This window comes from Campylobacter concisus, assembly GCF_003048605.1.
Classification (GTDB): Bacteria; Campylobacterota; Campylobacteria; order Campylobacterales; family Campylobacteraceae; genus Campylobacter_A; species Campylobacter_A concisus_BM.
On the sequence record NZ_PIRX01000010.1, the window covers coordinates 1 to 57,671 of the forward strand.

The 57,671-nt window shown below is 38.8% G+C and carries 57 protein-coding genes, 6 tRNA genes and 1 pseudogene (1 of these 64 running past the window's edge); 49 read left to right on the forward strand and 15 right to left on the reverse strand.

Translation table 11 applies throughout. From position 1 onward, the window contains the following. The 5 genes and pseudogenes from CVS86_RS10290 to CVS86_RS08760 all read right to left on the reverse strand — a co-directional run. Positions 1 to 901, reverse strand: a 901-nt coding sequence (locus tag CVS86_RS10290) for a methyl-accepting chemotaxis protein (protein ID WP_413784226.1), incomplete at its 3' end; no start/stop codon positions are given. A gap of 105 nt (positions 902 to 1,006) precedes the next feature. After that, positions 1,007 to 1,657 (reverse strand): annotated as a pseudogene (locus CVS86_RS10295) (cache domain-containing protein); the annotation flags it as partial. Between the two features lie 147 nt (positions 1,658 to 1,804). Further along, the gene (locus CVS86_RS08750; protein ID WP_103653510.1) at positions 1,805 to 2,347 is read right to left on the reverse strand and encodes an SCO family protein; all 543 of its coding nucleotides are present in this window, start codon (positions 2,345 to 2,347) and stop codon (positions 1,805 to 1,807) included. A gap of 9 nt (positions 2,348 to 2,356) precedes the next feature. Next, positions 2,357 to 2,821 (reverse strand): hypothetical protein, encoded by a 465-nt coding sequence (locus tag CVS86_RS08755; protein ID WP_021090001.1) that lies wholly within the window; start codon positions 2,819 to 2,821, stop codon positions 2,357 to 2,359. Continuing rightward, complete coding sequence (locus CVS86_RS08760) at positions 2,821 to 3,243, reverse strand: copper chaperone PCu(A)C (RefSeq protein WP_107791643.1); 423 nt, start codon at positions 3,241 to 3,243, stop codon at positions 2,821 to 2,823. Before CVS86_RS08760 ends, CVS86_RS08755 begins: the two co-directional genes overlap by 1 nt. A gap of 137 nt (positions 3,244 to 3,380) precedes the next feature. Between CVS86_RS08760 and CVS86_RS08765 the strand changes: the two genes are divergently transcribed. Genes CVS86_RS08765 through CVS86_RS08785 form a run of 5 tightly spaced genes read left to right on the forward strand, consistent with a single transcriptional unit; the run spans position 3,381 to position 6,427 of the window. Beyond that, the gene (locus CVS86_RS08765) at positions 3,381 to 4,346 is read left to right on the forward strand and encodes a L,D-transpeptidase family protein (protein ID WP_107791644.1); all 966 of its coding nucleotides are present in this window, start codon (positions 3,381 to 3,383) and stop codon (positions 4,344 to 4,346) included. Positions 4,347 to 4,348: 2 nt separating this feature from the next. After that, entirely contained in the window at positions 4,349 to 4,588 is a 240-nt protein-coding gene (gene cmeU / locus CVS86_RS08770; protein WP_107791645.1) for a CmeU family protein, read from the forward strand. Next, positions 4,581 to 5,594, forward strand: a complete 1,014-nt coding sequence (locus CVS86_RS08775) for an alanine racemase (RefSeq protein WP_103646401.1) — start codon at positions 4,581 to 4,583, stop codon at positions 5,592 to 5,594. Before cmeU ends, CVS86_RS08775 begins: the two co-directional genes overlap by 8 nt. 9 nt (positions 5,595 to 5,603) lie before the next feature. Then, on the forward strand, positions 5,604 to 6,035 hold the full coding sequence (locus CVS86_RS08780) for a hypothetical protein (protein WP_021088382.1): 432 nt from the start codon (positions 5,604 to 5,606) through the stop codon (positions 6,033 to 6,035). Next, positions 6,026 to 6,427 carry a flagellar protein FlaH gene (locus CVS86_RS08785; protein WP_103574261.1) on the forward strand — a complete coding sequence of 134 codons (402 nt, stop codon included), beginning with the start codon at positions 6,026 to 6,028 and terminating at the stop codon, positions 6,425 to 6,427. The genes CVS86_RS08780 and CVS86_RS08785 overlap by 10 nt, the downstream gene beginning before the upstream one ends. Before the next feature lie 764 nt (positions 6,428 to 7,191). On the opposite strand, the gene htpX is transcribed toward CVS86_RS08785, so the two are convergent. From htpX to ribA, 5 genes are read right to left on the reverse strand one after another with little or no spacing between them, the layout of a single operon-like run. Further along, the gene (htpX, locus tag CVS86_RS08790) at positions 7,192 to 8,058 is read right to left on the reverse strand and encodes a zinc metalloprotease HtpX (RefSeq protein WP_107791646.1); all 867 of its coding nucleotides are present in this window, start codon (positions 8,056 to 8,058) and stop codon (positions 7,192 to 7,194) included. Positions 8,059 to 8,066: 8 nt separating this feature from the next. Next, positions 8,067 to 8,432: a hypothetical protein gene (locus CVS86_RS08795; RefSeq protein ID WP_107791647.1), complete on the reverse strand. Its 366-nt coding sequence runs from the start codon at positions 8,430 to 8,432 to the stop codon at positions 8,067 to 8,069. After that, entirely contained in the window at positions 8,429 to 8,623 is a 195-nt protein-coding gene (locus CVS86_RS08800) for a hypothetical protein (RefSeq protein WP_009294554.1), read from the reverse strand. The genes CVS86_RS08795 and CVS86_RS08800 overlap by 4 nt, the downstream gene beginning before the upstream one ends. Next, positions 8,620 to 9,186, reverse strand: coding sequence for a 16S rRNA (guanine(527)-N(7))-methyltransferase RsmG (gene rsmG / locus CVS86_RS08805; RefSeq protein ID WP_107791683.1), 567 nt, complete (start codon positions 9,184 to 9,186; stop codon positions 8,620 to 8,622). Before rsmG ends, CVS86_RS08800 begins: the two co-directional genes overlap by 4 nt. Beyond that, entirely contained in the window at positions 9,186 to 9,749 is a 564-nt protein-coding gene (gene ribA, locus CVS86_RS08810; RefSeq protein ID WP_012001491.1) for a GTP cyclohydrolase II, read from the reverse strand. The genes rsmG and ribA overlap by 1 nt, the downstream gene beginning before the upstream one ends. Positions 9,750 to 9,817: 68 nt before the next feature. Between ribA and hemB the strand changes: the two genes are divergently transcribed. From hemB to CVS86_RS08870, 12 genes are all read left to right on the forward strand, one after another. Then, positions 9,818 to 10,789, forward strand: coding sequence for a porphobilinogen synthase (gene hemB, locus CVS86_RS08815; protein ID WP_107791648.1), 972 nt, complete (start codon positions 9,818 to 9,820; stop codon positions 10,787 to 10,789). A 1-nt stretch (position 10,790) separates the two neighbouring features. Further along, positions 10,791 to 11,708: an ornithine carbamoyltransferase gene (argF, locus tag CVS86_RS08820; RefSeq protein WP_107791649.1), complete on the forward strand. Its 918-nt coding sequence runs from the start codon at positions 10,791 to 10,793 to the stop codon at positions 11,706 to 11,708. After that, a complete protein-coding gene (locus tag CVS86_RS08825) occupies positions 11,705 to 12,190 on the forward strand; it encodes a DUF2603 domain-containing protein (protein ID WP_107791650.1) in 486 nt (161 codons plus the stop codon). Before argF ends, CVS86_RS08825 begins: the two co-directional genes overlap by 4 nt. Beyond that, on the forward strand, positions 12,183 to 13,544 hold the full coding sequence (hemN, locus tag CVS86_RS08830; protein ID WP_107791651.1) for an oxygen-independent coproporphyrinogen III oxidase: 1,362 nt from the start codon (positions 12,183 to 12,185) through the stop codon (positions 13,542 to 13,544). The genes CVS86_RS08825 and hemN overlap by 8 nt, the downstream gene beginning before the upstream one ends. A 111-nt stretch (positions 13,545 to 13,655) precedes the next feature. Continuing rightward, complete coding sequence (locus CVS86_RS08835) at positions 13,656 to 15,335, forward strand: TolC family outer membrane protein (protein WP_107791652.1); 1,680 nt, start codon at positions 13,656 to 13,658, stop codon at positions 15,333 to 15,335. Between the two features lie 20 nt (positions 15,336 to 15,355). Next, a complete protein-coding gene (locus tag CVS86_RS08840; protein WP_103636458.1) occupies positions 15,356 to 16,015 on the forward strand; it encodes a transglutaminase-like cysteine peptidase in 660 nt (219 codons plus the stop codon). Next, positions 16,012 to 17,961: a LapD/MoxY N-terminal periplasmic domain-containing protein gene (locus CVS86_RS08845; RefSeq protein ID WP_107791653.1), complete on the forward strand. Its 1,950-nt coding sequence runs from the start codon at positions 16,012 to 16,014 to the stop codon at positions 17,959 to 17,961. The genes CVS86_RS08840 and CVS86_RS08845 overlap by 4 nt, the downstream gene beginning before the upstream one ends. Before the next feature lie 3 nt (positions 17,962 to 17,964). Continuing rightward, complete coding sequence (locus CVS86_RS08850; RefSeq protein WP_002941147.1) at positions 17,965 to 20,103, forward strand: type I secretion system permease/ATPase; 2,139 nt, start codon at positions 17,965 to 17,967, stop codon at positions 20,101 to 20,103. Between the two features lie 2 nt (positions 20,104 to 20,105). Beyond that, entirely contained in the window at positions 20,106 to 21,572 is a 1,467-nt protein-coding gene (locus CVS86_RS08855; RefSeq protein ID WP_107791654.1) for an HlyD family type I secretion periplasmic adaptor subunit, read from the forward strand. Beyond that, on the forward strand, positions 21,572 to 22,069 hold the full coding sequence (locus tag CVS86_RS08860; RefSeq protein ID WP_107791655.1) for a DUF5416 family protein: 498 nt from the start codon (positions 21,572 to 21,574) through the stop codon (positions 22,067 to 22,069). Before CVS86_RS08855 ends, CVS86_RS08860 begins: the two co-directional genes overlap by 1 nt. A 17-nt stretch (positions 22,070 to 22,086) precedes the next feature. Then, positions 22,087 to 22,722 carry a response regulator transcription factor gene (locus CVS86_RS08865; RefSeq protein ID WP_107791656.1) on the forward strand — a complete coding sequence of 212 codons (636 nt, stop codon included), beginning with the start codon at positions 22,087 to 22,089 and terminating at the stop codon, positions 22,720 to 22,722. A gap of 124 nt (positions 22,723 to 22,846) precedes the next feature. Then, entirely contained in the window at positions 22,847 to 23,341 is a 495-nt protein-coding gene (locus tag CVS86_RS08870; protein WP_223228736.1) for a transglutaminase-like cysteine peptidase, read from the forward strand. On the opposite strand, the gene CVS86_RS08875 is transcribed toward CVS86_RS08870, so the two are convergent. Continuing rightward, the gene (locus CVS86_RS08875; protein ID WP_002941090.1) at positions 23,338 to 23,586 is read right to left on the reverse strand and encodes a hypothetical protein; all 249 of its coding nucleotides are present in this window, start codon (positions 23,584 to 23,586) and stop codon (positions 23,338 to 23,340) included. The two genes, CVS86_RS08870 and CVS86_RS08875, sit on opposite strands and share 4 nt — an antisense overlap. A gap of 259 nt (positions 23,587 to 23,845) precedes the next feature. Between CVS86_RS08875 and CVS86_RS08880 the strand changes: the two genes are divergently transcribed. The 31 genes from CVS86_RS08880 to CVS86_RS09030 all read left to right on the forward strand — a co-directional run bounded on the left by CVS86_RS08880 (position 23,846) and on the right by CVS86_RS09030 (position 52,878). Then, a tRNA-Thr gene (locus CVS86_RS08880) sits at positions 23,846 to 23,921 on the forward strand. 52 nt (positions 23,922 to 23,973) lie between these two features. Then, positions 23,974 to 24,058: transfer RNA gene (locus CVS86_RS08885), tRNA-Tyr, on the forward strand. A 7-nt stretch (positions 24,059 to 24,065) separates the two neighbouring features. Next, positions 24,066 to 24,142: transfer RNA gene (locus tag CVS86_RS08890), tRNA-Gly, on the forward strand. 124 nt (positions 24,143 to 24,266) lie between these two features. Further along, a tRNA-Thr gene (locus CVS86_RS08895) sits at positions 24,267 to 24,341 on the forward strand. A 72-nt stretch (positions 24,342 to 24,413) separates the two neighbouring features. Further along, positions 24,414 to 25,613 carry an elongation factor Tu gene (gene tuf / locus CVS86_RS08900; protein ID WP_002941132.1) on the forward strand — a complete coding sequence of 400 codons (1,200 nt, stop codon included), beginning with the start codon at positions 24,414 to 24,416 and terminating at the stop codon, positions 25,611 to 25,613. A gap of 53 nt (positions 25,614 to 25,666) precedes the next feature. Continuing rightward, positions 25,667 to 25,825 carry a 50S ribosomal protein L33 gene (rpmG, locus tag CVS86_RS08905; protein ID WP_002941157.1) on the forward strand — a complete coding sequence of 53 codons (159 nt, stop codon included), beginning with the start codon at positions 25,667 to 25,669 and terminating at the stop codon, positions 25,823 to 25,825. Between the two features lie 19 nt (positions 25,826 to 25,844). After that, positions 25,845 to 25,920 (forward strand) — tRNA-Trp (locus CVS86_RS08910). Positions 25,921 to 25,937: 17 nt separating this feature from the next. After that, positions 25,938 to 26,117, forward strand: a complete 180-nt coding sequence (gene secE / locus CVS86_RS08915; protein WP_002941070.1) for a preprotein translocase subunit SecE — start codon at positions 25,938 to 25,940, stop codon at positions 26,115 to 26,117. A gap of 12 nt (positions 26,118 to 26,129) precedes the next feature. After that, on the forward strand, positions 26,130 to 26,663 hold the full coding sequence (gene nusG / locus CVS86_RS08920) for a transcription termination/antitermination protein NusG (RefSeq protein ID WP_180385147.1): 534 nt from the start codon (positions 26,130 to 26,132) through the stop codon (positions 26,661 to 26,663). Between the two features lie 10 nt (positions 26,664 to 26,673). Continuing rightward, positions 26,674 to 27,099, forward strand: coding sequence for a 50S ribosomal protein L11 (gene rplK, locus CVS86_RS08925; RefSeq protein WP_107791658.1), 426 nt, complete (start codon positions 26,674 to 26,676; stop codon positions 27,097 to 27,099). A 59-nt stretch (positions 27,100 to 27,158) separates the two neighbouring features. Beyond that, positions 27,159 to 27,860, forward strand: a complete 702-nt coding sequence (rplA, locus tag CVS86_RS08930) for a 50S ribosomal protein L1 (protein WP_002941167.1) — start codon at positions 27,159 to 27,161, stop codon at positions 27,858 to 27,860. Positions 27,861 to 27,963: 103 nt separating this feature from the next. Beyond that, entirely contained in the window at positions 27,964 to 28,449 is a 486-nt protein-coding gene (rplJ, locus tag CVS86_RS08935; protein WP_107791659.1) for a 50S ribosomal protein L10, read from the forward strand. A gap of 29 nt (positions 28,450 to 28,478) precedes the next feature. Beyond that, positions 28,479 to 28,856 (forward strand): 50S ribosomal protein L7/L12, encoded by a 378-nt coding sequence (gene rplL, locus CVS86_RS08940; RefSeq protein ID WP_009294518.1) that lies wholly within the window; start codon positions 28,479 to 28,481, stop codon positions 28,854 to 28,856. Between the two features lie 118 nt (positions 28,857 to 28,974). Beyond that, positions 28,975 to 33,120 (forward strand): DNA-directed RNA polymerase subunit beta, encoded by a 4,146-nt coding sequence (rpoB, locus tag CVS86_RS08945; RefSeq protein WP_107791660.1) that lies wholly within the window; start codon positions 28,975 to 28,977, stop codon positions 33,118 to 33,120. Beyond that, complete coding sequence (gene rpoC / locus CVS86_RS08950) at positions 33,107 to 37,621, forward strand: DNA-directed RNA polymerase subunit beta' (protein WP_107791661.1); 4,515 nt, start codon at positions 33,107 to 33,109, stop codon at positions 37,619 to 37,621. Before rpoB ends, rpoC begins: the two co-directional genes overlap by 14 nt. Positions 37,622 to 37,754: 133 nt before the next feature. Next, the gene (locus tag CVS86_RS08955) at positions 37,755 to 38,144 is read left to right on the forward strand and encodes a DoxX family protein (RefSeq protein WP_107791662.1); all 390 of its coding nucleotides are present in this window, start codon (positions 37,755 to 37,757) and stop codon (positions 38,142 to 38,144) included. Between the two features lie 136 nt (positions 38,145 to 38,280). After that, positions 38,281 to 39,693, forward strand: a complete 1,413-nt coding sequence (gene nhaC, locus CVS86_RS08960; protein ID WP_107791663.1) for a Na+/H+ antiporter NhaC — start codon at positions 38,281 to 38,283, stop codon at positions 39,691 to 39,693. Next, positions 39,690 to 40,823 carry a beta-aspartyl-peptidase gene (iadA, locus tag CVS86_RS08965; RefSeq protein WP_107791664.1) on the forward strand — a complete coding sequence of 378 codons (1,134 nt, stop codon included), beginning with the start codon at positions 39,690 to 39,692 and terminating at the stop codon, positions 40,821 to 40,823. Before nhaC ends, iadA begins: the two co-directional genes overlap by 4 nt. A gap of 80 nt (positions 40,824 to 40,903) precedes the next feature. Continuing rightward, on the forward strand, positions 40,904 to 41,299 hold the full coding sequence (gene rpsL, locus CVS86_RS08970) for a 30S ribosomal protein S12 (protein ID WP_002941121.1): 396 nt from the start codon (positions 40,904 to 40,906) through the stop codon (positions 41,297 to 41,299). A gap of 78 nt (positions 41,300 to 41,377) precedes the next feature. Next, positions 41,378 to 41,848 (forward strand): 30S ribosomal protein S7, encoded by a 471-nt coding sequence (gene rpsG, locus CVS86_RS08975; protein ID WP_002941142.1) that lies wholly within the window; start codon positions 41,378 to 41,380, stop codon positions 41,846 to 41,848. Positions 41,849 to 41,860: 12 nt separating this feature from the next. After that, positions 41,861 to 43,939, forward strand: a complete 2,079-nt coding sequence (gene fusA / locus CVS86_RS08980) for an elongation factor G (protein ID WP_021090006.1) — start codon at positions 41,861 to 41,863, stop codon at positions 43,937 to 43,939. Between the two features lie 78 nt (positions 43,940 to 44,017). Continuing rightward, positions 44,018 to 44,094 (forward strand) — tRNA-Arg (locus CVS86_RS08985). Between the two features lie 223 nt (positions 44,095 to 44,317). Further along, positions 44,318 to 44,695, forward strand: coding sequence for a rhodanese-like domain-containing protein (locus CVS86_RS08990; protein ID WP_103606019.1), 378 nt, complete (start codon positions 44,318 to 44,320; stop codon positions 44,693 to 44,695). Between the two features lie 153 nt (positions 44,696 to 44,848). After that, positions 44,849 to 45,283 (forward strand): Dps family protein, encoded by a 435-nt coding sequence (locus tag CVS86_RS08995; protein WP_002941158.1) that lies wholly within the window; start codon positions 44,849 to 44,851, stop codon positions 45,281 to 45,283. Between the two features lie 83 nt (positions 45,284 to 45,366). Further along, positions 45,367 to 45,954: a hydrogenase-4 component G gene (locus CVS86_RS09000; protein ID WP_107791665.1), complete on the forward strand. Its 588-nt coding sequence runs from the start codon at positions 45,367 to 45,369 to the stop codon at positions 45,952 to 45,954. 125 nt (positions 45,955 to 46,079) lie between these two features. Beyond that, positions 46,080 to 46,517 carry a hypothetical protein gene (locus CVS86_RS09005; RefSeq protein ID WP_107791666.1) on the forward strand — a complete coding sequence of 146 codons (438 nt, stop codon included), beginning with the start codon at positions 46,080 to 46,082 and terminating at the stop codon, positions 46,515 to 46,517. A gap of 256 nt (positions 46,518 to 46,773) precedes the next feature. After that, complete coding sequence (locus CVS86_RS09010) at positions 46,774 to 47,994, forward strand: major outer membrane protein (protein WP_107791667.1); 1,221 nt, start codon at positions 46,774 to 46,776, stop codon at positions 47,992 to 47,994. A gap of 93 nt (positions 47,995 to 48,087) precedes the next feature. Beyond that, positions 48,088 to 48,645, forward strand: coding sequence for a c-type cytochrome (locus CVS86_RS09015; RefSeq protein WP_002941036.1), 558 nt, complete (start codon positions 48,088 to 48,090; stop codon positions 48,643 to 48,645). A 45-nt stretch (positions 48,646 to 48,690) separates the two neighbouring features. Next, complete coding sequence (ccsA, locus tag CVS86_RS09020) at positions 48,691 to 51,786, forward strand: cytochrome c biogenesis protein CcsA (RefSeq protein WP_107791668.1); 3,096 nt, start codon at positions 48,691 to 48,693, stop codon at positions 51,784 to 51,786. Next, positions 51,787 to 52,221, forward strand: a complete 435-nt coding sequence (locus tag CVS86_RS09025; protein WP_021089989.1) for a hypothetical protein — start codon at positions 51,787 to 51,789, stop codon at positions 52,219 to 52,221. A 78-nt stretch (positions 52,222 to 52,299) separates the two neighbouring features. Continuing rightward, a complete protein-coding gene (locus CVS86_RS09030) occupies positions 52,300 to 52,878 on the forward strand; it encodes a hypothetical protein (RefSeq protein ID WP_107791669.1) in 579 nt (192 codons plus the stop codon). 49 nt (positions 52,879 to 52,927) lie between these two features. Here CVS86_RS09030 and CVS86_RS09035 read toward each other — a convergent pair whose 3' ends face one another. The 4 genes from CVS86_RS09035 to CVS86_RS09050 are packed head-to-tail and all read right to left on the reverse strand — an operon-like array spanning position 52,928 to position 56,568. Beyond that, positions 52,928 to 53,395: a phosphatidylglycerophosphatase A gene (locus CVS86_RS09035; protein WP_107791670.1), complete on the reverse strand. Its 468-nt coding sequence runs from the start codon at positions 53,393 to 53,395 to the stop codon at positions 52,928 to 52,930. An 8-nt stretch (positions 53,396 to 53,403) separates the two neighbouring features. After that, positions 53,404 to 54,585, reverse strand: coding sequence for a sulfate adenylyltransferase (locus CVS86_RS09040; protein WP_107791671.1), 1,182 nt, complete (start codon positions 54,583 to 54,585; stop codon positions 53,404 to 53,406). Continuing rightward, positions 54,563 to 55,453, reverse strand: coding sequence for a response regulator (locus CVS86_RS09045; RefSeq protein ID WP_107791672.1), 891 nt, complete (start codon positions 55,451 to 55,453; stop codon positions 54,563 to 54,565). The genes CVS86_RS09040 and CVS86_RS09045 overlap by 23 nt, the downstream gene beginning before the upstream one ends. Then, positions 55,450 to 56,568, reverse strand: a complete 1,119-nt coding sequence (locus CVS86_RS09050; RefSeq protein ID WP_107791673.1) for a bifunctional 2-C-methyl-D-erythritol 4-phosphate cytidylyltransferase/2-C-methyl-D-erythritol 2,4-cyclodiphosphate synthase — start codon at positions 56,566 to 56,568, stop codon at positions 55,450 to 55,452. The genes CVS86_RS09045 and CVS86_RS09050 overlap by 4 nt, the downstream gene beginning before the upstream one ends. Positions 56,569 to 56,714: 146 nt before the next feature. On the opposite strand from CVS86_RS09050, the gene thiC reads away from it, so the two are divergent. Next, a protein-coding gene (thiC, locus tag CVS86_RS09055; protein WP_107791674.1) for a phosphomethylpyrimidine synthase ThiC crosses the window boundary here: on the forward strand, positions 56,715 to 57,671 show its 5' portion. The gene runs 339 nt beyond the window's last position; 957 of the gene's 1,296 nt are visible here — the first part of the coding sequence; it begins with the start codon at positions 56,715 to 56,717; the stop codon falls past the right edge of the window.

Genomic DNA, 57,671 nt, shown 5'->3' on the forward strand with positions numbered 1-57,671 from the left:
CTTCATCAGCAACAACTGCAAATCCTCTACCATGCTCTCCTGCTCTTGCTGCTTCAATAGCAGCATTAAGAGCTAGAAGGTTAGTTTGATCTGCTATATCTCTAATGATAGTTATGATGTTTTTAATCTCATCACTTTGTCTTATGACATCAGCTGTCTTTTGAGAGATGGCATTCATTGAGCTTGACATTTGCTCAACTGCAGCAGCAGATTCTTGAAGTGAGCTTGCTTGTGTGCTAGCACCTTGCGTAAGCTCTTTCATAGCCAAAGCCAAAGTTGTAGCCTTTTCTTCAAGCATCTTGGCATCATTTAAATTTGAGTTTAGCATAGTGCAAATTACTTCACCCATATTTGATACTCCAAGTATCATAGCCTTTAGATCAGCCTCTAGCTCTTCATTTATCTCAACCTTTGCTGTAAAGTCGTTTTTAGTATATGAGCTAAGAACATTTGTTATGCCCTTTAAATTTGCTGAGATAGATGTAAAGAATTTATTTAGTAGCTCTTTTAGTTCATTTAGCGATGGGTTGTTTGGAGTTGAGCCTATCTTTGCTCCAAGGTTTCCTTTGATCATTAGATTTGCTACTTTATTTAGCTCATCTATCATAGTGCTATCTTTTTTGATGCCAGCTACGACTTTATCGATGTTTTCATTTATAGCTTTACTCATCTCACCAAATTCATCATTTGATCTTACCTCTAGCTTGCTTGGTGCTTTTGCTTCGTAAGTTACAAATTTAAATAGATCATCAAGCTTAGACTGGATAGTTTTTATAGGGTTAAGAGACTTTTTAAGTAAGAAATAGACAAATGCTGAGAGGATAACGATAAATAGCACTGCTAAGATTAGCTGGATCTTTAGGAGGGGCATAGTATTTGACGTAAATACATCTTTTTGCATAGCAGATATAGCTAGCCAGCCACGATCGTTTAGCTCTATAAAGTCAGCATATCTATCCTCGCCTTTTGTGTTTTTATAGGCAATTAGTCCATTTTCATTAAATTCTTTATTTTTATATCTAGCGACTAGCTTGCTTGTGGTTGGATTGTCTTTGCCGACTAGATCTTTGTCGGGGTGGATGATGATCTTGCCATCTTTATCTATCACGTAAGCATAGCTATAATCAGTCTTGCTGATACTCATGATCTCTTTGCTTAGCTCTTCGATGCTAACATTTGTCGCTGTTACACCGATATCTTTTATAGGAGCAACAAAGCTTATTACCATTTGCTGCAAAGATGCAGATACGTAAGGATCAGTAAAGGTAATGCTATTTTTTTCTTTAGCTAGTTTATACCAGTCTCTAGCTCTTGGATCATAGCCATCTTTTGGGGTTTCATTTTTGCCATTTGAGCGGTACATCGCACCGTCATTATAGCCAGCATAAACAAGTCCAACCTCTTTATTTGACATCGATTTGGCTTGAGCTAAGATGGCGTCGATGCCGTTGCGGTTTTCATCTAGCTTTGACAAGATAGATGACATGCTATTCACGATATGAAGATTGTTATTAAAAAATGTATCCATTGCATTTTTAACATCTTTTAGAATTTGTCGCTGATTTTGCGTGACTAGCTCGATGGTTTTGTTTTGAGCTGTGTAGTAACTAGCGGCTGACATAGCCACAAACGAAATACATAGAGCAACTATTAGCATTAGTGCTATTTTATTGGTGATTGACTTCACACGAATTCCTTTACATATGATTTACATTGTCGCAATATCGGCTAGTTTAAAAAGAATTGTATAGCTGTTTAAGAAGTTTTTCTTTAAAAGTAAGAAATTTTGATCTAAAAGATAAATTTAAGGTCTATCTTTTATTAAATTTAAAAGATTTTCTTTGATATTTTCGTTAGTTAAATTTGAAATTTCACCGTAGAAATTCCCATCTTTATCTAGCAGATAGATAGCAGAGCTGTGAGCGACAGAGTAGCCCATAGCAGAGTTTTTAAGATGCACTTTTTGGTATTTTACGCCGTAGTTTTTAGCAACTTTTGGTAGATCATTCATTTTTAGCCCGTCTGCATCTTTGTAAAAATTTTTTGCCATTAGGGTTAAATTTTCAGGCGTGTCACGCTCAGGATCAAGAGTGATGAAAAGTAGCTCAAAGTCGTCTCTTTTTAGTTTATTTAGCTCATCGCCCACAAGAGAGAGCGTAGTAGGGCAGACGTCGGGGCAGTAAAGATAACCAAAATATATCGCTTTATATTTGCCGTTATAGTTTTTAAGGCTCACTTCGCCATGCTCTGAAAGTGCCTTAAAATCATACTTGTTTGGCTTTATAAAAAGCATCGCAAGACCTGCGCATATTAAGATTATTATTAAGCCCCAAAGTGTCTTTTTCATCATTTGCCCTTACATTTTTAGATCAAGATCGACAAAAAATCCAGTATCCTTTTCGCCATCAAGCAGCTTAAATCTATACCTCATAAGATCGACCACGCAAGCACTTAGCACGACTTGTGCTATTAGATTATCGCCTCTTTGATCAAGCCTTGCCTTTATAGAACCCATGTTCATGTTTATGCCATCGATTACAAGATTTGGATCTTTTAGCCCTAAATTTTTGCCATTAATGATCTTAAAGCTAAACGGTCTCATCGCAAAGATCGGTCTTGGCGAGATGTCTATCTTTAGCTTAACGCCATTAAATTTCACCTCGCAAGCATCTTTGTTTAGATCGCATTTTAGAGGATCAAGCGATGTATTTACATCGGCAAATTCAGGCGGATCTTCTTTGCTGACCATAAATTTATGACCTATCCAAAAAGCGCCTGCTACGATAAATATGAGTGAAAAAAGGATTAGAATTTTTTTCATTATTTAAAGTTTTTGGTTACTCCGATATTATCAAGCTTGATGCTTTCGCCATTGCTAAATTTAAGCTCCAAATCAACCTTGTCACCATCTTTTATGGGCTTATTTAGATCCATAAGCATGATGTGAAGACCACCAGGCGCTAGCTTTGTCTCGCCATTTTTTGGGATAACGGCGTCTTCGACCTGAACCATAGCCATCATGCCATTTTCCATCTTGTGAGTGTGAATTTCAGTGCTTTTACAAACACTTGAATGAACGCCAACTAGTTTTACGTCAGCATTTGAAGCGTTTTTGATATTCATGAAAATAGCGCTGTTGTTTGTGCCAGGCTTTGTGTCTCTTGCTCTGACATTTTCTAGGCTGATGTCAGTTGCCATTAGTGTAGAAGCTGCTAGCATAGCACCAAAAACAAGTTTTTTCATATTTTTTCCTTTATAGTAAATTAATAATGGTTTTCAGATTATACATATAAAGAAACTAAAATTCCCTTTAAAATTTAAAAATTGAAATTTTTTAGGTTATAATTACGCACTAAATTTTACTTTTTGGGACACTTCACTTGAAAAAGATACTATTTTTCTTCATCGCGTTAGCGCCTTGTCTTTTTGCCCAAAATTACGAAGAAATTTACTTAAAAAATGGCCCATCTGCCGTCATAGAAGCCATTGAGAAGAACATTTTAAGTAAGGACTACTGGCTAAACAAGCTCAAAGACAAGGATGTTAGATACGGATATTACGACAACGAAATACTTCTAAGCGTGGTTGATAAGACTGACAAAGAGCTTGAGGTCATCTCTTATAAAGACGGAGTTACAAAAAAACTCTTTAGCTCAAGCGTCATCGTTGGCAAAAACGGCGACAAACTACTTGAGGGCGACCTAAAAACGCCAGTTGGCGTCTATCAGCTCACACGTAGATTTACGCCAAATGACAGATATCTTGGCCCACTTGCTTTTTCTCTTTCATATCCAAATTTACTTGATAAACTTGCAAAACGTAATGGCAGCGGCATCTGGATACATGGCTATCCACTCGATGGTCAAAGGACAGATGAGCTAAAGACAAAAGGCTGCGTGGCTATGCAAAATGACATCTTGATGAAATTTGACGAAGTTATAGACCACAAAAAAACGCTCGCCTTTATCTACGAGGACAAGCGCCCAGAAGCAAGCGTGAACGACATAGCGGTGATCATCTCTAAAATTCTTAACTGGAAGAAGACTTGGAGCGAGAGCGACATTGATAGCTATTTGAAATTTTATGATAAAGATTTTGAGCGATATGACGGCATGAGTTTAGAAAATTTTAAAAATATGAAACGAGCGATCTTTTCTAAAAAAGAGAAAAAACATATCGCTTTTTCAAATTTTCTCATCACACCTTATCCAAATCTTAAAAACGACAAGCTCTTTCGCGTGAGTTTTTATGAGGATTACGCTGCTGATACGCATAAATTTGCAGGTCAAAAGACCCTTTATGTCAAGCTTTATGGCGATGAGATGAAAATTTTTATAGAGGAGTAGAAGTGGAAAAATCTCAAGAAGTAAAAGAGAAGATAGAGAAAATTTTAGAGGCGAGGTCTGCATTTTTTGCTGAGCTAGACCGCCAAGTGCCAAAGAAAAATGGCACAGACACTTTTGACTTTAGTAAGGTCAAAGAGGCTGATCTAAAAGAAATTTACGCTAGATTTTATGCATTTGACTATAACGTAAGAAAGCTCTTGCCTGACGTTTATAAAGCATATGATGTGAATTTTAATGTCTGAGATACGCCTAAACAAAGCAGCTTACATCCACAATCTAACTAAAATTTGTGATAAGGCTGGCGGAAAAGAAAATGTTATCGTCGTGCTAAAAGATAACGCTTATGGGCACGGAGCAAGGCTCATAGCTAGCGAGGCTAAGAAATTTGGCATAAAAAACTGCGCTGTAAAGAGCGAGTGTGAAGCAAATGAGATCGCTGATATCTTTGAAAATATCTTGATCCTCTCGCACATCCCAACAGGCGAGGAGAGCGCTAAATTTACCTACGCCATAAACGACATAGACGCACTTTTAAAGATAAAAGAAAATACAAAAATCAACCTCGCCATCGACACTGGCATGCATAGAAATGGGCTTGCTATAAGCGAGCTTGATTATGCATTTGAAATTTTAGCCAGAAGAAATTTAGAGCTTCTTGGCGCTTATACGCACTTTCGCGCAAGCGATGAGCTAAATGCTGATTATTTCGTGCAAAGAGAGAATTTTAGCGCCGCAAAAGCGAAAATTTTAGCTCTTTGTGATGAGTTTGGTATAAAAAAACCGATCTTTCACTCTCATAACTCAGCCGCCCTTGAAAGAGCGAGCGAGATAAAAGATGAGATGGTGCGCGTAGGCATCGCTCAGTATGGATATGCTCAGTTTAATGGCTCTTTAAATTTAAAGCCAGTGCTTTCACTTTGGGCAAAGCGCGTCAGCAGGCGGGTCTTAAAAAGTGGTCAAAGCGTGGGATATGGGGCTAAATTTATAGCAAAAGATGATATAAACGTCGCTACTTATGATCTTGGATATGGGGACGGACTGCTAAGATACAATGGACTTGGTGAGCTAAGGCTTGCAAACGGCGAGCTGATACTTGGCAAAATTTCGATGGATAGCTTTAGCTGCAAAGATAGTGGCGAGTGGGCCTGTGTCTTTGAGGACGCAAATGTCTGGGCTAACTTTTTTGGCACGATAAACTACGACATCTTAGTCAAACTCTCGCCAAATATCACTAGAAAATTTATATAAAGGTAATATGTGAAAAAGATCGTTTTATTAGCTCTTGCAAGCCTTGCTTTTGGTGTGCAAGAGAGTGAGTTTAAAGTTTATGAGCAGATACTAAATCAGCTTGATACAAAGCAGATCCCAGCCTTTGTCGTCCAAACCGCAAAGCCAAATTTACCAAGCAGGGTCGATGAGATGATCACGCTAAAAGATGTAAGCAGTGACGGGCTAAACATACATGGCGAGTTTGTCTTAAACGAGACTAAGACAAAGAAGCTAAAAGGCTACAACAAGGCTCAAATTTCGGCTTTAAAGGATGAATTTTATCAAAACGGAAAAGAGGCACTTTGCAACTCAGGCATGGCAAGGGCTGCGCTAAATCGCGGCATCACGCTAAGTGGTAGCTACGGCTTTGAGGGCAGACATCTTTTTGATTTGAAGCTGGATAAGAGTAGTTGCGAGTAGCCATTTTTGCGCTGTTTTTTTGCTCGCTAGCTCTGGCTCTTACGCCAGATATGGCAGCGAAAAATCACGCAACATACTACAAAAAAAAGCTCCCATTTATCTGCACGCCGACGCTAACTCTTAACGATATCTTAAACGTGGGCGATACGCTCATCTACAGATACGCCGTCAAACACGCAAGAAAACAAGAGATCAAAAGGCTTGAAGAAAAAGAACTTTTGGAATTTATCGAGGCTATAAAAAAAGAGAATTTAAGAACCGCTTGCAAGGATAAAGAAATCTTAAATATGCTAAGCATCGGCGTTAGCTTGGATGAAATTTTCTACTCAGAAAACGGCGAACTAATCTTTGAATACACGATAAAAGATGAAGATTGCAAGAGACTGCAGTGAAATTTGGGGTTAAATTTAAGTTTTTGGGTTTTAAATTTGACTTTTTACAAATTCCTGCTCGTTTGCTTTAATAAATCACTAAATTTAGAGCCGTGATATGCATTTTTACAAATTTTAAAATCTCATTCACTCGCAAGAATTGACTACTAAAATTTGGCTTCGCTTGCAGCTTAGCTCAAATTTTAGAGCCGAAATTACTCGTTCATGAAATTTTAAAATTTGCCTGACGATCACTTGATTTAACAAAGCAAATTTACAAATTTTAAAATCTTACTCACTTGCCTTAGCAGACTACTAAATTTAGGCTGCACTACGTTTAGCACTAAATTTAGAGCCGTGATATGCTCGCTCATAAATTTTAAAATTTGCCTAACTTTCTATTACACAAAACGCATGCGGCACGACAGTGCTATCGCATGCACTTATAACGTGCGAGGGGTTTGGAGGATTTAAAAAGGGGGATAAGGGGACGGCCTCGTAACTCGAGTCCCCTTGTCTCCCTTTTGATAAATAAAATTTATAAATTTCATTAGATTGCTTTGCAAATTTTAAAATTTACTCGACACCTTACTTGAGTTAATAAAGCAAATTTGCAAATTTTAAAATTCCATTCACTCGCAAGAATTGACTACTGATTTTAGGTTTCGCAAAGCTCTCTACTAAAATCAGAGCCGAAATTACTCGTTCATGAAATTTTAAAATTTGACTATCAATATTTAAAATTTAAACCAAAAAATTTAGCCCAAATTTACTAAGGACTAAATCTACATACCTCTTTTTATCTCTTGCTCTAGTCTTTGAAGCTCAGCGACCCTATCGCTAGTGCTAGGATGCGTTCTAAAAAGCACACCAAGCTTGCTGGTTAGCGAGCCAAATGGATTTACGATAAACATATGTGCGCTTTGCTCGCTTGCATTTTGCATAACGTAAGAATTTGAGTAGTTTTCAAGTTTTGTTAGCGCGCTGGCTAGCCACTCTGGGTGTCCTGTGAGATAGGCTGCGCCTTTGTCTGCCTTGTACTCGCGCTCCCTTGAGATCGCCATTTGGATGATCGTAGCAGCTAGTGGCATCACAACGGCGATGATTAGCATAATCACTGGGTTGGCATTTCTTTGTGAGTTTTGATTTTGCCCGGCTACGGTGCCTATCTTGGCGAAATTTGCGACCATTGCGATGGCACCAGCTAGTATGGCTGCGACTGAGCCAGTTAGGATGTCATAGTGCCTTACGTGGCTTAGCTCGTGAGCTAGCACACCTTCGATCTCGTTTTCATTTAAAATTTTTAAAAGCCCCTCGGTTACTGCGACGGCTGCGTGGCTTGGGTTGCGGCCTGTGGCAAAAGCATTTGGTACCTCTTCTGGGATGATGTAAATTTTTGGCATCGGCAAATTCGCCTTTTGTGTGAGGCGAGAGACGATCTCGTAAAGGCCGTGAGCGTTGCTCTCATCGACTGGGATGGCGTTATATCTTTTTAGCACGAGCTTGTCGCTGAAAAAATATGAAAATAGGTTCATGCCAGCTGCCATCAAAAAGGCGATCATCATGCCTTGCTCGCCGCCCACGTAGCCGCCAACAGCGATAAAAACTAGCATTAAAGCAACCATTAAAAAAGCGGTTTTGAAAATTTCCATTTTTGTCCTTATTCTTTTATAGCATTTGGCAGGATCGCTGCATCGATCTCAAATTTCGCAAGCTCGCAAAGGCTTACTTCACTTTCTATCAAAACAGCGATAAGCGCGTCAAATAGGTAGTTTTGCGCAACTTTTGCCAGATCTTTTGCTAGCGTAATATCGGCAATAATAAATTTTGCTCCAGCGGCATTTGCGATGATAGCTTCGTTGATGTCATTTGCGATGATGCTAAAGCTTGCTCCAGCTTCTAGCGCTCTTTTTATAAAATTTCTATCAAATTTAAATAGATTTTGCCTGCCGCTTGAAATTTCATCTTCACTTTTGCAAAGAAATAGCGGTTCAAATTTGATCAGCTCATCACCCAAAATTTTCATCTCTCACCCTTTATGCACTCTTTACAGATGTATTTTCCGTCTCTTAGCACCATTTGGTCGATGTCGCTAAAGACACCGCATTTGCTGCACTCCTCGAAGTTACTGGTGCTTATCTTGTCGCTTTTTTTTCTATTTTTAAAAAATATGATGTAAATCGCAACCAAAATCGCTACAAAAAGCAAGTATTTCAACGTATCTCCCCTTGGTTTTTGAGATTAAAATATATGTAGTTTCTGTTTTTTTCATTATAAATTTGCGCGTCTATGCCTGAAATTTCATCCATGACGCTAGAGCCCTTATAGATGAGAAATTTAGTATTTTCATCGTAAAAACCCTCACAAATTTTTATAAGCTCTTTTGTCTTGCTAAGCGCCCTTGAGGTGATGAGATCAGCTGTAAATTTATCTGCAAGCTCGATCTTTTGGCTATGAACTTCTAAATTTTGCAAACCAAGCTCGATCTTAGCGTAGCTTAGAAATGATGACTTTTTGGCTATCGGCTCAAAAAGGTGCCACTTAGTGTGTGGCATCGCAAGCGCTAAAAATATCGCTGGAAAGCCAGCTCCACTGCCTATATCGATCGCCGTTTTGGCACTTAGGTCAAAAATCTCAAGCGGTTTTATGCTATCAAGCACCTGTTCGCTTATATCTTTATAGTTGCTTAAGCTATGAACCTTGTTAAATTTAGAAAAGATTTGAGCGTAAGCCTTTACTTTTTCGTCAAAAACTGCTGGCAAGCAAAGCTCATTTTTTATCACAAGATGTGCCCCATTTGCTCTTTTTTTACTTTCAAGTAACCTTCGTTAAATTTATTTGGTTTGATGACGATAGGCACGCGTTTTACGATCTTTACTGAGCTTAGTCCGTGAAGTTTTAAAGGGTTATTTGTGAGTAAATTTACCTCTTTTATGCCGTAGTGATTTAGGATAAAATCAACCACTTCATACGTCCTCTCATCAGCCTTAAAACCTAGCTGGTGATTGGCTTCTATAGTGTCAAAGCCCTTATCTTGCAGACTGTAAGCGTTTATCTTGTTTAAAAGCCCGATATTTCTACCCTCTTGACGCAGGTAGATGACCATGCCGCCATTTTCTTCGATATATTTTAGGCTAGCTTCAAGCTGGTCGCGGCAGTCGCACTTTAGGCTCCCGATCGCATCGCCAGTTAAGCATTCGGAGTGAATTCTAAGATTTACCACTTCGCTTAGAGGCTCTTTGTAGATCACGAGGTGCTCTTTTGCTCCTTCTTTAAAGGCTTGAACCTTATAAGTGCCAAATCTTGAGGGTAGATTTGCGGCGTTTGAAATTTCTATTTTCATTTTAAATTTACTCCAACTGTGCTAAACTAGCTAAAAATCACGCATTTTAACAAAGAAAAGGCAAAAATATGTTTAAACGTTTTAGAAGATTAAGAATAAATCCAGCTTTAAGAGACATGGTAAGAGAGACTAGCCTTAGCGTAAATGACTTCATCTATCCGCTCTTTGTAGTCGAGGGCAAAGGCGTTAAAAACGAGATCGCTTCGATGCCAGGCGTTTATCAAATGAGTATCGATGAGATTTTAAAAGAGTGCGAAGAGATAGTAAATTTAGGCATAAAATCAATCATTTTATTTGGCATACCAAGCCTAAAAGATAGCGTTGGCAGCGACGCACTAAGTAGCGACGGCATCATCGCAACTGCGCTTCGTGCCATAAAAGATAAATTTCCAAATTTAGTAGTCGTCACTGATCTTTGCTTTTGCGAATACACAGACCACGGCCACTGCGGCATAATCGACCACGTGCATAACACGATCGACAACGACGCAACGCTTGAAATTTCAGCTAAACAAGCCTTAGTGCACGCTCAAAATGGCGCCGACATGATCGCACCAAGTGGTATGATGGATGGTATCATCGCAACGCTAAGAGAGACACTTGATAGCAACGGCTTTGAGAATTTACCAGTGATGGCGTACTCAACTAAATTTGCTTCAGCCTACTACGGACCTTTTCGTGACGTGGCGCAAAGCGCTCCAAGCTTTGGCGATAGAAAGAGCTACCAAATGGACAGCGCAAACCGCTTGGAGGCGATCAACGAGAGCTTGCAAGACGAGGCGCAAGGCGCTGATATCTTGATGGTAAAGCCAGCGCTTGCCTATCTTGACATCGTTAGAGAGCTTAGAAATTTGACACTTCTGCCACTTTGCGTCTATAACGTAAGTGGCGAGTACGCACTGCTAAAAGCTGGCGCAAAAGCCGGTATCATCGACTATGATCGCGTCATGATGGAGACCTTGATCGGCTTTAAAAGAGCAGGTGCAAATTTGATCATCACCTATCACGCAAAAGAAGCGGCTAAAATTTTAAGGGGCTAAGATGAGGCACTTTTTGACGCTAAATGACTTTAGCAAAGATGAAATCGAGCAGATGATAAGTTTAGCCCGCAAGATCAAAAAAGAGGCAAAAGCTAGAGAATTTAAGCCATATCTTAAAGATCAAAAGCTTGCGATGATATTTGAAAAAAGCTCGACTAGAACTAGAGTGAGCTTTGATGTAGGCGTGCATGAGCTTGGCGGATATGCGCTATTTTTAAGCAAAAATGATATACAAATAGGACGTGGCGAGCCTATACGTGACACTGCTAGAGTGATAAGCAGGATGTGTGACATGGCCATGCTAAGGGTTGATAGGCACGAGACGCTAGAAGAATTTGCTAAATTTTCAAGCGTGCCAGTGATAAACGGCTTAAGCGATAAATTTCACCCAGTGCAGCTCATGGCAGACTATCTAACTATGCTTGAATTTAGCGCAGGCGAGAAGGTCGCGTACGTAGGGGATGGCAACAACATGACTCACTCGTGGCTCATGCTAGCAAGCAAACTAGGACTTGAGCTAAGGGTCGCCACGCCAAAAGGCTACGAGGCGGACGCTGAAATTTTAAAAATGGCTAATGAAAACGCAAAAATTTCAGGTGCGAAAATTTTTATCACAAATGATATAAAAGAAGCGGTAAATGGTGCCGATGTAGTGACTACGGACACTTGGGTATCGATGGGGCAAGAGGCTGAGAAAGAAAAGAGGCTAAAAGACTTTGCTGGATACTGCGTGGATGAAAATTTGATGAGTTTAGCTAAAAAAGATGCGATATTTTTGCACTGCTTGCCAGCTTACAGAGGCTACGAGGTGAGCGAGGCGGTCTTTGAGAGGCACGCGGATGAAATTTTTAGCGAGGCAGAAAATAGACTTCATGCACAAAAGGGCGTGATGGTCTGGCTAGATGAGAGAAGAAGATGAGTGAAGAGAAAAATATACATGATGAGATAGATGAGATCGGTAATAACCTTGGGCTAAGTGAGCCTGAAAAAACGGTCTTTGAGATAGTTTCAACGAAAAATCCAAACGAGCACATTTTAAATTTAAAAAGTGGCTCTTGGGACTCAAAAGAGCCGTGGTTTGGCATTGATGAAAATCAAAATTTACACACGGTCATTTCTGTACAATCGCTCTCAGCTTTGATAGAGGCCTTAAAAGAGTCTCAAAAAGAGAATTTTGACCTAAGGCTTGAAAAGACGATCTGGCAAAATATCCCAGTTGATTTTAGCGATGTTTGGGTGGTTGCGATGGATGAGATCAAGAAGATCGCTCACGATAAAAAGAGCAGGCAGTTTAACATCGACCTTGATAAGCTGGTAAAAAATATCAAAAAAGAGCATCCAAATTTATTTGTAGATATAAAAGAGATGATCCAAATGGCAAGGAGCAGGGCAGATGATTGATTTTAGTGCGTATGTGAAGTATTCAAGGCCAGGGCCAAGATATACGAGCTATCCGACAGCACCGGAGTTTAGTGATAAATTTAGCTATGAGGCTTACGTAAAAGAGCTTGAAAACCGCGATAAAAAAAGGCCGCTTTCGCTTTATTTGCACCTGCCATTTTGCAGGAGTGCTTGCTATTTTTGTGGCTGTAACGTCATCTACACGAGCAAAGAAGACCGCAAAGAGAGATATATAAGATATATAGAAAAAGAGCTTGAAATTTTAGCTCGCCACCTAGATACAAGCACCGAGGTCTTGCAGATGCATTTTGGTGGTGGTACTCCGACATTTTATAATGCCGAACAACTTGATGAGATCATCAAACTTATCAAGGCTAAATTTAAAAATTTCTCAAAAGAGGCTGAGATAAGCTGCGAGATAGATCCTAGATTTTTGACAAACGAGCAGCTTGATGTGCTCATATCTCACGGCTTTAACCGCATAAGCTACGGCGTGCAAGACTTTGATGAGAAGGTTCAAAAAGAAATTCACCGAATTCAGCCCTACGAGATCACTCAAAATGCCGTAAAAATGGCTAGAGAGAAGGGCATAAAATCAATCAATATGGACCTAATTTATGGCCTACCATATCAAAGTCTGGAGAGCTTTAAAAAAACGCTTGAGCTTGCTCTTACTCTTGATCCAGATAGGCTTGCAGTATTTAACTACGCTCACGTGCCATGGATAAAAAAGTCGATGCGTAAATTTGATGAAACAACCCTGCCAAATCCAGAAGTGAAGCTTGAAATTTTAAAATTTACAGCCGAGTTTTTAACTAAAAATGGCTACAAAATGATAGGAATGGATCACTTTGCAAAGCCAAATGATGAGCTTTTTGGCGCTTTGGCAAATGGCACTTTGCATAGAAATTTTCAAGGATATACGACAAAAGGTGGCGCTGATCTTATCGGTATAGGCATCACAAGTATTGGTGAGTGCAAAAGACACTACGCACAAAATCATAAAGATATAGATGAGTACGAAAAGGCGATCGATAGTGGAAAGTTGCCATACGCAAAGGGAATTTATCTAAGCGATGAAGATTTGCTCAGAAAAAGTGTTATTATGAGTTTGATGAGCAATTTTGGGCTTAATATCAAGGCAGTCGAGGATGAATTTCATATAAATTTCTTTGAACATTTTAAAAATGAGCTTGAAGAGCTAAAGAATTTAAGTGAATTTGTCGATGTTACGACAGATAAAATCAGTGTAAATGAGACAGGAACGCTGATAATACGAAATATTGCAATGTGTTTTGATGAGTATCTTAAGAAAATTCCAGAGAATTTAAGGCGATTTTCTAAGACGATATAAAAATTATTTTTTTGTCATAAGGTATTTAAAATACGTTTAATATTTCTTGGTGTATAATTCGCACTAAAAGTCGAGCCAAAGCTTGACAATAAAAGGTAAAAGGATCTAGTTATGAAAAAGATGTTAGCAATTAGTGCTTTGGCCGCAGCAACACTGTTGTCTGCTCAAGATGTCCCTTATAGGATCTTTCTAGCTTCATTTGCTCAAGATGATAGCGCTGCTAGAATCGATAGTGCTGTTAGCAAAGTAAACAGCAAAATATCAGATAGCAGACTAACTACTGGCGTTTATGAAGTTGGTGGAAGAAAGTTCTTATATGTTGATACAACTCCAGTTTCTGAAAATGAAGCTAATGAGTTACTTGCAAAAGTTCAAAATGAGTCAGGTTATAAAGATGCTTTAATGAGAGCTAAGTTGCCTGTAGCAAACGCTCAATCAGCTAAGAAATCTAATATAGAGCAAACTATATCAGCAGAGCCTAAAGCAGCAGCTACAGCACAAGCTGATGATAGTGTATTGACTTTGGATCAAGTTGTAAAAACTATTTTAAATGAAAACCCAAGTTTAAAAGCTACAGAATTTAACTACTTACAAGTTGGTAAAGATCTAAAAATAGCTAAAAATGCTTACTATCCAACACTCGATGCGGCTGCTAGAGTAGGATATGAGAGAAAACGTCTTGATGACGGTCTTACAACAAGAAGAGGCGACGGCAGAGTATCTGGCGCATCTTTAACTTTGGTTGAGAACATCTATAACGGTGGCGCTGATAAAAACAGAATCAACTCTCAAAGCGCAAGACTTGACTCAGCTGCTTACACGGTAGCTCAAGCTGCAGATAGACTAACATTAAGTGCTGCAAATGCTTATTTGCAAGTTCTTCAAACAAAGAGAATTCTTGACATTGAAGAAGAAAATGTGAAAAGCCATGAAGAAATTTATAACCAAATCAAAGATAGAGCAAGATCAGGTTACGGCGTAGCTTCTGAAGAGAGACAAGCTGGATCACGCTATACTTTGGCTCAATCAAACTATGTAGCTGCAAAAAACAACTATGAAGATGCGCTTTCTACATTTGAAAAACTATATGGAAGAAAAGTTGCTGCTAAAAATCTAGTAATGCCTGAGTTTAACCTGCCATTACCAAGCACTAAAGAGGCTGTTTATGACAAAGCTGTTCTTTGTAATCCAACACTTCTAGTTCAAAGATCAAACATCGCTATGGCAGAGTCTGTTGTAAAAGAGAAAAATGCACCATTCTTACCAAAACTAGATCTTGTTGTATCAGGTGCTTATGATCACTCAAATGTTTTATATGATGATTATGAAGAGCAAACATTTGACGCTCTTTTAAGACTAAACTATAACCTTTACAACAAAGGTAATGATAAGCTAGATAAAGAGAAGAGCCAACTTGCTGTTCAACAAGAGCAACAAACTATGGACAACCTTGTAAGAGAGCTTAAGGAGTCTTTAGAGTTCTCATGGCAAAACTATGTTCTTAACCAAGAAAAAATGGGATATCTAAATCAACACGTTGAATATTCAAAAGCTACTCTTGATGCATACCAAGATGAGTTTAGAATCGGCCGCCGCGACCTTATCAACCTACTTGATGCAGAAAACGAGTACAACACAGCTTTAAAAGAGATCGCTACAACTGAGACTGCACTATCTTATGCAAAATATAGATTGCTAGATAACATGGGTATGGTTTCAGATAGTTTTGAGCCAGGCTTTGCTAAGAGATATATTCAAGGCGCTTGCAGTATTCAAAACGACTTAAGATAAAAATTTAAAAAGTGATGACCATGAGGGTCAAAGCAAAATTTTGGACGCTTACTTTAAGCGTCCTTTTTTCGTTATTAGCAATAAATGCTGTTGGGGATTTTGTAAAACAAACAACGATAGCAAAGGTGGCTAAAATTTACGGAGAAGATGCAAGAAGAAGGGCATCGGCATTAAATTCTTTAATGACTTCATTGCAAGATGCAACCGAACAAGAGAAATTAATAAAAGTAAATGATTTTTTTAACTCTTTTAGGTGGGTTGATGATATGCAACTTTGGCACAAAAAAGATTACTGGGCTACCAGAATGGAATTTGTAGGAAAAGGCGCTGGTGACTGCGAAGATTACGTTATCGCAAAATATTTCACCCTAAAGCAACTTGGAATTCCAACTCAAAAATTATACTTCACATACGTTAAAGCCTTAAGATATAACCAAGCACATATGGTTTTGGCATATTATGATACACCAAAGTCTATTCCATTAATTTTAGACAACATAAATGGTAAAATAAAAATCGCAACTCAAAGAACAGACCTTGTGCCAGTTTATAGTTTCAACGGTGATTCGCTATACTTGGCAAAACAAGAAGGTCTTGGTCAGGCAATACCAGGTGGAAATAAAAAACAAAATCCTAAGTGGATGGAACTAATAGATAGGATAGGAAAAGAGGATTTATGACGCTATTTAAACAGATTATGATCGCTGTGATAGCTTTTGGCATCGTGATTTTTATGGCTGTTGGCTACTTAAATTTTAAGAGCCTAAATGGGTACATCAACGACCAGCTCGGTGAAAACGCAAGGCACACAGCAAACTCACTTGGACTTGCTTTAAAGCCGATTGTTGATCCTGAGGATATGTCTTTGGCGCAAACGATGATAAATTCTATGTTTGATAGCGGCAGATACAAGCTCATTAAACTTGAAGACGTAGATGGTAAGGTGCTTATAGAAAATTCTCAACAAACTATCGTTAAAGATATCCCTGAGTGGTTTTATAAGATCACTAAATTTGAAGCTCCAGTGGCAACAAGTGAAATCATGACTGGCTGGGCAAAATTTGGCACACTCTATGTTCAAGGTAGCACAGCACTTGCTTACAATGAGCTTTACTCAAACTCAAAAAATATTTTTAACTTTCTAGCTTTAATGATCATCATCGCTCTTATCGTGGCATTTTCTGCCCTCAAGGCGATATTTAGACCACTTGTCAAAGTTAAAGATCAAGCTGAAGCGATACTTGATAATAAATTTATCATCCAAAAGAGAATTCCATTCACAACTGACCTTAAAAAGATGGTGCTTGCCATGAACTCGATGGTTAGCAAGGTTCAAGACATATTTGAAAGAGAGGCGGCTACACTTAGCAAGTATCAAGAGCTTTTATATAAAGACTCTATGAGTGGCACTTATAATAGAAGATTTTTCCAAACTAAATTTAGCGAGTATCTAGCAAGCGAAGAGTATTCAAGCGGTGTTGCATCACTTGTTAGCTTTAAAGATCTAGCTGGGCTAAAAGGCGTTCTTGGCTTTGAAAAATGGCAAAGTGTCATCATAAAAATAGCTCAAATTTTACAAGAAAAATCAACCGAAAATGACCAAAATGCGATCGTTGCAAGGCTAAATGACAACGATTTTATCTTGCTTTCTTACGGTAAAAACTCATCAAATTTCTCAGCTTTAGACGATAAGATCATGGCTGAGTTTAAAAAACTCTATGCAAATTTCTCTATAAACGATAGCGAATGCCCAGTCAATGCTGCTATTGTCGAGTACTCGCCAAGCACTGACATGAGGACGCTACTTACATCAGCTGACGTCACTTTGGCTAGTGCAAGACTGGCTGGCTGCTTTGCTTGCAAAGAATTTAATGCAAATCAAAACACCCTAGTCATCGGCAAAGAGAAATACAAAGAGCTTATCTTTGACTCTATAAAAGAGGATAAATTTAAATTTGCAGCTCAAAAAGTAGTTGGTTTTGACTCAAACTTTGAGCAGTACGAACTCTATCTAAGGCTCGTTGATAGTGAGGGCAAATGGCGCATGGCATCATACTTTATGCCAATGGTAAATGAGCTAAATTTAGGTGCGATGCTCGATCTTCATATCCTAAACAGGATCGCTAGAATTTTGCCTGAAAATGTCTTGCCTCAAGGAAGCCTGGCGATAAATTTAGGAAAAGAGATATTAAGCTCGGATGAAAATTTCTCAAAACTTGAAGCTACGCTTAAGAAAATCGCTCAAATTTCAAAATCTAAAAACTATATAGAAATTCCAAACAAAGACGATATTAGTATCGAAAGTATAGTTAGACTTACTAAAAAATTAAAAGAACTCGGCTTTGGTTTTGGATTTGACCACTTTGAACTCAGCGCAAAAGGCATTGAGAAGCTAAAAGAATTTAATCCAGACTACGTAAAGATCCAGTCAAACGTCTTAATCGACTTTTTAAGTGATAAATCAGGAGCAAATACAAAACAATCACTAGATGTTGTTTTAAGCTCAAAAGATATCATTTTGATTGCGATCGGTGTTGAGAGTGAAGAGCAAAAGAGTAAGCTAATTGAGCTTGGCATTAAAAATATGCAAGGAATTTACATAGATGAAATCAAAAATATTGGATGATAGATGCATAGCGATAAGATAAAAGACGAACTGCTTCAATGTTTGGTGATCTTTACCAAACTTCATAATAACCCATATAGTGCCGATGCTTTGACTATCGGTCTGCCTGTAAAAGATGGCGAAGAGATCGAGCTTTTTTCACTAAAGAGCTCGAAGTCTTTATTTTCTCGTGCAGCTTCACGTGCTGGCTTTGCATCGACGCTTGTCAGAAAAGACCTTGATCAAATTTCGCCTTTAGTTTTGCCTTGTATCTTGATGCTTAGAGGCAAAAAAGCGTGCATCTTGCAATCTTTCAGCGAAGACAAAAAGATGGCAAACATCATCACGCCCGATCTTTCAACTGGCACTAGCACGATAGAAACAAGCAAGCTAAAAGATGAGTATCTAGGCTATGCTTACTACCTAAAACGTGAATTTGTCCCAGAAGATACAAGCTCGACAAAGCTTATCGACGCTGGCAATGATCACTGGTTTTGGGGCACTTTAAAGCGCTCTAAGAAAATTTACTTTGATGTCGTGATAGCAAGCTTTATCATAAACTTATTTGTCCTTGCAAGCCCACTCTTTACGATGAACGTCTATGACCGCGTTGTACCAAATAACGCAGTTGAGACACTTTGGGTTCTAGCACTTGGCGTGAGTGTTGTTTATGGTATCGATCTATTTTTAAAATTTGTTCGTTCATATTTTCTTGAGATCGCAGGCAAGAAGAGCGATATCATTATGAGCTCTATCTTGTTTGAGCGCGTCATGGATATGAAATTTAGCAATAAGCCAAAGTCGGTTGGTTCATTTGCTAGCAACTTAAAAGAATTTGACACAGTTAGAAATTTCTTCTCATCTGCGTCGCTTGCTGCCATTGTGGATCTACCATTTGCGTTAATCTTCTTGATAGTTACTTATTTTATTGGAAGCTACCTTGTGCTTGTGCCTATCGTTATCATGATAGCTATTTTGTGCTACACATTTTTTATAAAAGATCCACTTCAAAATGCGATCAAAAGCACATTTGAGGCTTCAGCTATGAAAAATGGAATTTTGATAGAGAGTCTTAGTAGCTTAGAGACCATTAAAACTCTTGGTGCTAGCGGACACGTGCAGTGGAACTGGGAGGAGGCGACTGGCGAGATAGCAAACAGAAGTATCAAATCAAAAATAATCACTACTTCGATCACAACCGTGACTTCATTTTTGGTGCAGTTAAACACTATCGCTATCATCGTTCTTGGCGTTTATATGATACAAGATACGCACCTTACTATGGGTGGTTTGATCGCTGCTGTTATGCTTAGTTCTCGTGCGATCGCCCCTATGGGTCAAGTAGCCTCACTAGCTGCAAATTTCGAGCAGACAAAGACAGCTTATCAAAGCCTTAGTAAGATCATGCAGATGCCAGTTGAAAGGCCTGAGGGCAAGAAATTTGTTAGAAGAAATTCTTTTGAGGGCAAGATAGAGTTTAAAAACGTTAGCTTTACATATCCAGATACTACAAAAGGCTCACTTGATAGGATAAATTTTGTCATTCAGCCAGGCGAGAAAGTAGGCATCATCGGTAGAAATGGCTCTGGTAAGACAACCTTACAAAAGATAATCCTAGGTCTTTATGCACCGACTGAAGGCTCAGTGCTAATTGATGGTATAGATATCAACCAGATAGACCCAGCTGACCTTAGAAGAAATATCGGCTACGTGCCACAAGATGTTGTGCTATTTAAAGGAACGGTTAGAGAAAATATCGTTCAAAAAGCTCCATATGTCGATGATATGCAGATCATTAAAGCTGCTAAGGTAAGTGGCGTAGATGAATATGTCAATGCTCACCCACTCGGTTTTGATATGCCAGTATTTGAAAGAGGTGATGGCATTAGCGGCGGTCAGCGTCAAAGTATAGCTGTGGCTAGGGCATTTTTGCTTGATAGTCCTATCATCTTGCTTGACGAGCCTACAAATTCATTAGACAACACAGTTGAGAGCAAGCTAAAAGCAAATTTAAAGGTAAATACCGTAAATAAAACTATGATTTTAGTAACTCACAGAACATCGATGCTTGATCTTGTTGATAGGCTCATAGTGATGGATAACGGCAAAATTTTACTAGATGGTCCAAGAGACGAAGTTTTAGCTAGACTTAGTGGGAAGTGATTATGCAAGAAGATATAAAAAAACAACAAAATGAAAATTTAAAGCCAGACGAAAAGCCAGTTCAAAAAAGCGACATAAAAGATCAAGAGAGCGCTGGAGATCAAATTTTAAATAGCGTAGATGGCATCAAGTCAAACATCCAAGCAAAAAACTACGATGCTTATGACTTAAAATTTATGTCAAGCCTCTCAGAAGCAGTTTTGGCAAAAGCTCCATCAACCTCAAAAAAGATACTTTATGCAGTTAGCATAACTGTATTTTGGCTACTTCTTTGGGCTTCGTGGGCGCAGATAGATGAGATAACAAGAGGTAGTGGCAAGATCATCCCATCAGGCAAAAACCAAGCGATACAAAACCTTGAGGGTGGTATCGTGGATCAAATTTTTGTAAAAGAGGGCGATGAGGTTAAAAAAGATCAAATTTTAATCAGACTTGATAATAAAAACTTTACAAGTAGCTACGGCGAGTCAAAGCTAAGACTTGATGAGCTTCAGGCTAAATTTATGAGGCTTGATGCTGAAGCAAATGATAAAGAATTTGACTACAACGAAACAAGAGATGCGAATAATAGCAAAGCTGTAAGATACGAGATAAGCTTGCATAACTCAAACATCGATCACTTAAATGAGCAAATAGGAATTTTAACAGAGCAAATTCACCAGCGCCAAAGTGAGCTAAATGAGCTTAGAAATAAAATTTCTCAAACTCAAAATAGCTACAACCTTGTTTTAAAAGAAAAAGCGATCATGGAGCCTATCTTTAAAAAAGGTCTTGTTAGCGAGGTCGAGTATATCCAGCTTCAAAGACGTGTAAATGACCTAAAGGGTGAGCTTGACGCATCTGTGCTTGCTGTACCAAGGGTCGAATCAACCATAAAAGAGGCGAAAAATAAGATAGAAGAGGCAAAGCTGGCATTTAAAAACAATGCAAAAAAAGAGCTAAACGAAGTCTCTGCTGAGATCGCAAGGATAAACGAGTCGCAAATCAGCCTAAGTGATAGGGTCGAAAGAACTTATGTAAGATCTCCGGTAAATGGTATCGTTAGTAAGATGATGGTGCATACAGTCTCTGGCGTCATCAAGCCAGGTGAAAATATCGCTGAGATCGTCCCACTAGAAGATAAGCTCATCGCTGAGGTAAAGGTTAAGCCAGCCGATGTTGCGTTCTTAAGACCTGGACTTGATACGATGGTTAAATTTACGGCGTATGATTTTAGTATTTATGGCGGCTTAAAAGGCAAAGTAACGCAGATCAGTGCCGATACTGAGACAAATGAAAAAACAGGTGAGAGCTACTATCTAGTCAGGATAGAAACTGAGAAAAACTATCTTGGTAGCGAAGAGAAGCCACTTAGGATCAAGGTTGGCATGATAGTTTCAGCTGATATCATCACTGGTAAAAAGACGATACTTGACTATTTGCTAAAACCTATCTTAAAAGCAAAACAAAACGCTTTAACGGAGCGATAATGCAAAAGTCAGCTAGCTTTGAGCGAAATTTTAGCGAATATCAAATTTCAAGAGCAAAGCTGGCTGATGAATTTATCATTGTAAATGATGGCAAAATATGCGATTTAATCGGAAGAGAGGTCGTTAAATTTCTCTTTAAAGACTGTGAAAAAAGCTTTGATGAGATGATAAATTTAAAAAAAGAAGAGCATATCAGCTTAGCTGGGCTAAAGATAGAAGATGAGCTAGTAAGCAGCATTAAAATATCAATTAGTGGCTACGATGAAAGCAGCGATAGCTTGGACTTTGATCTAAATTTACTATCTCTTAGCGTGCCATATAGATATGCCATATCAAATGGTTGTTTTGAGATGAGTATCTTTTTAAAAGAAGGCAAAGAAGTGGTTGAGAAATTCTTATCCACTTTTAGTTATAAATTTGAGGCAAATAGTGGCAAGGAGCGCTACTTGATCGTTTTCGTAAATGAGTCAAAAATTTACGAGCAAACCTATATGTGATATAAGGAAACATGGTTATGAATGTGGTTTTTTTTACTCAAAATGGTTCGCTTAATAATCTTTGGCGAGGATATTTTTCAGATGATGATGTGAAATTTACTCACAATAAAAAGGATTTTTTTGCAAATTTAAACGACGAGGTTGATATCGTCGGTATCGATACAAATGCTTTTAAAGATAGCCTTGATGAAAATATTAAAACCATTCATGAAACTTTTCCAAATATAAAATGTCTAATCCTTGCAAACGAACCAAAATTTAGTGAAGGCAAACATCTGCTGGCTCTTGGTGTCAAAGGATATGCAAACTCACACATGAGAAAAACGCACTTTGAAGATGCCTTTGAGACGATTTTAAATGGCAAAGTTTGGCTTTATCCAGAATTTATCCAAGCGATGATCGGAGAGCTAACTGGCTCATATATAAATAATGAAAGTGGGACTTTAGAGAAAAAGTCTGATCTAAGCGAGCTTAGCTCACGTGAAAAAGAGATCGCAAACTTAATCTACCAAGGTCTAACAAACAATGAAATTTCAGAGCAAACAGGCATTACTTTAAGGACAGTAAAGGCACACACCACGTCGATTTATAGCAAACTAAATGTGAAAGATAGAATAGGTCTTGTACTTTTAATGAAGCAGCTACATGCGTAAAATTTTGCTTCTTTTCTTTTTTGTCTCTCCACTTTTTGCAAATAATTTTGAAATTTCTCCAAAAAATATATCTCAATGCAAAAATCAAATTTGCAAAAATATCCTAAATCACTATGCAAATTTTATGAAAAAAATAGAACACGAAAGCTTTATAAGAAAGCTAGAACTCATAAATTCATACTTAAATTCCTTAATGCCAAGATATGATGATTTTTACAATACAAATGTCGATGTGTGGAGCACTAGGAGCGAGTTTTTAAGGCGAGGTGGTGGAGACTGCGAGGAGTACGCGATATCAAAGCGTGATAGCCTAAAAGATCTTGGTGTAGATAATCAAAAATGCCTTCTAGTCGTTCAGGAAAAAAATACAAAAAAATATCATATGGTGCTAGCTGTTTGGGAAAATTTACACAAAGAGCCTTTGATACTGGATAATCTAAGCTTTAGAGTTTTGCCACTTTCGAAGCGCTACGACTTGGTACCAGAGTATTGCTTGATGGATGGAAAATATTTTAAGATAAAAAAAGATGGCATAAATTTGGAGCCAGTAAATATAAGAATGCAAACTTACGAAAATTTGATAAAAAAAGAAAAAGAAGAGAAATTTTGGAAGAATTAATCTTCCAAGTCGATGTCTATTTTTTCAACATTTGTTGTAATATCTTTAGTATTTTTCTCAATGTTGTGTTTATTTTTCTCGATTAGTGATCTGTTTTGACCTATAAGGTCTCTATTTTCTTTGATGCCATCACTGTTTTGCTCGATCATCTTACTTAGCGTCGCTATCTTTTTTTCATAGCGGATCATTAAGAAGTAGATCACGTAAATTAGCAGTAAAATTACCGCCCAAGGTAAAAATTGCATATTAAATCCTTTGTAATTTTTTGTAATTATAGAAATTTTAGCTTTTAAAAAAAATAAAACTATGAAAATATGAAATTTTATATATGTAAAATTTATCTTTGATTTTTGGTAAAAGGGGCTCAGATTAGTGGGCTGTTTTTTGAAATTTTTATAAATTTTATCTAATTTTTGATTGCAAAAAAATTAGATAAAATATTTTTCAAAATCTCCTTGACTTTTATTTTATTTTGGGCTATAATTGCCACTTCACAAAACAGGTGCTGGTGTAGCTCAGTTGGTAGAGCTACTGCCTTGTAAGCAGTGGGTCGGCGGTTCAAGTCCGTTCACCAGCTCCATTTTGTAACAGTGTTTGACCAGAAAATACCAAAATAACTTATTAATGTTTAAGGTGAGATACTCAAGCGGCCAACGAGGGCAGACTGTAAATCTGCTGACTATGTCTTCCGTGGTTCGAATCCACGTCTCACCACCATTGTTATGCGGGAGTAGCTCAGTTGGCTAGAGCATCAGCCTTCCAAGCTGAGGGTCGCGGGTTCGAGCCCCGTTTCCCGCTCCAAAATTTGGGAAAGTAAACTGGGAGCTGTATCTAGATTTTACTAAACACAGTTATTCCATCTTTATTTTCATGAATTTTTAGTTGTTTGTATGTTGATTAAAATCATCTCAGCCAAGCGTTTTTCGCTCATATGGCTCAGAGGTAGAGCACTTCCTTGGTAAGGAAGAGGTCGCGGGTTCAAGTCCCGCTATGAGCTCCACTGGTTTATATGATTTTATATTACTATACGAATTTGAATTAGATAAAGACACATATCATAACGGAGGAAAAGATGGCTAAAGAAAAATTTTCACGCAACAAGCCACACGTAAACATAGGCACTATCGGTCACGTTGACCATGGTAAAACTACTTTAACAGCTGCAATATCTGCTGTTCTTTCACGCAAAGGTCTTGCTGAGCTAAAAGATTATGATAATATTGATAATGCTCCAGAAGAGAAAGAGCGTGGTATTACAATTGCTACTTCACACATTGAGTATGAGACAGAAAAACGTCACTATGCTCACGTTGACTGCCCAGGCCACGCCGACTATGTAAAAAACATGATTACTGGTGCTGCCCAAATGGACGGTGCTATTCTAGTTGTTTCTGCAGCAGACGGCCCAATGCCACAAACAAGAGAGCACATCTTGCTATCTCGCCAAGTTGGTGTTCCTTATATCGTTGTTTTCATGAACAAAGCAGATATGGTTGATGACGCTGAGTTACTTGAACTAGTTGAAATGGAAATTCGCGAACTACTTAACGAGTATAACTTCCCAGGTGATGATACTCCAATAGTTTCTGGTTCAGCACTTAAAGCTCTTGAAGAGGCAAAAGCTGGACAAGATGGCGAATGGTCAGCAAAAATTATGGAACTAATGGATGCGGTTGATAGCTATATCCCAACTCCAGTTCGTGCTACGGATAAAGATCTTCTTATGCCAATCGAAGACGTTTTCTCAATTTCAGGTCGTGGTACAGTTGTAACAGGTAGAATTGAGAAAGGTGTTGTTAAAGTTGGTGACACAATAGAAATCGTTGGTATCAAACCTACACAAACAACAACAGTTACTGGTGTTGAGATGTTTAGAAAAGAGATGGATCAAGGTGAAGCTGGCGATAACGTTGGTGTTCTTCTTCGTGGTACTAAAAAAGAAGACGTTGAGCGTGGTATGGTTCTTTGCAAACCTAAATCAATTACTCCTCACACAAAATTTGAGGGTGAGGTTTATATTCTAACTAAAGAAGAGGGCGGTCGCCATACTCCTTTCTTTAACAACTATAGACCACAATTCTACGTAAGAACAACTGATGTTACTGGTTCTATTACATTACCAGAAGGCACAGAGATGGTTATGCCAGGTGATAACGTAAGAATTTCTGTTGAGCTTATCGCTCCAGTTGCACTTGAAGAAGGTACTCGTTTTGCTATCCGTGAAGGTGGTAGAACTGTTGGTTCAGGTGTTGTTTCAAAAATACTTGGTTAATTTATAAAATTATGCCAAAGGGGAAACCCTTTGGCTTTCTATAAGGAATATATATGAGAATTAAAATCGGTTTAAAATGCTCTGAGTGTGGTGATATCAATTATACTACTACAAAAAACAGCAAAACCACTACAGATAAGGTTGAGCTCAAAAAATATTGCCCAAGATTAAAAAAACATACTGTTCATAAAGAAGTTAAGCTAAAAAGCTAATTAAGAATAAGTAGCTATTAGGGCAATAGCTCCAACGGTAGAGCGCTGGATTCCAAATCCAATGGTTGGGGGTTCGAATCCCTCTTGCCCTGCCACAATTAAGGTTAAGATTATGGAAAAATTTATAAATTATATAAAGCTATCTAAATTGGAAATAATGAAAGTTATCTTTCCTACTAAAGAACAAATTAGAAATGCTTTTATTGCAGTTTTTATCGTGGTCGCTGTTGTTTCACTTTTTTTAGCTCTTGTTGATGTTATTATGTCCTTTGTTCTTTCTAAAGTTATATAGAATGAGGAAAAAATAATGTCACACAAATGGTATGCTATACAAACTTACGCTGGTAGCGAAATGGCAGTAAAAAGAGGAATTGAAAATTTAGTTAGAGATCACGGTATCGAAGATCAACTAAAAGAAGTTATCGTTCCTACAGAAGACGTAATAGAGATAAAAAACGGTAAGCAAAAAATTAATGAAAGAACTCTTTATCCTGGATATGCTTTTGCATGTTTAGATCTTGATACAGCTCTTTGGCATAAGATTCAGTCTTTACCAAAGGTTGGACGTTTTATTGGTGAGGCTAAAAAGCCTACACCATTGACTGAAAAAGATATAAATACTATCTTGGAAAAAGTTCAAAAAAGAGCGGCACCAAAACCTAAAATATTTTTTGAGGATGGTGAAAGCGTTCGCATAACAGAAGGTCCTTTTGCTAACTTTACAGGTATTGTTGAAGAATACGATATGATACATGGTAAGCTTAGACTCAATGTTTCTATTTTTGGTAGAAGTACCCCTGTTGATATTTTGTATTCACAAGTTGAGAAGATAATTTAAGGAGCAAGAAATGGCTAAAAAAGTTATAGGTGAAATAAAATTACAAATTGCCGCAACAAAAGCAAATCCTAGCCCGCCAGTTGGTCCAGCATTAGGACAAAAGGGCGTTAATATTATGGAATTTTGTAAAGCCTTTAATGAAAAAACAAAAGATATGGTTGGATTTAATATCCCAGTTGTTATTACTGTTTATGCTGATAAAAGTTTTACATTTATCACAAAACAACCACCTGCTACGGACCTTATCAAAAAGGCTGCAGGTATAGCAAAAGGAACAGATAATCCTTTAAAAAATAAAGTAGGTAAATTAACAAAAGCTCAAGTTTTAGAAATAGTTGAGAAAAAACTTGTTGATTTAAATACAAACGATAAAGAGCAAGCAGCTAAGATTATTGCTGGTTCAGCTCGTTCAATGGGTGTCGAAGTAATAGACTAAAACCTTTACCGTCAGGTTGATTTTCAAAAGACGGAAGCAATTTATATGCGGAGAAATTTATGGGAAAAACTAGTAAGAGATTTCAAGAATTGCTCAAAAAAGTAGAGCAAGATAAAATTTATAACCTTAGCGAAGCTATCGATACAGTAAAAACTCTAGCTTCTGCTAAATTTAATGAGACAGTTGAGATTGCATTAAAATTAAATGTTGATCCAAGACATGCTGACCAAATGGTTCGTGGTTCAGTTGTTTTGCCAGCTGGTACAGGTAAAGTTGTGAGAGTTGCTGTTATAGCAAAAGATGCTAAAGCTGATGAGGCAAAAGCTGCTGGTGCTGACATAGTTGGTGCTGATGATCTAGTTGAGGATATCCAAAAAGGTATAATGAACTTTGATGTTCTTATAGCTACTCCAAATTTAATGGGTCTTGTAGGTAAAGTCGGTAGAATTTTGGGACCTAAAGGTTTAATGCCAAATCCAAAAACTGGAACAGTTACAATGGATGTTGCACAAGCTGTTAATAATGCAAAAAGTGGTCAAGTGAATTTCCGTGTTGATAAGCAAGGAAATATACATGCAGGTCTTGGTAAGGTCAATTTTACTAAAGAACAATTAAATGAAAATATTTCAACATTTATTAAAGCTATTAATAAGCATAAACCTGCGACTGCAAAAGGTAGATATGTAAAAAATGCTTCATTGTCATTAACAATGAGCCCTTCTGTAACTCTTGATACTCAAGAGGTTATGGACTTAAAATAAGAATTTAGACAAATTTATATCTTAGATTGGAGATAGCCGAGGCCATTGGGCTTAATTGATTCGACCCGCTCTGCTTGAAATTACCGGTCGGAAAGGAGAAAAAGTGACACGTAACGAAAAAACTGAAGTTGTTGCAAAATTAGAGAGTGAATTTAAAACTGCTGAAGCTATTGTAGTTTGTGACTATCGTGGTCTTTCAGTTAAAAAACTTGAAGTTTTAAGAAATTCTGCAAAAGAACAAAATGTAAAAGTTCAAGTTATTAAAAATACTCTTGCAAGTATTGCTCTTAAAAATTCTGATAAAGTCGGAATGGAACTTAAAGATACAAACATCTATCTTTGGAGTGAAGATCAATTAGCAGTAACTAAAGTAGCCGCAAAATTTGAAGAGGCTAATGCTGACCTTTTCAAAATTAAAACAGCATATATCGATGGCGAAGTTGCAAGCGTTGATAAAGTTAAAGCTCTATCTAAAATGCCTAGCCGTGATGAGCTTATTGCGATGCTTTTGCAAGTTTGGAATGCGCCAATTCAAAATTTCACAATTGGGTTGAATGCGCTTAAAGAGAAAAAAGAACAATCAGCTTAATTAAAATTAAAAAATAATAAGGATTAAAAATGGCAATTACAAAAGAAGACGTATTAGAGTTTATATCTAATCTTTCTGTACTTGAACTTAGCGAACTTGTTAAAGAGTTCGAAGAGAAATTTGGTGTTAGCGCAGCTCCTGTAATGGTAGCTGGTGGTGCAGCTGCTGCTGGTGGTGCAGCTGCTGCTGAAGAAAAAACAGAATTTAACATCGTTCTTGTTGATTCTGGTGATAAGAAAATCAACGTTATTAAGGTTGTTAGAGCACTTACTGGTCTTGGCCTTAAAGAGGCTAAAGACGCAGTTGAAGGAACTCCATCTGTTCTTAAAGAAGGCGTTAGCAAAGACGAAGCTGAAGCAGCTAAAAAAGAGCTTGAAGAGGCTGGTGCTAAGGTTGAACTTAAATAATTTTTTATTATTTAGGCTTAATATTTCAAGAGAGGGCAGAGGCTCTCTCTTTTTTAAATTTTAGATGCCTTGTTAAAAGGCTATACTTTTCTTTCAAAATTACCACGAGGTAGATGCAATGTTAAATAGCTTATACTCAGGAAATCGTCTTAGAGTTGACTTCTCTAATGTCGTTAAAGAGATAGACGTTCCGAACCTACTACAACTACAAAAAAAGAGCTTTGATAATTTTTTAAATCTAAATAACAATCAGACAGAAAGCGGTATCGAAAAAGTTTTTAAGTCGATTTTTCCTATACATGATCCGCAAAATCGTTTGACTTTAGAATATGTTAGTTCAGAGATTGGAAAACCAAAATACACAATCAGAGAGTGCATAGAAAGAGGTCTTACATACTCTGTAAATTTAAAAATGAAAATACGCCTTATCGTTCATGAAAAAGATGATAAGACTGGTGATAAAGTTGGCGTTAAAGATATAAAAGAGCAAGAAATTTTTATACGTGAAATTCCGTTGATGACAGATAGAATTTCATTTATTATAAATGGTGTTGAGCGTGTTGTTGTAAATCAACTTCATAGAAGCCCTGGCGTTATCTTTAAGCAAGAAGAGAGTGCGACAGTTGCAAATAAACTGATCTATACAGCTCAAATAATCCCAGATCGTGGCTCTTGGCTACACTTTGAATATGATACAAAAGACATTTTATATGTTAGGATAAATAAGCGTAGAAAAGTGCCTGTAACTATCTTGTTTAGGGCATTAGGATATAAAAAACAAGACATTATTAAGCTATTTTATCCGATACAAAATTTAGTTATTAAAAATAATAAATTTTTAACTCTTTTCAATCCAGAGGATTATCTAGGAAGAGTTGAGTATGATATAAAAAATGAAGATGGAGAGGTTCTTCACCAAGCTGGCAAGCGTCTAACAAAGAAAAAAGCTGATAAATTAATCGAAGATGGCGTTAAATTTGTTGAGTATCCGATCGAAGCACTTATTGGTAGATATTTAGCAAACCCTGTGATAAACACAGAAAGCGGCGAAATTTTATATGACACACTATCTGCTCTTGATGAGAATAAACTTGCAAAAATTTTAGCTGAGCATGAAAGTATCGAAATCATAAACAACTCTGCAGCCGGTGTTGACGACGCTATTATAAATTCATTTATAGCTGATAATGATATGCTTAAGGTTTTAAAACAAACTGAGGGCGTTGATGATGAAAATGACCTTGCTGCGATTAGAATTTATAAGGTTATGAGACCTGGCGAGCCAGTAGTTAAAGAGGCTGCAAAGAGCTTTGTAAATGATATATTATTTAATCCTGAAAGATATGACTTAACAAAAGTTGGTCGTATGAAGATGAACCACAAGCTTTCGCTTGATGTGCCAGAGTATGTTACTTTGCTAACTAGCGAAGATATCATCAAAACTGCAAAATATCTTATAAAAGTTAAAAATGGACAAGGCCACATCGATGACCGCGACCACCTTGGCAACCGCCGTATAAGATCTATCGGTGAGCTACTTGCTAGCGAGCTTCACCTTGGCTTTGTTAAGATGCAAAAGGCTATCCGTGATAAATTTACAAGTCTAAGCAATAACACTGATGAGATCATGCCTTATGATCTTATCAATCCAAAAATGATTACAGCGACAATTATGGAATTTTTCACAGGCGGTCAGCTAAGCCAGTTTATGGATCAGACAAACCCACTTAGTGAGGTTACTCACAAGCGCCGTCTATCTGCACTTGGCGAGGGCGGCTTGGTAAAAGAGCGTGCTGGATTTGAGGTGCGTGACGTTCACCCAACTCACTACGGCAGAATTTGTCCAGTTGAGACCCCAGAAGGTCAAAATATCGGTCTTATAAACACTCTTTCAACTTATGCAAAAGTAAATGACCTTGGCTTTGTTGAAGCGCCATATAAAAAGGTCGTTGATGGCAAGGTGACTGATGAGATAGTCTATCTAACTGCAACTCAAGAAGAGGGCAATGTTATCGCTCCAGCATCGACCAAGCTCGATGAAAACGGACATATCGTTGAGGACTTGATCGAGGTTAGAAAAGAGGGCGAGATGATGCTTGCTCGTAGAGAAGATGTTACCCTGATCGACCTTTGCTCTGGTATGATAGCTGGTGTTGCAGCTTCGCTTATCCCATTCCTAGAGCACGATGACGCTAACCGTGCGCTTATGGGCTCAAACATGCAGCGTCAAGCTGTGCCACTGCTTCGCTCAACTGCCCCGATCGTTGGAACAGGTATGGAGAGCGTTATCGCAAGAGATGCCTGGGAGAGCGTAAAAGCAAAACGTGGTGGCGTAGTTGAAAAGGTTGATAATAAAAACATCTTTATTCTTGGTGAAGATGAAGCCGGTCCATATATCGATCACTACTCTTTAGAGAAAAATTTAAGAACAAACCAAAATACGACATTTTCACAACATCCGATCGTTAAAAAAGGTGATGAGATCGTTGCTGGTCAGATAATAGCCGATGGTCCAAGCATGGAAAAAGGCGAGCTAGCTATTGGTAAAAACGCGTTAATCGCATTTATGCCTTGGAATGGCTACAACTACGAGGACGCGATCGTTATTAGTGAAAAAATGATACGTGAAGATGCCTTTACGAGCGTTCATATCTATGAAAAAGAGATTGAGGCTCGTGAGCTAAAAGACGGCGTTGAAGAGATAACAAAAGATATACCAAACGTCAAAGAAGAGGAGCTTATGCACCTTGATGAAAGCGGTATCGTCAAAATCGGTACAGAGATCAAGCCTGGCATGATCCTTGTTGGTAAAGTATCTCCAAAAGGCGAAGTTAAACCAACTCCAGAAGAAAGACTTTTGCGTGCGATCTTTGGCGAAAAAGCTGGTCACGTTGTAAATAAATCGCTCTATGCTTCAGCTTCGATGGAAGGCGTGGTTGTTGATGTTAAAATTTTTACCAAAAAAGGCTATGAAAAAGATAGCAGAACGAACAAGGCTTATGAAGAGGAGAAGACACTTTTAGAAAAAGAGCACCACGATAGACTGCTTATGCTAGACCGCGAAGAGATGCTAAAAGTTACAGCGCTTCTTTCTAAAAACCCACTAGCGAGCGACCAAGAGGTAAATAAAAAAGAGTATAAAAAGGGCTCAAAGATCAACAAGGCTGACTTTGAGAATATCAATAGATTTACCCTAAATGCTATCGTAAAGAGCTTTTCAAAAGATATCCAAAAGAAATATGATGAGCTAAAAAATTACTTCCAAAATGAGAAGAAAAAGCTTAAAGAAGAGCACGACGCTAAGATAGAAATTTTAGAAAAAGATGATATTTTACCAAGCGGCGTTGTAAAACTTGTAAAGGTTTATATAGCTACAAAACGCAAACTAAAAGTTGGCGATAAGATGGCTGGACGTCACGGAAACAAAGGTATCGTTTCAAATATAGTTAGAGAAGTCGATATGCCGTATCTTCCAAGCGGTCAGATCGTTGATATCGTTCTAAACCCACTAGGCGTTCCAAGCCGTATGAACATAGGTCAAATTTTAGAGAGCCACCTTGGTCTTGTTGGTTACCGCTTAGGCGAGCAGATCAATGAAATTTTTGAGACCAAAAAAGGTGAGTGGATAAAAGAGTTAAGAGCTAAGATGATAGAGATTGCAAGCGTTGCTAAGCTAATGGATGCTAAAAAAGCTCTTGGTAAGATGAGCGATGAGAAGCTTCTTGAGTATGCAAAAGATTGGAGTAATGGCGTAAGATTTGCAACTCCGATTTTTGAAGGCGTTAAAGCTGACGAATTTGCAAAATTATTTGAGATGGCAAAGATAGATAGCGACGGTAAAACTGAGCTATATGACGGACGTACAGGCTCAAAGATAAGAGAACGCGTTAATGTTGGTTGTATGTATATGTTAAAACTTCACCACTTGGTTGATGAAAAAGTTCACGCAAGAAGTACTGGACCATACAGCCTTGTTACACAACAACCTGTCGGTGGTAAGGCGCTATTTGGTGGTCAAAGGTTTGGTGAGATGGAAGTTTGGGCACTTGAGGCTTATGGTGCTGCTCATACACTAAGAGAGATGCTAACTGTAAAATCAGACGATGTTGAGGGAAGACTCTCTGCTTACAAAGCTTTAACAAGAGGTGAAAACGTTCCTGAGACTGGTATCCCTGAGACGTTCTTTGTTCTAACAAACGAGCTAAAATCACTAGCTCTTGATGTGGAAGTATATGATGAGGATGAGACAAATGAAACTAACTAATTTAAAACCAGTTGAGATAAAAGAAGAGCATAGACCTCGTGATTTTGAAGCTTTTCAACTTCGTTTAGCAAGTCCTGAGAAGATAAAATCTTGGAGTTATGGCGAGGTTAAAAAACCAGAAACCATCAACTACCGCACGCTAAAACCTGAGCGTGATGGCTTGTTTTGTGCCAAAATTTTCGGACCGATCCGCGACTATGAGTGTCTTTGTGGCAAATATAAAAAGATGCGCTATAAAGGTATAAAGTGTGAAAAGTGCGGCGTTGAAGTAACAACGTCTAAAGTTCGTCGCTCTCGCATGGGTCACATCGAGCTTGTAACTCCAGTGGCTCACATCTGGTATGTAAATTTCTTGCCAAGCCGTATAGGTGCGCTTCTTGGTATTAAGATGAAAGACCTTGAACGCGTACTTTACTATGAGGCATACATTGTTGATAATGCTGGCGAGGCTTATTATGACAATGAAAATTCTAAAAAAGTTGAAAAATATGACGTTCTAAACGAGGAGCAATACCAAAGCCTAGCTTCAAGATATGAAGAGAGTGGCTTTACGGCAAGAATGGGTGGCGAGGTCATCTATGATATGCTAGCTGAGCTTGATCTAACTCAAATTTTAAATCAGCTACAAGAAGAGATGGAGGCTACAAATTCTGAGGCTAAGAAAAAGACTATCGTAAAACGTCTAAAGGTTATCGAGAGCTTTTTAAATTCAGGCAACCGCCCAGAGTGGATGATGATAACAAATTTACCAGTTCTTCCGCCTGATCTTAGACCACTTGTTAATCTTGATGGTGGTAAATTTGCTGTTTCGGACGTAAATGATCTATATCGCCGTGTAATAAATAGAAATAGCCGTCTAAAACGCCTGCTTGAGCTTGACGCACCTGAGATCATCATCAGAAACGAAAAGAGAATGCTTCAAGAGGCTGTTGATGCGCTATTTGATAATGGCCGCAGAGCAAACGCTGTAAAAGGTGCAAATAAGCGCCCACTAAAATCACTAAGCGAGATCATCAAAGGTAAGCAAGGCCGTTTCCGTCAGAATTTGCTAGGTAAGCGTGTTGATTTCTCTGGACGTTCTGTTATCGTCGTTGGTCCAAAGCTAAAAATGGATCAGTGCGGTCTTCCAAAGAAGATGGCTTTAGAGCTATTTAAGCCACATTTGCTTGCTCGCCTTGAAGAAAAAGGCTATGCGACAACCGTTAAGCAAGCTAAAAAAATGATAGAAGATAAGACAAATGAGGTTTGGGAGTGCTTAGAAGAGGTCGTTAAAGACTATCCAGTTATGCTAAACCGTGCTCCGACACTTCACAAGCTCTCTATCCAGGCGTTTCACCCAGTTCTTGTTGAGGGCAAGGCGATCCAGCTTCACCCGCTAGTTTGTGCGGCGTTCAACGCTGACTTCGACGGTGACCAAATGGCTGTTCACGTGCCACTATCGCAGGAAGCTATCGCTGAGTGCAAAATTTTGATGCTTAGCTCAATGAACATCTTGCTTCCTGCAAGTGGTAAGGCTATCACAGTCCCTTCACAAGATATGGTTTTGGGAATTTATTACCTAAGCCTAGAGAGAAATGATGAAAAAGGTGCAAATAAAATTTTCTCAAGCGTCGATGAAGTAATGATCGCTGAAGAGGCTAACACTCTTGGTCTTCACGCTAAAATCAAAACTATGGTTGATAACAAGATCATCTTTACAACGGCTGGTCGCTTGATATTAAGAGCGATACTTCCTGATTTTGTCCCTGAAAATATGTGGAATAAGATCATGAAGAAAAAAGACATTGCAAATTTGGTTGATTATGTTTATAGAAATGGCGGCCTTGAAGTAACGGCTGACTTCCTTGATAAGCTTAAAAATTTAGGCTTTAGATATGCTACAAAAGCGGGAATTTCTATCTCTATCGCAGACATCATCGTGCCAGATAGCAAGCAAAAATATATCGACGAAGCTAAGAAAAAAGTTCGTGAAATTCAAAAGCAATATGGCGCTGGTCTTTTAACAGATAGTGAGAGATACAACAAGATCATCGATATCTGGACAGATACAAACAACAGCGTTGCAAGCGAGATGATGAAGCTTATCCAAAGTGACAAGGGCGGATTTAACTCAATTTATATGATGGCTGACTCAGGTGCGAGAGGTAGTGCAGCGCAAATTCGCCAGCTAGCTGGTATGCGTGGTCTTATGGCAAAACCGGACGGCTCGATCATCGAAACGCCGATCATTTCAAACTTCCGTGAAGGTCTAAACATAATGGAGTACTTCAACTCAACCCACGGAGCTAGAAAAGGTCTTGCTGATACCGCGCTAAAAACTGCCAACGCTGGTTACCTAACAAGAAAGCTAATCGACGTTGCTCAAAACGTTAAAGTCACAATGCACGACTGCGGTACGCACGAGGGTGTTGAGATCACAGATATCACGGAGAGCGGCGAGCTAATCGAAAGCCTTGAAGAGAGAGTCTTGGGCCGTGTTTTAGCAGATGATGTGATCGATCCTATAACAAATGAAATTTTATTTAGCGAAGGCACATTGCTTGATGAAGAGAAAGCTAAGGCTATAACAGAAGCTGGCATAAAATCAGTAAGCATTAGAACACCTATCACGTGCAAGGCGCCAAAAGGCGTTTGCGCAAAATGCTACGGCTTAAATTTGGGCGAGGGCAAACTTGTAAAACCAGGCGAGGCTGTCGGTATCATCTCAGCTCAATCAATTGGTGAGCCAGGTACTCAGCTAACGCTAAGAACATTCCACATTGGTGGTACGGCTTCTACTGAGCAGCAAGACCGCCAAGTCATCGCTCAAAAAGAGGGCTTTATTAGGTATTACAACCTTAGTACATACGAGAACAACGGCAAAAAAATCGTTGCAAACAGAAGAAGTGCGGCTGTGCTACTTGTTGAGCCAAAGATAAAATCAACAATCGATGGTAAAATCGAGATCGAATATGCTCACGAAGACGTAAATATCGTTATCAAAGGCAAAAAAGAAGAGATCAAATATACTATCAGAAGAAACGACCTTGCTAAACCAAACGAACTAGCTGGCGTTAGCGGTAAGATCGAAGGCAAGATGTATATCCCTTATGCAAATGGCGACAAGGTAAAAGAGAATGAGAGTATCGTTGAGATAATAAAAGAGGGCTGGAACGTTCCAAATCGTATCCCATATGCTAGTGAGCTTAAAATTTCAGACGGCGATCCAGTAACTAGAAAGATCACAGCAGATGCAAATGGTGTGGTTAAATTTTTCATACTAAAAGGTGACTTCCTTGATAGACTAAAAGATATCAAAAAAGGTCACAAAGTAACTGAAAAAGGCTTCTTTGTTGTCGTTTCTGACAAGGATGGACGTGAGGCAGTTCGCCACTATATCCCAAGAAATTCTATCATCCAAGTATCAGATAATGATGCGGTAGAAAGAGCAACAGTAGTCTCACTACCTGAAAAAGATGACAAGCTAATAATCGCTGAGTGGGATCCATACTCAACTCCAACTATCGCAGAAGAGGCTGGTGTAGTTAGCTTTGAAGATGTCGAGCCAGGATATAGTGCGACTGAGCAAGCTGACGAGGCAACTGGTCAAAGACGTCTTGTTATCAACGAATATTTGCCAAGTGGCGTAAAACCAGCGATTATTATCACTACAAAGAGCGGACATTTGATCAAGTACCCACTTGATCCAAAAACTGCGATCTTTGTTTCAAGTGGCGATGAAGTGGCCCAAGCTGACATTTTGGCTAAGACTCCAAAAGCTGTTGCTAAGTCAAAAGATATCACTGGTGGTCTTCCAAGAGTTAGTGAGCTATTTGAGGCAAGACGCCCTAAAAATACAGCTATCGTTGCAGAGATCGACGGCGTTGTTAGATTTGACAAGCCACTTCGCTCAAAAGAGCGCATCATCATCCAAGCAGAAGATGGCACGACAGCTGAGTATTTGATCGAGAAGAGCCGCCAGATCCAAGTAAGAGACGGCGAATTTGTCCATGCTGGCGAGAAACTAACAGACGGACTTATCTCAAGTCACGATATCTTAAGAATTCTTGGTGAAAAAGCACTTCACTACTATTTGATCAGTGAAATTCAGCAAGTTTATCGTCGCCAAGGTGTTGCGATCGCTGATAAGCACATCGAGATCATCGTCTCTCAAATGCTTCGCCAAGTCAAAATCGTCGATAGCGGAAATACAAATTTCATCGTTGGCGACATGGTTTCAAGAAACAAATTTAAAGAAGAGAACGAACGCATCATGAAAATGGGTGGCGAGCCAGCTATCGCTGAGCCGATCCTCCTTGGTGTCACAAGAGCGGCCATCGGAAGTGATAGTGTGATCTCTGCTGCGTCATTCCAAGAGACAACTAAGGTCTTAACAGAGGCGTCAATCGCTGCTAAATTTGACTATCTTGAAGATCTAAAAGAGAACGTCATCCTTGGACGTATGATCCCAGTTGGTACTGGTTTTTATAAAGATAAAAAGATAAAGATCAAAGAAAACTAATATATTAAGCCCCACCTCTGGGGCTTAATCCCTTTATAAATTTCCCCACTTAAATTTACAAAATTTCAAAATTTACAAGCCGTTAATCAATATTAAATAAAATCCCTAACTAAAAATATGTAACGGAGATATTATGAAAAATGTCGATCTTGGACTTTTATTTCTGCGCTTAGGTCTTGGAATTTGCCTTTTTATGCATGGCTTTGGCAAAATTTTACATGGAGTTGGCGGCGTAAAGAGCATTTTAGTTGATGCTGGACTGCCTAGTTTTCTAGCGTATTTTGCCTATCTTAGCGAGGTTTTAGCCCCTATAATGATCGCCGTTGGTTTTTACTCAAGGGTTGGCGCAGTGCTAGTTTTTGGCTCTAGTCTTGTCATTTTGTACTCATTTTATGGGTTTTCAAATTTACTTGAGCTAACTAATGTAAATGGCTTTAAAGCAGAGCTTATATATCTTTATATCGCTATGTCACTTTGTATCATTTCAACTGGTAGTGGCAAATACGCTATCAAGCAAGACTGATCTAAATTTAGCACATATCAAATGTGCTAAATTTTCACAAATTTTATTTAAAATTTAAATTTATTTTATTTTTTTATAACAATTTAAGTTTGTAGCCTTTAAATTCAAAAAATATCTCAAATTTAAAGGACGCATGATGAACTCTACAAAAAAAGAGCCTTCGTTTCTGCTAGCCCTTACGCCTATCTTGGTTATGATCGTAGGCCTTGCGCTTGGCGTTGGTTATATGAAGCTAAAGGTTGAGCCGATCATTTTGATAGCAGCTCTCGTGGCTGGTGGCATCGCTTGGAGGCTAGGATATAGTTGGAGCGAGCTTCAAGAAGGGGTGATAGAGAAAATTTCAAGCTCATTGCCAGCACTTATGATACTCTGGGCAGTCGGTCTGCTCATTGGCTCGTGGGTATTTTCAGGCACCATCCCTATGATCATCTACTACGGCGTAGATCTTATAAGTCCGCAGTATCTAGTCCTAACAGCTTTTGTCATCGCAGCTATCATCTCAACCGTAACTGGCACATCTTGGGGTTCTGCTGGCACAGTCGGTGTTGCCATCATGGGCATAGCTCAAGGTCTTGATGTAAATTTAGCAGCAACTGCTGGTGCGGTAGTCGCAGGAGCATACTTTGGCGATAAACTCTCCCCACTCTCAGACACGACAAACCTAGCTCCGATAGCAGCTGGCTCAGAGCTTTATGAGCACATCAGACATATGTTTTATACGACTATCCCAGCAACTATCGTTGCGATAGCGGCTTATCTATTTTTTGGTAGCGAGGCTGCAAGCAGTGGTGCAAATGTTTCAGAGTCGGTTTTAGCACTTCAAGGTCAGCTTGATAAAATTTTTCACTGGAACATCATCTTGCTTTTGCCTGTGCTTTTTGTCTTGGCTGGCTCGGTGCTAAAGTGGCCAACGATACCTGTCATGATCATAGCTTCGCTATTTTCAGTGCTTCTTGGAGTTATTGTTCAAGATTTTAGCTTTAAAAATGGCTTTATATCAGTGATGACTGGCTTTAACGTCACGATGAGCGGCATTAATATGGAGTTTTCAAAAGATGTCACTAAGCTTCTAAACAGAGGCGGTGTAAGCTCGGTAAATTCAACCACCATCCTAGTCATCTGCGCTATGGGCTTTGCTGGTATCATCTCAAAAACTGGCATGCTCACAAAGGTGCTCCACACCATCATGGCGAAGGTCAAATCAACAGCAGGCGTCATCATCTCGACTATCGGCTCATGCTTAACTGTCGCATTTGTCACAGGTAGCTCATATCTTTCTATCCTCATCCCTGGCGAGATGTTTAAAGACTTTTATAAAGAGAAAAATTTAGCAGCCAAAAACCTATCAAGAACACTTGAAGACTCTGGTACCGTGATCGTCCCACTCATCCCTTGGTCAGCAGCAGGCGCATATATGACAGCCACACTTGGAGTACCAACGGTAGAGTATTTGCCATGGGCTATTTTAAACTACATGGGCGTTGTCTTTGCTATCATTTTAGCTCTTACTGGCATTGGCATAGCTAAGATAAATAAGGACGCCAAATGATACTTATAAAAAACGTCAAAATTTACTCGCCAAAATTTCTTGGCAAAAAAGATATATTTATATGTAATGGCAAGATCGTCTGCATAGCTGAAAATTTAGAGCCAAATTTACCAAATGTAAAGGTGATCGACGCTTCAAATTTCACGGCGATACCAGGTCTTATCGATAAGCATGTGCATATCACTGGAGGCGGCGGCGAGGGTGGCTTTAAGACTAGAGTGCCTGAGATCATGCTATCAAATTTAATAGAAGCTGGCATAACGACGGCTGTTGGCCTACTTGGAACTGACAGCACGACAAGAAGCGTTGAAAATTTAGTCGCAAAAGCACACGCGCTAAACGACGAGGGCATCACATGCTACGCTCACACTGGCGCATACAGCTCTAAAACGCCAACCATAACTGGCGAGATCGAAAAAGATATCGTCTTTGTTGATCCCATAATCGGCACCAAGCTAGCCATAAGCGACCACCGCTCATCAAGCGTGAGCAAAGATGAGCTAGCTCACATAGTTTCGGCTGGCAGGGTGGCTGGCATGATCAGCTCGAAGTCAGGCCACACCACACTTCACATGGGTGATGGTAAAAAGGGCTTAAATTTGATCTACGAAGTGCTAAATGAGTACGACATGCCGATTACGCTATTTCAACCAACGCACGTAAATAGAAACGAGGAGCTTTTTAAACAAAGCTTTAAATTTATAAAAGATGGCGGCTATATCGACTTTACCTGCATGCCAGGACTTACGCCACTTGAAGCTGTAAAGCGCGTCAAAAAAGAAAATTTACCGACAAATAAGATAACCATCAGTTCAGACGGCTTTGGCAGCTACTCTAGCTATGATAGCGACGGAAATTTACTAAAAATAGGCATCGCTAGCGTCAAGAGCCTATATGAAGAGTTTATAAATTTTGTAAAAGATGGCTTTAGCATCGAGGAGGCACTGCCATATTTTACGACAAACGTGGCAAAAAGCGTGGCCTTGCAAAACAAAAAAGGCGAGATAAAAGAAAATTTCGATGCAGATATTTTGCTAATCGATGAGAAATTTGAGATTAAATTTGTCGTTGCAAAGGGTGAAATTTTAAAAGATGACAGTGGTTTTATAAAAAAAGGAACTTATGAATAAGTCTAACTTATTAACCGTTATTTAAGCTTTTTTTAAATAAAATTAGGTCTTTTTAATAAATTTAGTCGAAAGGAATTATTGTGCCAACCATAAATCAATTGGTCAGAAATGAACGCAAGAAAGTGACTGTTAAGTCAAAATCTCCAGCGTTAAAAGAGTGCCCTCAAAGAAGAGGAGTTTGCACTAGGGTTTATACTACAACTCCTAAAAAACCAAACTCAGCTTTGAGGAAAGTTGCCAAAGTTAGGCTTACAAGCGGTTTTGAAGTCATCAGCTATATCGGCGGTGAAGGTCATAACCTACAAGAACACAGTATCGTTTTAGTTCGCGGCGGTAGGGTTAAAGACTTACCAGGTGTTAAATATCACATCGTTCGTGGTGCACTTGATACTGCTGGTGTTGCAAAAAGAACAGTTTCTCGTTCTAAATATGGTGCAAAACGCCCTAAAGCTGGCGCTGCTGCTCCAAAAAAGTAAAAAATTAGGTTCGCAGACGTTGCTTAAATTTGCAAACGTTTGAGTAAAATTTCATAAAAATTTGAAGGAAAAATCAAAATGAGAAGAAGAAAAGCTCCTGTAAGGGAAGTTTTACCTGATCCGATTTACGGAAATAAAATAATCACTAAATTTATTAATTCTCTTATGTATGATGGCAAAAAAAGCGTCGCTACAGAGATAATGTATGGTGCTATTAAAGCTATCGAAAAGAAAAATGCTGAGGTTAAAGGCATCGACGTTTTTAACGACGCTATCGAAAATGTAAAACCTATTTTAGAAGTTAAATCACGCCGTGTTGGTGGTGCTACTTATCAAGTACCAGTTGAGGTTCGTCCAGCTCGCCAACAAGCTCTTGCTATCCGCTGGCTTATAACTTTTGCTAGAAAAAGAAGCGAAAGAACAATGGTTGATAAACTAGCAAATGAGCTTTTAGATGCGGCAAATTCAAAAGGTGCATCTTTCAAGAAGAAGGAAGATACTTACAAGATGGCAGAGGCTAATAAAGCATTTGCTCACTACCGCTGGTAAGAAAGAATTAGTATGGCAGAGAGAAAAACGCCTTTACATAAGGTAAGAAATATCGGTATTGCGGCTCACATTGATGCTGGAAAGACAACTACTAGTGAGAGAATTTTGTTCTTCACTGGTATGAGCCATAAGATAGGTGAGGTTCATGATGGCGCTGCTACTATGGACTGGATGGAGCAAGAAAAAGAGCGTGGTATTACTATTACATCAGCTGCAACTACAGCGTTTTGGAAGGGCTACCAAGTAAACCTAATCGACACTCCGGGACACGTTGACTTTACTATTGAGGTTGAGCGTTCTATGCGTGTTCTTGACGGTGCTGTTGCGGTATTTTGTTCTGTTGGTGGTGTTCAGCCACAGTCTGAAACTGTTTGGAGACAAGCAAATAAATATCACGTACCAAGAATTGTTTTTGTTAATAAAATGGACAGAATTGGTGCAAATTTCTTTAGAGTTGAAGAGCAGATCAGAGAAAGATTAAAAGCAAATCCAGTACCTATACAAATTCCTATCGGTGCAGAGGATAACTTTAAAGGCGTGGTTGATCTTGTAAGAATGAAAGCATACGTTTGGAATGACGAGAAAAAGCCAACTGACTATGTAGAAGAAGAAATTCCAGCTGAAGTTAAAGATAAAGCTGAAGAATACCGCGCAAAACTAATCGAAGCTGTTTCTGAGACAGACGATAGTTTGATGGAGAAATTCTTTGCAGGTGAAGAACTAACTGAAGAAGAGATCAAAAAAGGTATAAAAGCAGGCTGCTTAAGAATGACTATCACACCTATGCTTTGCGGAACTGCGTTTAAGAACAAAGGTATCCAACCTCTACTTGATGCTGTTGTTGATTATTTACCAGCTCCAGATGAGATCGCAGCGATAAATGGTGTTTATGAAGATGGCACTGAAGTGACTGTTGAAAGTACAGATGATGGCGAATTTGCCGCTCTTGCGTTTAAAATTATGACCGACCCATTTGTTGGACAGCTAACATTTATCCGTGTTTATAGAGGAAGCCTTGAAAGTGGTAGTTACGCTTACAACACAGTTCAAGACTGCAAAGAGAGAATCGGCCGCTTACTAAAAATGCACTCAAATAAACGTGAAGAGATTACTGAGCTTTTCGCTGGTGAAATCGGTGCTGTTGTTGGTCTAAAAAATACTCTAACTGGCGATACTCTTGCAAGCGAAAAAGATAAAGTTATTCTTGAGAGAATGGACTTCCCAGAGCCAGTTATTAGTGTTGCGGTTGAGCCAAAAACAAAAGCAGATCAAGAAAAAATGGCGATCGCTCTTCAAAAACTAGCTCAAGAAGATCCAAGCTTTAGAGTTAGCACTGATGAAGAGAGTGGACAAACTATCATTAGTGGCATGGGTGAGCTTCACCTAGAGATCATTGTTGATCGTATGCTTCGTGAATTTAAAGTTGATGCTGAAGTTGGTCAGCCACAAGTTGCTTACCGCGAGACTATCCGTAAGGCAGTTGAACAAGAGTATAAGTATGCTAAACAATCAGGTGGTCGTGGTCAATATGGTCACGTATTCTTACGTATCGAGCCACTTCCAGCTGCTAGTGGATTTGAATTTGTTAACGACATCAAAGGTGGTGTTGTTCCAAAAGAGTATATCCCAGCTGTTGAAAAAGGTTGTAAAGAAGCGCTTCAAAGCGGTGTTCTTGCTGGATATCCAGTTGAAGATGTTAAAGTTACACTTTTTGATGGTAGCTACCACGAAGTTGACTCGTCGGAAATGGCATTTAAACTCGCTGCTTCTATGGGCTTTAAAGAGGGCGCTAGAAAAGCAGGCGCAGTTATCCTTGAGCCTATGATGAAAGTTGAAGTTGAGACTCCAGAAGAGTATATGGGTGATGTTATCGGTGACCTTAATAAGCGCCGTGGCCAAGTAAATTCAATGGATGATAGAAATGGTGTAAAAATCATTGCAGCTTATTGTCCACTAGCTCAAATGTTTGGCTACTCAACAGATCTTCGCTCAATGACCCAAGGTCGTGCGACTTATTCAATGGAATTTGATCACTACGAGGAAGTTCCTAAAAACGTAAGTGAAGAGATTATTAAAAAGAGAAATGGCTAATTAGCCAAAATAGGGCAGAGCGATCTGCCCTTTAAAATTTAACTACTTGAGTAAAAATTTAAACTAACTTCTAAATTTGTCCTCATAGCTCAGCTGGATAGAGCGCAGAATTCCTAATTCTGAGGTCGTGAGTTCGAACCTCGCTGGGGACACCACTCCTGCTTTAAATACTATCTCATAAAAATCTTGTATAGAGTGCTTTAAATCATTTATATTTAAAATTCTTATTTTTATAAGTAGTCGTATTTGACATATAAATAAATTTATTTTTTTAATGAATTATTTGTATGACCTCACTATCAATAAAATTTATCAACAAAAATTTTATATATTTAATAATCCATGCTAACATTTCAAAAATTTATTTAAGGAGAGTAGATGAAGAAAATTTTACTTTTAGGAGCCGTTTGTTGCATGTTGTCAGCTGATGTTAAAACCGTTAATATAAGTCCAGATGAGATCAAAAAATATGATCAGATCGTTGATATTAGAACTCCATCTGAATGGCAAGAAACTGGCATCATAGCTGGTGCGAAGACCATCACTTTTGATCCAAGCAATAAGAGTGCATTTTTAGATGAGCTTTCAAAAGCGGTTGATATTAAAAAGCCTATCGCTCTTGTTTGTAGAAGTGGCAGAAGAAGCACAGCAGCAGCTACAGCGATAGATAGCTCAGATCTTAAGATTATAAATTTAGATGGCGGTATGAGTAGTTTGATCGAGCAAGGCTACAAAACTACACCTTATAAAAAATAGACAAATCTCTAAATTCTACATTTGGCTACAAGATAAATTTATTTTGTAGCCAAAATTTTATACTAAATAATAAATTTTATTATTTGATTAACCAGTGATTAACTCTAAGTCAATATAATTTCATCACATTTAAACAATAAAGAAGGAGACAAAATGTCAAAAGTTATTTTACAGTTAAACACAATTCAGGCTGATGCAAATGCACTTTATATCAAATTTCATGATCTTCACTGGAATGTAAAAGGTATTCAATTTTTTAGCGTCCACGAATACACAGAGAAAGCTTATGAGGATATGAGTGAGATTTTTGATGACGCAGCTGAGAGAGCTCTTATGCTTGGTGGTAGACCTATCGTCAAGGCTGAGGAGCTAGCAAAAGTCGCTCACATAAAACACGAGCCAAAAGAGAGCTACACTCCGACTGAAGTTTTGGATATTGTTTTGGCTGATTACAAGCACCTTTTGGGCGAGTTTAAAAAGCTTGATGAGCTTGCAGAGGGTGACACAACAACTCAGATGTACGCGCAAGACCAAATAGCTAAATTTGAAAAAGCCATCTGGATGCTAAACGCAACACTTGGTAAATAATCACAGCGGGAGCTCTCCCGCTTTACCCTAAATAAATTCCACCTTTTGGCGATATAGTTTTTATAAACTTATAGGAGCCAAATATGCAAATCAGTCAAATCGTCAGCTCATACAACACTTCAAGCGTAAAAGAAAATGTAAAATCAGAAATTTCGCTTCATAAAGATGAAAAAGAGGTTTCTAAAAAGCAGCCTGAGGTTTCAAATTTAAGCGCGAAAGAGATCTCAAATAGCTACTTTTTGCAGTATCAAAAAGATATTACTCAAAATACTAGTTCAAATTTACTAGCCCAAGGTGGTCTAAGCTTTAGTGTGCCTGAAAATTTATCAGACATTTTAGCTGGACTTGATCTAGCAGGCATCGGCTACAACGGCAAAGCTCTAGGAGAGCTAAGTAGCGATGAGGCAAGCGAGCTAGTTAGTGAAAATGGCTTTTTTGGCATCGCAAATACAGCTGATAGGATAGCTGGCTTTGTGCTAAATGGCGCAGGTGATGATGTAGAGAAGCTAAAAGCTGGTAGAGATGGCGTGGCAAAGGGTTTTGAGGATGCAAAGAAAATTTGGGGTGGTGAGCTACCTGAAATTTCACAAAAGACTATCGAAAAGACGCTTGAGACGCTCGATAAAAAGATCGCCGAGCTTGGCGGTAACGTCTTAAACGTATCAGCTTAATTTTCTTGGGGTCTCTCCCAAGAAATTTATATATTCAATGTAAGCACAAAACTCAAATTTTAAAAACTCGCAAATTTTATTTAATCTTAAAAGCTATACTTTTCTCTTTATATTAAGGAGAAAAGATGAAAGCTAAAATTTTACTTCCTCTAGCAGTAGCCACTATGTTTTTGGGATGTTCATTTTTTGATGACAACCCACCAGTCCGTAAGCAACCAAGACAAGCTGCCAAAACTACACCTGCAAAAAGCTCCATTAAAGGCTTCATAAAAGATGTTAGCTATAAAGATTCGAAATACTGCTACGAGATAGTAGCCAGCGATGTGAAAAATCACAAACTAAACAAAGCAAATTTTTGTGCAAACAGATATTATTACGATAAGGGCGATCTTGTCTATGCGACTTTTTACGCAGATAAGCTCATAGACATGCTTCTTATAAAAGAGGGCGGCTCTAGAGGCGCATATAATGGCATAAGAAAACCACAAAATGAAGTGGTCGTTAAAAGAAAAAATATAAAAACAAATATCGAAGTACCAAAAGAGGAGAAAATTTCTTTTTAGATTACCGTTGATTTACTGCTAGCATATATAATTTCATCAGCAATCAAAACTAGAACTCCTTTTAAGGGGCAAAGCAACGGCCCCTTTTTCTTTTTATCCCCTTTTTAAAAGTCTTACTTGTAAAAGTTAAATTATAAAAATATACCTCTTTTTGGTCAAAATCGGTAAATGATTGGTAACAAAATTGCAAAATTTAAGCTTCATCTTAAATTTTATTGATTATAATCGTCATCACAAAACCTTAAAAGGAGAAAAAATGAAACTAACAAAAATTAGTTTAGCTGCATTGGTTGCTTTAGGTGCATTTTCAAGCGTTGCAAGTGCAACTCCACTTGAAGAAGCTATAAAAAACGTAGATCTTTCAGGATTTGCAAGATATAGATATACAAACACTAACAAGAAAGAGAGTAAAGCAAATGTGGCTGATAAAAAAAGCCATAAAGCTGATCATCAATTTAGAATGATCACTAACTTTAAAGCTGCTATCGACGATAACTTCTTTGGAGTTATTGGTTTCAGATATAATACTTCTGATGATTCAGGAGATAAAAATTTAGATGGAACAGATATAACAAAAACAAATGGAACATTTAATGTTCATCAATTCTACCTTGGCTATAAAGCTGGCAACACTACTATAACAGCTGGTAAACAAATCATCGGTTCTTATTTCACTGATGATGAAGTAGGTACTGGTATAAGAGTAGTAAATAAAGATATCGAAGGTCTTACACTTACTGCTTTAGCGTTTGATGCACTTGAGGGAACAGACGGCTTCAGTAATGGTGGATTATATGAAGACGCTAGTGCAACAAACTACTTGACTAAATATGATGTTGGTAATCTATATGCAGCTGGTATCGCTGGTTCATATGATCCTATCAACTTCCAACTATGGTATGGCACATTAACTAACCTAGCTGATGTTCTTGCAGCTGATGTTTCAGGAAATTTTGCTATAACTAACGATATATCTTTAGGTGCAAGAATCAATTATGCACATAGCCAAGCTGACACAAGTGCAAAAAATGCTCTCGGTTATGATGATGGTAACTTCTATGCTGGCGAACTTTCAACTTCACTATTTGGTCTTGATCTAGCTGCTGGCTATATCGGCTACAAAACTCAAAACTATCAAGATGGTAAATATTCAGTATTTACATTTGAAGATCAAGGTGGCTTAATCGACGCTGGTGAAGATGTACTTGACTGGACACGCGCAGAAGGTAAGGGTAGTTACCTATATGTAACAAGTGCATATAAATTTGATAAATTTACAGCTGGTTTAGACTACATCAAAGGTAGTTATAAAACAGATGAAAAGACTAAAGTTCAACAATTTGTTCCAAGATTTGCTTATCAATACAGCAAAAAGCTAGCATTTAGCTCATTCTATGCCTTTACAACAGAAAAAGAGCATGACGGAGATAAAAACAAAGCTGACAAATTTAGATTTGAAGCTAAATACTCATTCTAATTCATAGCTCGTTAATCAACTTATGATATAATCCCGGGTCGGAGCAATCTGATCCGGGATTTTTAAATTTAGAGCAAAATTTCAAGGAAACTTATGAAAAATATCAAAATTTCTTTTTTGGCGTGTTTTTTGGTGGCAAATGCCTTTGCAGCTTCTCAGGTTTATTATATAGAAGCTCGTGGCGAGTTTGGTAAAGAGCTTGCCGAAATGGCAAAAAAGCAGGCTAATGACAGAAATGAAAAAGTAAATGTCTATGTCGATGAAGATCCAAGACGCTATAAAGACAATAGAATTTTAAAATTTGGCGTTGATAGAAAAGGTAGATATAGCGTCTCTTTAGGAAAAGAGCTTTATGAGAAACAATGTGCTAGCTGCCATGGCGAAAGCGCAGATAAAAGACCATTTGGCTCAACACCACTCAAAAATATGGATGCTAAAGATATAGAAGATAGCATCATCTCTTATAGAAGCGACTCAAGCTTTGGTGGTAGCGGTAAAAACGTGATGCAAAACCAAGCTAAGATCGTCTCAAACAATGATCTAGGTGCAATACTTGCTTATCTAAAAGGTAAAGATGCACTTGCTGATCAAGATACAAACGAAAATAAACCAGTTTCAACCGAAACAAAGCAGGGCAGTTATTTAAGATAAATTTCACTTCGGTAGCTTTGCCACAATATAAATAAAAGGAAGCAGATGTTAAATCCAAAAACATTATTTTTAAGTATGGGCTCAGCTATCGTTTTGATGATAATCTTTGCCATAGCTAGTGGAGCCGCCACAATAATAGAGAGCAAAACCAGCACTGAAGCAGCTTGGTACTATGTTTATGGGGCTGGCTGGTTTGCGCTCATCCAACTACTGCTTGGTATAAATTTAGCCTTCAATATCTTTAGATACAACCTAATCGATCCCAAAAAACTCCCATCTCTCATCTTTCACTTAGGTTTTATCGTCATCTTAATCGGTGCTGGCATCACAAGATACCTTGGCTTTGAAGCTGATATGCATATACGTGAAAACACCGCTTCAAACGTTGTTAGCACAAAGGTTTCGTATATAAATTTAACAGCGCTTAACGACAAAGGCGAAGAGATCAGCTCGGCTATGCCTTTGGGACTTGCTGATGTGAAGAAGGGCTTTGATCTAAAGCTAAAAACAGCAGACGGTGAGGCTAGTTTAAAATTTAAAGAATTTGTGCCAAATGCAAGCTATAAATTTGTAAATGATGATAGCGGGAAGCCTGTTGTTGAATTTGTAGTATCAAACGAGAGCGAAAGCGAAGAGATATTTTTACTTGAAGAAGAAGAGGCAAGGGTTGGAGATATCAGCTTTATCTTTAATGCCAAACCAGATGAAAATAAAAAATACGTTCTTTTTAGACTAAATGATGGAAATTTCACAGTTACTTCAAATGCCGATCTTTCAAAATTTACTATGGCGGATAGTTCAAAAACTGAGCTAAAAGCTGGCAGCGTGAATGAATTTGGCACAGGTAGCTTATATACTATCTCAAATATAAATTTTGCCCCAAGACTAGTCTCAGCGCACGCCACAAGAAAGCTAGTTAGCTCAAAGGATAGCGAGTTTAATGCGTTGATAGCTGAGCTAAACTACAAAGGTGAGAGCAAAGAGATGCATGTATTTTACAACCTAATGGAGCCTTCACGTATTGCCGTGGCTGGACAGAAATTTAACGCCTCATGGGGAGCTCAGCAGATAAAACTCCCATTTAGCCTCTATCTAAAAGACTTTGAGCTAAAAAGATATCCTGGCTCAAATTCTCCTATGAGCTACTCAAGTGAGGTAGTGGTAAAAGATGGCACGAATGATCCGGGGTTTGATTATAGAATTTATATGAACCACGTGCTTGATTATGATGGATATAGATTTTTCCAAAGCTCATACGATACTGATGAGAAAGGCACGATCCTCTCTGTCAATAAAGACCCAGGCAAGATCCCGACATATATCGGCTACTTTTTGTTAGGACTTGGCTTCTTGTTAAACGTCATAAATCCTAACAGCCGATTTAGAAAGCTAGCAAAACTAATAGATAATGAATCAATAAAGGGCGGTAAAAAAGTTGCTGCGCTCATAGCGGTCTTACTTTTGGGCTTAAATTTTAGCTCGCTAAAGGCAGAGGACTTCTTGCCGCGTATCAGCAAAGAGCATGCAGACAAGCTTGCTAGACTCATCGTGCAAAGTCCAGACGGCAGGATGAAGCCATTTGATACGCTTAGTAAAGAGGTTTTAAACAAAATCCACAGAGGCGAGAGCATAGGTAGTTTAAATTCAAACCAAGCTATGCTTTCTATAATGGTAACGCCTGATTTTTGGCGAAATGAGAAGATCATCGCACTTGGTCAGAGCAAGGAGCTAAAAAAAGAGCTAGGCGTCGATGAGAATGCAAGATACGCAAGCTTTGATGAATTTTTTAAAGCGACAAAAGATGGTGGAAGCGAGTATAAACTAACAAAATTTGCCGAGATAGCAAACCGCAAACACCCAGGCTCACGCAATACATTTGACAAAGATGTGATAAAGATCGACGAGAGACTAAACGTATTTTATATGATATTTATCGGTGAAATTTTTAAAATTTTCCCAAAACAAGACGATCCGTCAAATTCTTGGTATTCGCCTGCTAGTGCGATGATGTACTTCTCGCCAAAAGAGGCTGAGCTAGTCGTTGGCATGATGAGAGAGTATTTCTCAGCTGTTGATGCAGCCTCAAAGGATAATGACTGGAGTAAGGCGGATGCGGCACTTGAGAAAATTTCAGCCTATCAGCACAAATACGGCGCTGCAGTCATGCCAAGTGAGAAAAAGATAGATATAGAAATTTTATTTAATAAATTTCAAGTATTTGACCGCTTGACACCGATATATCTTTTGGCTGGACTTGCACTTTTGCTATTTGTTTTTGTCAAGATGCTAGCACCAAAAGTGCAGATAAATGGCATAGTTAAAGCTGTATATATTATAAATTTACTAGCCTTTCTTGCGCACACAGCTGGACTTGGTCTTCGCTGGTACATCGCTGAGCACGCCCCTTGGAGTAACGCCTACGAGTCGATGGTCTATATCGCTTGGGCGCTTGGTCTATCTGGCATCATCTTTGCAAAACGCAGTCCGATCGCACTTGCGCTTACATCTATATTAGCTGGCGTTACGCTGTTTGTCGCGCACCTTAGCTGGATGGATCCGCAGATCACGACGCTTGTGCCTGTGCTTCAGAGCTACTGGCTAACTATCCACGTCTCTATCATTACTGCAAGTTATGGATTTTTAGGCCTTTGTGCGTTGCTTGGTGGATTTACTTTGCTACTTATCATCTTACAAAACAAGAAAAAGCCAAATGCAGAGATCGCACGCAATATCACTGAAGCGACACGTATAAATGAGATGGCGATGATACTTGGTCTTAGCTTACTTACGCTTGGAAACTTTTTGGGTGGCGTCTGGGCAAATGAGAGCTGGGGTAGATACTGGGGTTGGGATAGCAAGGAGACTTGGGCGCTAGTTTCGATCCTTGTCTATGCTGCGGTGCTTCACATGAGATTTATACCAAAACTTAATAATCAATACGCATTTGCTGTTGCCTCATTTTTTGCCTATTGGTCGATCATAATGACCTATTTTGGGGTAAATTTCTATCTAGCTGGCATGCACTCATATGCAGCTGGAGATCCGCTTCCAGTGCCTGATTTTGTCTGGATAAGCATCGCCATTATGATAGCGATGAGCGTTCTTGCATTTACGAAACGCTCTCTTTGCACAAGGCTATAGATGCTTCTTAAAGGCTTGATAGTCTTTTTTGTCTTTTTGCTTATAGTGGCCATTTGCGCGCTAATCTATCTTTTGTTAAAAAACAAAGATCATCAAGTCTTGGCAAGAGGACTAGAAGCTGAGGGTGAAGAAGAGATCACGATCGAAAAGCTTGAAGAGCTTGCTAGCGACAAAACTCTAAGCAAAAACGAGCTTTTCGAGCTTATACAAATTTTTGGAGAGAAATTTATAATACCAGCGAAAAAAAATCAGGTCGCTCCAAAAGAAGCTAGCAACTACATAAATTTTATAATCCTCATCTGCTCTCACCAAAATGCCGATGCAAAGCTTATTAGCTTTTTGGACAAAGAGGCTAAAAAGAAAAATCCAAGCTATGTTGCTGAGATCGAAGATAGCGAGAGGATAGGCATAGAAAACCGCAAAAATCGTAGGTAAATTTAGCTTTTTTAAATTTAAGAACGCAAAACATCGTTAGCAAAACTCAAATTTACAAAGCAAAAATAGGAGTGCAATTTGGACATCAATGATCTCTATGCTAGTTTGGTCTTTTTGCCGATAGTGCTTGCTATTTTGTTGATGATCTTTGCTGGCAGGCGAAATATAAAAGTCTATGTGAGTAAATTTGATCTAGTTGGACTGCATCTGATCTTTCCGCTCGTAATATTTCCCACCTTTGTGGCTATCTTTTGTGCAGTATGTGAGTATTTTGACGTTTCAAATGATGATGGGCTAGCTTATATTTTTTACACTATGCTTTTTATAATAGCCATTTACGCCGTTTTTGGTTTTTACGTTTGCATTAAATACAATTACGGCTTTTTAAACTGTTTTTTGGCGCTACTTTTAAGATTTAACTTCATTACGCCACTTCTTTATCTGCTATTTTTGGGTGGTAAAAATAGTGACAAAAATGGCAATGAGATAACCCCTGAAAATGCAAAAAATTTAAGCCTTTTTGGAGAGCTAAAATTTTCACTTTATAATATGATCGTCTTTAGAAAAATTAACGACAAAGAGAAATTTGCAGGCAGGGATGAGAAAAATTCTAGCGATAAAGCTCTGGTCTCTAAAGAAGAGTGGGATGAGTTTTAATAGTAGGGAGAGTTAAATTTAAAAAGAGCCAGCAAGATGCTAGCTCAGCTTACGGCAAAACTACGCCAAATTTCATAGCCACGCCATATATCATCGCGCTAATAATGCCGGCGAAAAATCCAGCAACCATATCATCGCCCATGACGCCAAGTCCGCCCTTTACGTTGCGGTCGATCCTGCCAATAATCGATGGTTTTTTGATATCAAGCACTCTAAAAAGCACGAGTGAGAGAACTAGCTGTGAGATCGTCGCTCCGCTAATGGCGATAGCGAGCCAAACGCCAGCAACTTCGTCGATCACAATAAAGCTCTCGTCGTGCGAATTTACCTTTTTTTCAAAATCATCAATGACGCTGATGCTCACTAAAAATAACAAAATGCTAGCTAGCAAAAGCGTGGTCGCTGAGAAAAAATATAGCACAAAATAAGCCACCACAGCTCCAGCCACCGAGCCCCAAGTGCCAGGTGCCCTTGGTAAAAGTCCAAATCCAAAAAATGTCAAAAATAGCTTTTGCATAAATTTCCTTAAGTGAGTGATGATGTCTGGTAGAGCTTCATGAGCTCCTCGTAAAAGTCGCGGTCGGTCTTGTTTTCAAGCAGTCCAGAATTTACAAAAAGATCGTCGCAGAGCTTTTGTATATCTTTGAAGCGATTTACATAGAGCTTGCTTAAGATGAGCGCTGAAATTTCAGGCCTAACGAGTATGGCTGGTGGCATGATGCCGTTAAATAGCAGTTCTTTGATCACGTCTGGGTGGTATTTGATCTGATGATGCTGTCCGTGCGGGCAGCTTTTGGTACTAACTAGCGTCTTACACTTGTTGCAATAAACGAGCTCTGGCAGGACGATCACGTCTAAATTTAGGTCGTTTTTGTAGATATCAAGTATCGTATGAACTTCGTTGTGGTCAAAAAACATGCCAATGCCAGAGTGATTTTGTCCGATGACTAGCTTGTTTGCGCCAAGTCTTGAAGCTGCGATGCACTCAAGCGTTGGGTTGGCGTGCGAGCTAAAAAGGGTCGTGTTTTTTAGCGCAAAGACAAAGACCTTTTTTGTTGGCAGATAGTTTTGGTTAAAGAAGTCAAGCACTTGCTTTCTGATCTCGTAATCAATATGCCTCTCTTCACGCGTTCTTATTAGAAAAACAACCACGAGATCGGCCTTGTCGATAGTCATCCTAACTAGGCGTTCATGAGCGCGGTTAAATGGATCAGCCGTCAAAAAAACAGCCGTTATCTTTTTAGCGCCACTCTCTTTTATCAGCTCATTTAGCGCATCTTTGCTTATTTGCAAGCTCTCATCATATAGCTCAAACTCGCCGCTTATGCCGTATTTGCCTAAATTTAGCGACATTTCGCTGTTTGACTCATTTGCTAAAAAAATATTTTTAGCTCGCATGCTCTCGTCAAATTTAAAGACCTTTGCCACGTCGATGTGCCCAACGATCTTGCCGTCCATATTTAAATTTACTTTTTGCCCAGCATGCAACTTGCTAGCGATATTTTGATTGACCTCGCCAAATGGAGCAAAGCCAAAAGAGTAGGGCATCGGCTCGCCGTTAAAGTAGCCCTTTTTTGCCACCTCTTTGATCTGCTCGTCGTCCATCAGGGCGCTAAAATTTGAGAGAATTTTGTTTTTGATAAGCTCTAAGGCGCCATAAACTTCGGTGTTTATAGAAATTTCACTATTTTTTCTTGCTGACGTCATATTTCTTTCTCTTTTCCCAAAGTGATTTTCTAGAAATTCCAAGCTTTTTGCTTAACTCGGTGTCGGGGAATTTATCTTGATAATTAACTATGATATATTTTATATATTCATCGATCGTGACGATCTCGCCGATATCAAAGTTTTTATCTCGGATGGAGAGTTCAAGCTCTTCAAATGGCGCACTTTGCGCAAAATCGCTAGTTTGTATAGCTACTTTTTTCTTCTTGCAAAGCTCTAAAATTTTCTCTTTTTCATCCTCTTTTAGCTCTTCGAGATTTGTGATGTATATTAGCTCGTCGCCACTTTGAGCAAGTGCTTTTTCAAGCTCGCTAAAACAGGCTTTGCCTAAAAACAAAAATGGCAAATTCCCAGCCTTTACATAGTTAAAGATAAATTTATCGCTGTAGCCATTTTTGCTTGATTTTAAAAGAAGTGGGAATTTGATCTTTTTGGCTTCAAAACAAGGTATCTCATAGTCTTTTAGGGCGAAATTTATATAGTTTTCGTAGTTTTTTATCTCGTTTTTAAAGCCTCTAAACTCTTCAAAATGCCTTATCTTTCTAACTAGCTCTTCTATCATAAATGGCTTTTGGATGTAATCCACCGCGCCCGCTTGTATCGGCTTTAGCACGGTGTCGCTGTTGATGTAGGCGATAAGTAAGATGATGATAGAGCTTTTAAATTTCTCTATGACTGGGTAGAAGTCCTGCCCTGGGAGTGTGGTAGAAAGTAACACTACATCAAAATTTTCAAATTTCAAAGCCTCTTTGACGCTCTTTGCGATCTCGCAGTCGTAGCCAAAGTCGGCTAGTTTGCTAGCCATCGAGCCAGCTAGGTAAATTTCGTTTTCTACTATTAAAATTTTCATATTTGCGTCCAGTTGTAAAATTTAAGGCTAGCGCTTGCCATGACAGCGATCCCTTCGCATCTGCCCACAAAGCCAAGCCCCTCAGTCGTTGTCGCCTTGACATTTATGCGGCTCTGGCTTAAATTTAGAGCCTGCGCGATGTTTGCCTCCATTTTTGATTTTAGCTTTGAGAGTTTTGGCTTTTGCGCCATTATCGTGATATCAGCGTTTGTTAGCACAAAGCCCACGCTTTGCACCCTTTTATAGGCTTCTTGCAATAGATAAATAGAGCTAATATCTTTAAATTTAGCGTCCGTATCAGGAAAGAGTTCGCCTATATCGCCAAGTCCAGCAGCTCCTAAAATAGCGTCAGTTAGCGCATGAAGTGCCACGTCGCCGTCGCTGTGTGCCTTTAGCCCAAACTCATAGTCGATCTTTTCGCCACAAAGCACAAGCGGACGCCCCTTTTCAAACTCATGCACATCAAAGCCGTTACCTACAAAGAGCTCGTTTTCTGGTGCTTTTAGGGCTGAAATTTTGGCAAGATCCTCTTTAAAAGTGATCTTTCTAGCCATCTCATCGCCCAAAATGTGCCAAACGCTTGCGCCAATGGCTCTCATAGCCGAGCTATCATCTGTGTAAATTTCGCCGCTACTAAGAGCCTTTTTAAGAAGTGCTGTGCGCGAGAGCTGCGGCGTTTGGATAAGTTTTACCTTTTCTCTGTCTATTGCGTTTTCGCCAAGATAGGCAGTGTCAGCGATCTTTAGCGCAGGCACTACGCAGTCAGCCTGAGCGGCCGCCTCGATGATCTTGTGAAAGAGCTCGCTTGATATGCAAGGGCGCGCGATGTCGCTAACTAAGACAAATTCGCTACTTACTAGCTCAAGTGCGTTTTTTAGGCTATCTTGTCTTGTCTCGCCGCCATCAACAAATTTATAATTTGGAGCAAATTTAGACATATATTTGCACTCTTTACTAACGACGATGATCTCCTTAAATGTGTAAAAGTTACTCAAATTTTTAGTGGCAAATAGCCAAAGTGGGTCGCTGCCGATGCGAAGCCATTGCTTCTTTACAGGTAGCTCAAAACGGCTGGAATTTCCTGCTCCTAGCATTATAAGTGAGATATCAAGCAAGGTAGCTCCTTTGAAGATTGTTACGGAATTATACACCTAAAAGCTAAATATTTCTTTTTATAGAAATAAATTTAAGGCTAGCATTTAGTTAGATCAAAACAAAAAAGGACTAAAATGAGCCTTTAAATTTTAAAAAAAGGCTAGTCATGACAAAGACGCAGATGCACTATGCTAGGCGAGGTGAGCTCACAAAGCAGATGAGCTATGTGGCAAAGATCGAGGGAGTGAGCGAAAATTTAGTGATGGATGAGGTGGCAAAAGGTAGCATCATCATCCCAGCAAACGTAAATCACACAAATTTAAAGCCTATGGGCATAGGCAGAAAGCTAAAGACGAAAATCAATGCAAATATCGGCAACTCAAGCCTAAGTAGTGACATTTGCGCGGAGCTTAGAAAGCTTGAAATTTGCTTAGAATTTGGCGCTGATACGGTTATGGATCTAAGCACGGACGGCGATTTAGACGCCATTAGAAGCGCTATTATTGAGCATTCAAGCGTACCAGTTGGAACGGTGCCGATGTATGAAATTTTAAAAGAGGCAAAAGAGGTTACAAATATCACAAATGAGCTAATTTTAAGCGTGCTAGAGAAGCAAGCAAGGCAAGGGGTTAGTTACTTTACGATACACGCTGGCTTTTTGCGTGAGTTTTTGCCACTTGTTAAAAAGCGCAAAATGGGCATAGTAAGCCGTGGCGGCAGCTTGAGCGCTAGCTACATGTCAAAGCTAAATAGGCAAAATCCATTTTATGAGATTTTTGATCAAATTTTAGAAATTTGCGCAAAATATGACGTCTCGCTCTCGCTTGGCGACGGACTTCGTCCAGGCTGCCTTTACGACGCAACAGACGAGGCACAGCTTAGTGAGCTAAAGGTGCTTGGAGAGCTTACACTTCGTGCGTGGGAAAAAGATGTACAAGTGATGATAGAAGGCCCTGGTCATGTGCCATTAAATCAAATTGAGTATAATATGAAAATCGAACAAGAGCTCTGCCATGATGCCCCATTTTACGTGCTTGGGCCGCTTGTTAGCGATATCGGCGCGGGGTATGATCATATCACTTCAGCGATTGGTGGTACGATGGCAGCATATCACGGCGCTAGC

Coding starts and splice junctions, on each gene's coding strand:
- CVS86_RS08750 (WP_103653510.1), bottom strand. CDS start 2,347: ATGAAAAAGACACTTTGGGGCTTAATAATAATCTTAATATGCGCAGGT.
- CVS86_RS08755 (WP_021090001.1), bottom strand. CDS start 2,821: ATGAAAAAAATTCTAATCCTTTTTTCACTCATATTTATCGTAGCAGGC.
- CVS86_RS08760 (WP_107791643.1), bottom strand. CDS start 3,243: ATGAAAAAACTTGTTTTTGGTGCTATGCTAGCAGCTTCTACACTAATG.
- CVS86_RS08775 (WP_103646401.1), top strand. CDS start 4,581: ATGTCTGAGATACGCCTAAACAAAGCAGCTTACATCCACAATCTAACT.
- htpX (WP_107791646.1), bottom strand. CDS start 8,058: ATGGAAATTTTCAAAACCGCTTTTTTAATGGTTGCTTTAATGCTAGTT.
- CVS86_RS08795 (WP_107791647.1), bottom strand. CDS start 8,432: ATGAAAATTTTGGGTGATGAGCTGATCAAATTTGAACCGCTATTTCTT.
- ribA (WP_012001491.1), bottom strand. CDS start 9,749: ATGAAAATAGAAATTTCAAACGCCGCAAATCTACCCTCAAGATTTGGC.
- hemB (WP_107791648.1), top strand. CDS start 9,818: ATGTTTAAACGTTTTAGAAGATTAAGAATAAATCCAGCTTTAAGAGAC.
- argF (WP_107791649.1), top strand. CDS start 10,791: ATGAGGCACTTTTTGACGCTAAATGACTTTAGCAAAGATGAAATCGAG.
- CVS86_RS08825 (WP_107791650.1), top strand. CDS start 11,705: ATGAGTGAAGAGAAAAATATACATGATGAGATAGATGAGATCGGTAAT.
- hemN (WP_107791651.1), top strand. CDS start 12,183: ATGATTGATTTTAGTGCGTATGTGAAGTATTCAAGGCCAGGGCCAAGA.
- CVS86_RS08835 (WP_107791652.1), top strand. CDS start 13,656: ATGAAAAAGATGTTAGCAATTAGTGCTTTGGCCGCAGCAACACTGTTG.
- CVS86_RS08840 (WP_103636458.1), top strand. CDS start 15,356: ATGAGGGTCAAAGCAAAATTTTGGACGCTTACTTTAAGCGTCCTTTTT.
- CVS86_RS08845 (WP_107791653.1), top strand. CDS start 16,012: ATGACGCTATTTAAACAGATTATGATCGCTGTGATAGCTTTTGGCATC.
- CVS86_RS08850 (WP_002941147.1), top strand. CDS start 17,965: ATGCATAGCGATAAGATAAAAGACGAACTGCTTCAATGTTTGGTGATC.
- CVS86_RS08855 (WP_107791654.1), top strand. CDS start 20,106: ATGCAAGAAGATATAAAAAAACAACAAAATGAAAATTTAAAGCCAGAC.
- CVS86_RS08860 (WP_107791655.1), top strand. CDS start 21,572: ATGCAAAAGTCAGCTAGCTTTGAGCGAAATTTTAGCGAATATCAAATT.
- CVS86_RS08865 (WP_107791656.1), top strand. CDS start 22,087: ATGAATGTGGTTTTTTTTACTCAAAATGGTTCGCTTAATAATCTTTGG.
- CVS86_RS08870 (WP_223228736.1), top strand. CDS start 22,847: ATGAAAAAAATAGAACACGAAAGCTTTATAAGAAAGCTAGAACTCATA.
- CVS86_RS08875 (WP_002941090.1), bottom strand. CDS start 23,586: ATGCAATTTTTACCTTGGGCGGTAATTTTACTGCTAATTTACGTGATC.
- tuf (WP_002941132.1), top strand. CDS start 24,414: ATGGCTAAAGAAAAATTTTCACGCAACAAGCCACACGTAAACATAGGC.
- rpmG (WP_002941157.1), top strand. CDS start 25,667: ATGAGAATTAAAATCGGTTTAAAATGCTCTGAGTGTGGTGATATCAAT.
- secE (WP_002941070.1), top strand. CDS start 25,938: ATGGAAAAATTTATAAATTATATAAAGCTATCTAAATTGGAAATAATG.
- rplK (WP_107791658.1), top strand. CDS start 26,674: ATGGCTAAAAAAGTTATAGGTGAAATAAAATTACAAATTGCCGCAACA.
- rplA (WP_002941167.1), top strand. CDS start 27,159: ATGGGAAAAACTAGTAAGAGATTTCAAGAATTGCTCAAAAAAGTAGAG.
- rplL (WP_009294518.1), top strand. CDS start 28,479: ATGGCAATTACAAAAGAAGACGTATTAGAGTTTATATCTAATCTTTCT.
- rpoB (WP_107791660.1), top strand. CDS start 28,975: ATGTTAAATAGCTTATACTCAGGAAATCGTCTTAGAGTTGACTTCTCT.
- rpoC (WP_107791661.1), top strand. CDS start 33,107: ATGAAACTAACTAATTTAAAACCAGTTGAGATAAAAGAAGAGCATAGA.
- CVS86_RS08955 (WP_107791662.1), top strand. CDS start 37,755: ATGAAAAATGTCGATCTTGGACTTTTATTTCTGCGCTTAGGTCTTGGA.
- nhaC (WP_107791663.1), top strand. CDS start 38,281: ATGAACTCTACAAAAAAAGAGCCTTCGTTTCTGCTAGCCCTTACGCCT.
- iadA (WP_107791664.1), top strand. CDS start 39,690: ATGATACTTATAAAAAACGTCAAAATTTACTCGCCAAAATTTCTTGGC.
- rpsG (WP_002941142.1), top strand. CDS start 41,378: ATGAGAAGAAGAAAAGCTCCTGTAAGGGAAGTTTTACCTGATCCGATT.
- fusA (WP_021090006.1), top strand. CDS start 41,861: ATGGCAGAGAGAAAAACGCCTTTACATAAGGTAAGAAATATCGGTATT.
- CVS86_RS08990 (WP_103606019.1), top strand. CDS start 44,318: ATGAAGAAAATTTTACTTTTAGGAGCCGTTTGTTGCATGTTGTCAGCT.
- CVS86_RS08995 (WP_002941158.1), top strand. CDS start 44,849: ATGTCAAAAGTTATTTTACAGTTAAACACAATTCAGGCTGATGCAAAT.
- CVS86_RS09000 (WP_107791665.1), top strand. CDS start 45,367: ATGCAAATCAGTCAAATCGTCAGCTCATACAACACTTCAAGCGTAAAA.
- CVS86_RS09005 (WP_107791666.1), top strand. CDS start 46,080: ATGAAAGCTAAAATTTTACTTCCTCTAGCAGTAGCCACTATGTTTTTG.
- CVS86_RS09010 (WP_107791667.1), top strand. CDS start 46,774: ATGAAACTAACAAAAATTAGTTTAGCTGCATTGGTTGCTTTAGGTGCA.
- CVS86_RS09015 (WP_002941036.1), top strand. CDS start 48,088: ATGAAAAATATCAAAATTTCTTTTTTGGCGTGTTTTTTGGTGGCAAAT.
- ccsA (WP_107791668.1), top strand. CDS start 48,691: ATGTTAAATCCAAAAACATTATTTTTAAGTATGGGCTCAGCTATCGTT.
- CVS86_RS09025 (WP_021089989.1), top strand. CDS start 51,787: ATGCTTCTTAAAGGCTTGATAGTCTTTTTTGTCTTTTTGCTTATAGTG.
- CVS86_RS09035 (WP_107791670.1), bottom strand. CDS start 53,395: ATGCAAAAGCTATTTTTGACATTTTTTGGATTTGGACTTTTACCAAGG.
- CVS86_RS09040 (WP_107791671.1), bottom strand. CDS start 54,585: ATGACGTCAGCAAGAAAAAATAGTGAAATTTCTATAAACACCGAAGTT.
- CVS86_RS09045 (WP_107791672.1), bottom strand. CDS start 55,453: ATGAAAATTTTAATAGTAGAAAACGAAATTTACCTAGCTGGCTCGATG.